Genomic DNA, 56629 nt, shown 5'->3' on the forward strand with positions numbered 1-56629 from the left:
TTGTAAACCGCGATGGCCTTGCCGCCATTGCGCTGCATCACGGTGAAGCACGGCACGTCCGTCGGCCCGTCACCGATGTAGACCATGTTGGGAAACGGGATCGGGCGGAGGTCAGGAGCCATGTGGTCATTCACGTCCTCGCTGAGGTCGAGCATGCCCTTGTTGATGCGGAAGAGGAATTGCGTCTTCTGCGTATGGCTGATCGCCCGCTTGGGGAAGGTGATGCGGCCTTGTGAATCCTCGCCGAATTCGCAGCCAAAGATCGCTTTGACATACGGCGCGAGGCGGCTGCCCTCCAGCAACACTTTCAGCCCGCTGGAGACGATGTAGTGCTCGACCGTGATCCCGTAAGCCTTGTGCTCCGGGGAAAGGAGGTCTGTCTGGAACTCCTCAAACATCTCCGGGAGGCCGGGATAAAAGTTCAGCTTCGCCCCGAGAGACCGCAGTTCCTCATTGGTCGGGCGGTCCATCTCCAGCGTGTCGAGCAGCACCTTCATGTAGGCCAGCTCGTTGTCGTAGTTCTGCTCCCGCACGAGAGCCTGGCATTGTTTCCAGAAGCGGTCGGCATGGATGCCGAATTGCGGAAAAATCGCCTCCTCCTGCATGTAGGCCGGCGAGAGGGTTTGATCGTAATCGTAGATCAGGGCGATGGTATTCTGCGGCGCGGACATGGATAAACCTCTACCCTAGCAGGCCGGACCGCCTACACAATCTCAGTGTCAGTCACTTCACGGACCAGAAAGTCCGGCAGCTTGCCCGGATGCGCCATCACCACGAGGGAATCCCCTTTCTCCAGAGCCAGCGTGTCGAGGTCCTTGCGAAGGATTTCGCCGCCCGGTTTGCGGATGGCCAATACCATGAGTTTGCCCTCCGCCGCCCGCTGGATTTCGCCAATCGTCCAACCCTCGAGATGCCCCTGCTGATTGAGGGAAAGCTCGTGGATTTCCAGTCCGAGATGGTGGAAGTCCGCCCCGCCGATCCCTTCCTTGCCGCCAATGAAGTCGGTCAGCGACGGCTTCGTAATGCTGTGGGCGATGCGCAGCGCTCCGATGGTGGCGGGGAGAATCACCTCGTTGGCTCCCGCCTGGCGGAGCTTCTTTTCTGTCGCGGGTTGTTCGCCGCGAGCGATGATGCGTACGAGGGGATTCAGATTTCGAGCCGTGAGGGTGATGAAGACATTCAGCGTATCCTGCGGCAGGACGGTCGCGAGAACGTCGGCCCGGTTGATGCCCGCCCGCACCAGTGTGTCTTCATCGGTGGCGCTGCCCTCGACTACCAGATATCCCCGGGCATGAGCGTCGGCGATGCGCTCCTTGTCCACGTCGACGATGATGAAGCGATGGCCAGCCTGGGCGAGTTCCGCGCTCAAGACCTGTCCGATGCGGCCCCATCCGCAGATGATGGTGTGATGGCTGATCTCCTCCACTTTCTTGCTTTCCTGCATATCGCCCAGGGCCTTGACGATTTCGCCTCCCGTCAGGGTCCGCACCACCTCGCCGACCACGTAGATCGCGGCCGAGTTGCCACAGATGATCAGCAGGATGGTAAAAATTCGCTCCGAGGTCTGGTCGACCGGCTCCACCTCGCCGTAGCCGACGCCGAAAATCGTGATGACCACCATGTAGACGGCATCGATGAGCTTCCAGCCCAGGATGACATAGCCGATCACGCCCAGCAGACAGACTGCGGAGAATATGGCCACGCTGATCAGCAAACGATAGCGCAGCCGGGAGATCTTCATGCCGGTGCTCACCGTCGGGAGCGGCAGCACGTTTCACGCCAAGAACTTGATTCAGATCAGGCAGGCCACGCCGAACCAGACGACCATGATCAATCCGATCGCGACCTTGCCCACGATCCCCGCCGTGGTTCCCAGGAAGGTGCCCCAGCCCGACTGCCCGGCCGGGAGGAGTCCCTTGCCACCGAGCAATTCCCCGAGAAATGCCCCCACCAGTGGCCCGATCAGCAGGCCGAGGATGCCGAAGAACAACCCGACAACCGCCCCGAGGATGCCACCGATCGCCCCCCAGCGCGTCGCCCCGAACCACTTCGCCCCCACCGCACCGCTGACGATATCGAGCGCCTGGGCCAGTAGCATGAGCAGGGTCAGCCCGATCAAAGTCGGCCAGCCGATGGAGTGCAGGGTGAAGTGATTCAGCACCGCTCCGGCAAGGATGAGGATCGTCCCCGGCAGCAACGGGATGACTGTGCCGACCAGGCCGACAACCATCAGCGTGATCGTGAGGCTCCACCAGAGGATTTCCATGCGCGCACTGTTTCACAGGACCATGAGGGGCGCCAGCGTCGTCTTGCCGGGTGATTGGCAGACCGATAGGCTCATCGCCCGTGAAACTTTGCTTCGCAGTCCTCCCCGCCCTCATCTGCTCCGCCGCACTTCTTCCCGCAGCGCCGAAATCGATCGAGGATTATCGCGCCACATTTCAGCAGGCGGTCACCCAGAAAGACAAGGCGCTGCTTCAGGAGCTTATCTATGCGGAAGGACTGAGCGATGAAGACAAGGCGTTGGCCGCCAGGTCGACCGAGATGTTTGTCAGCGGTCCCGGCGTAGTGGAATCCGTCACGGTCGTTCCGGTACCCAACAGCCTGAACAAGGTACGCATCGCCCGGGGAAAGAAATGGGAACCCAGTCTCCCGCCTGCGGGCGCCCTCTTGATCAAGATGAAATCTCCCGACGGCAAATCGGAGACGACGTACACCTCTGTATTTGGCGAGAGCGGCGGGGAATACTACCTCGTGGCAGCTAAAAGCACGAAACTCGATTGGAACGGTCCGGAGGACAAGACGCTCAACTTTATCGTGATGGGAAAGGGGCAGAACGCGGTAAAGATCGCCTATCGCTGGAATGTCAGCGGTGTCAATATGGAGGAGGTTGCGGATTCACCTTCGATTTCTTTCCTTGGCCAGTACATCGAGTCCATGACGGTAACCAGCGATTCCGACGATACGGATGTCACCCTAAGCATCAGGGAGGGTGGAAAAGAGATCTACACCTCCCAGCCCTTGAAGGGGAAGGGGACGCTGGAGTACAAGCGCCCCTAGGGCGCAGGCGTATCATTACGCAACGCATGCAACGCCGTCGGGCGCAAGTTTTCTCTTGCCCTTGCCGCGTGCATCTCTAGGTTTTCCACTCCCCACGTCATCGCGTGGCTTCTGTGGTTTTACCCGCCTTGGGTAGCCCTTTTGAAAGGCGATGGCCGGGGTATTTAACTAAAAACGCATGCTCGAACGGTTTACAGACAGGAGAGATTTCCTGGCGATCACGTCGCCGGGTGCCCGGTCGTTCCGCTAAAGCGCCATTTCCCTATGTCCGCCAATCCGAATTCGCCCAACCGCGCGTTTCCTCTCGAACGCACTCGTAACATCGGTATCGCTGCCCACATCGATGCCGGCAAGACCACTCTGACCGAGCGTATCCTTTTCTACACCGGCATGATCCACAAGATCGGTGAGGTGCACGAGGGCACGACCGTGACGGACTGGATGGAGCAGGAGCGCGAGCGCGGCATCACGATCACCTCCGCCGCCACCACCTGTTCGTGGCTCCAGCGCAAGGAAGAGAACATCTACAAGGCCTACGAAGGCATCAAGATGCGCGTGAACATCATCGACACTCCCGGCCACGTGGACTTTACGGCCGAGGTGGAGCGTTCGCTCCGCGTGCTCGACGGCGCTGTCGCCGTGTTCTGTGGCGTGGCCGGTGTGCAGCCGCAGTCCGAGACCGTCTGGCGTCAGGCCACCAAGTACGGTGTGCCCCGTATCGCTTTCGTGAACAAGATGGACCGTACCGGCGCGGATTTCGACGCCGCTGTGGCATCCATGCGCAACAAGCTCGGCGCCAACGCCTGGCCGGTGCTCATCCCGCTCGGTCGTGAGGATTACCTCAAGGGCCAGATCGACGTCCTCAACCAGAAGGCCGTCATTTACTCCGACAACGACCAGTTTGGTTCCACCTACGAAGTCGTCGACATCCCGGAGGATCACAAGGCCATGGCCGAGAAGGCCTACCAGGACCTCGTTGAGCAGATGTGCGATCTCGACGAAGAGATCGGCATGCTCTTCCTCGAGGAGAAGCCCATTTCCAAGCAGGAGCTCAAGGCCGCCATCCGCCGCCAGACGATTGCCAACCGCTTCGTCCCGGTCGCCGGTGGTTCCGCGTTCAAGAACAAGGGCGTGCAGTTCCTCGTCGACGCCGTCGTCGACTATCTCCCGAGCCCGCTCGACATTCCCGCCGCCAAGGGCCAGAACCCCGACAACGGCGAGCCGATCGAGGTCTCCTCGGATGACAATGGCAACTTCTGCTCGCTCGCGTTCAAGCTGTGGAGCGATCCGTTCGTCGGCAAGCTCGTGTTCTTCCGTGTCTACTCCGGCAAGCTGAGCAAGGGCGACACCGTCTACAACCCGCGCACCAACAAGCGCGAGCGCATCAGCCGAATCATCCAGATTCAGGCCGACAAGCGCGAGGACATCGAGACCTGCTACTCCGGCGACATCGCCGCCATCGTGGGCATCAAGAATATCACGACGGGCGACACCCTTTGCGACGAAGATCATCCGATCCTTCTCGAGCCGCCGTCCTTCCCCGACCCCGTTATCGAAATGGCGGTCGAGCCGAAGACGAAGATCGACCAGGAAAAGATGGCCAACGCTCTCCAGCGTCTCGCCGAGGAAGATCCGACCTTCCGCGTTTTCACAAACGAAGAGACCGGCCAGACTGTGATCGCGGGCATGGGCGAGCTTCACCTGGAAATCATTCGCGACCGTATGATGCGCGAGTTCAAGGTCGAGGCCAACGCTGGCAAGCCGCAGATCGCCTACAAGGAAACCATCCTTGCTCCCGCCGATGGCGAAGGCAAGCTGGTCAAGCAGTCCGGTGGTCGCGGTCAGTACGGTCACGTGGTCGTCAAGATCGCCCCGAACGAGCGTGGCAAGGGCCTCACCGTCGAGAACAAGATCGTCGGCGGCGCCATCCCGAAGGATTACATCCCGGCCTGTATCAAGGGCATCAACGAAGCCGTGCTCAACGGTGTCGTCGGCGGCTACCCCGTCATCGACGTGCACGTTGACATCGTCGACGGCAGCTACCACGACGTGGACTCGAACGAGCTCGCGTTCAAGCTCGCTGCCATCTTCGCGGTCAAGGACGGCCTGAAGAAAGCCAAGCCGATCCTGCTCGAGCCGATCATGAAGGTCGAAAACATCACCCCGGAGGAATTCCAGGGTGATATCATGGGCGACCTCAATCGCCGCCGTGCCCGCATCAGCGGCATGGAGACCAAGGGCAATCTTTGCACCATCGCTGCGGAAGTGCCGCTCGCCGAAATGTTCGGCTACGCCACGGCAATCCGCTCGCTGTCGAAGGGCCGCTCCTCGTACTCGATGGAGCCGTCGCACTTCGAGCAGGTCCCGACGAACGTGCTCAACGCCGTTCTCGACCAGCAGAAGGGCTAAGGATTTCCCCAGCCAGATAAGAAAAGGGGGCGCTTCGCAAGAAGCGCCCCTTTTCGTTTTTATAAGCATTCTCCGCAGCCCGGGGATTCTTGGTTTTTGGCTCGCCGCATGGGGGAAAAGAGTCTAAGTGCCGGGGTAATGAAGAAGCTCTTCCTCCTTCCCCTCCTGCTTTCGGCCACCTCGATCTTCGCCCAGGCCCAGCTCCCGCCCCTGCCTCCCAGCGGCTTTGTCACTCTCGACCAGATTGTCAACGAGTTCTCCACCCAGCCCGACGCGGCGTTGCAAAAGTATAACGGCCAGCGCGTCGCGGTCTATGGAAGGGTGGGGCAGGTCGAAAAGTCCGATGATACCGAAGGCAATCCGCTCGTCGCTTATCTCCAGCGCGCAGACAATCCCTCGCCGGATGTGAAATGTGTCTTTTCCGCGGATGACGTGCCGACCACCAACGTCATGATCAGCGATGACCAGTCCCAGGCCATCATCTTCCATCGCAATAGCGATGGACAGCTCACCGAGCAGCGCCCCTTCATTGTGGTCGGTCAGAACGTGGTGATCCGCGGCACCTTTTCCAACTACGTTGCTGGCGACGTCGTCCTCAAGGACACCCACCTTTTGAAGAAGGAAGAAGCCAAGAAGCTGATCGAGGAAAACAAATAGAACGACCTTTGATCTGACCGGGTGGCGGCTGCTTTGCCGCCACCGGGATCAGAATATGTGAGCAGTATGGATTACTGCTGGGGGCCTTTGTGCGGGCGGGGACCACTTTGTTCGCCCCCGTCAGCGGGCTCGGCTGGCAGGGCAAATTCTCCGGCGTCGAAGAGCGCCTTGAGCTCGCCCGTGGTGTCCACGAGATAGATCTTCATCCGGCCCTTTTCACCCCCGCCGGCTAGAAACAATCCTTTGAGGATGGTGGAGTCATTCTTTCCGTCGAAGTCCGTGCCATACTTGCGCGCAAACGCGCTGGCATCGGCGGCCTTTACCGCGACAAGAATCCCACCGCCGGGCTTCTTGTCTGTTCGGTCGATCGTCATGGCATGAAAGAACTGGAAGTCGGGATTGGGGCTGACCCAGTGGACCGGTTTGACGAAGGCGACATCCAGGGAAACGATCTGGTTGACGAAATCCTGCGGAGTGGTGAGGAAGTACTCTGCGGTATGTTTGGATTCCGCCCGGAGCGGAGCGGTGGCTGCGAGCAGTACGATGGTTAGGGTAATGAGGGGACTCTTCATACAGGATGGAACGCGTGGCTTTCTCCCGAGTTTCAAAAAATTTCACTGATACTTCGTCGCAAGAACCGGGTGGGCGCGAAGGTGAGTTCATGCGAGAGTGGGCTTTCATGAGCGACTACCAGCGCATAGCGGAGATCATCCGGTATCTTGATGGGAATTTTGTCGATCAGCCGGATCTCGCGACCTTGGCCTTGAGGGCTGGCTTGAGCGAATCACACTTTCATCACGTGTTTACGGACTGGGTCGGTGCGACACCCAAGGAGTTTTTGCAGTGCCTCACGGTAAGCCACGCGCGCCGCCTTTTGCTGGAGGGAGAGAGCGTCCTGACCGCAGCCTATGAGTCCGGGTTGTCCGGCCCTGGCCGGCTGCACGATCTGTGCGTCTCACTCGAGGCGGCTTCGCCCGGTGAGATCAAAGCCGGAGGGCAGGGATGGAAGATCACTGCGGGCTATGCATCCACGCCTTTTGGAAAGGTCTTGATCGCACAAAGTCCGCGAGGAGTGTGCTGGCTTTCCTTCCCGGATGGAGCAACCGGAGCATGGGAGGAGATGGCATCCCAGTGGCCGAGGGCGGAGTGGCTGCACTCGGATGGGGCCGCGCAGCAACTGGCCGATCAGATTTTTCAACCTTCAGCCAGCCGTGTCCCGATCCGGGCCCACGTACGAGGCAGCGACTTTCAGGTCAAGGTCTGGCGAGCTTTGCTGCGCATCCCGCCCGGTTCTCTGGTCAGCTATGGGGCATTAGCGATGGCAGCTGGATTCCCTGCGGCTTCGCGCGCAGTCGGCACGGCTATCGGACAGAATGCGATTTCCTATCTCATTCCCTGTCATCGGGTCATCCGACAGACGGGCGTGATGGGAAATTACCGCTGGGACCCAATCCGCAAGCGGGCCATGATCGCGTGGGAGGGGTGTCTCTCCGCCCACGCGTCAGATTGAATCATTAGGAAAGCAGTGTACGGGCGTGCGCCAGGGCATCGGCCAGTTTGGCTGCGTCCTTGCCGCCGCCGCGGGCCTGATCGGGTCGTCCGCCGCCCTTGCCGCCCACGATGGGCGCAATGGCCTGGATGATCTTGCCCGCGGCAAACTTCGCCGTGAACTCCGGGCTCACGGTGGCGACGAGCGAGACCGCGCCGTTGCCGCTGCCACCGAGAACCACGACGCCGCTGTACTGGCCCTTGAGCGCGTCCGCCGCGGCCTGGAGCGTGTCGCCGTCCACCGCGCCGAGGTCGGCGATGATGGCGGGCGTGCTGCCGATGGCGGTCGAGGATGCCAGGAGATCTTTTGCCTTGGCTGCGGCTTCCCGCTGGCTGGCGGCCTTGAGTGCCTTTTCGAGCTCCTTCTGGTGAGCCAGCATGGCGTCGAGTTTCTTCTCCAGTTCGCCGATCGGGGAGTTGAGCTTCTCCGCCAACGCGACGATGCGCTGGGCGTCGCCTACCGCATGGTCAAAGGCTTCCAATCCCGCGATGGCCTCGATACGGCGCACACCAGCCGCGATGGCGGCCTCGCCGAGAATACGGAAAAGTCCGATTTCGCCGGTCGCCCGGGTGTGCGTGCCGCCGCAGAGTTCCATCGAGTAACCATCGAGCCGCTGGGCGGCCCCGCCGATCTGCACCACGCGGACGCGGTCGCCGTATTTGTCGCCAAAGATCTGCATCACATCGGCGCGATTTTTCACATCGCCGTAAGCCACGTCGCTCCAGCTTACCACGGCATTTTCCAGGATGCGCTCATTGACGAGGCGCTCGATGTCGCGGACTTGCGACGGCGTGAGCGCGGCGCTGTTGAAGTCAAAGGTGAGCTTCTCGGGCCCGACGTAGGAACCCTTTTGCGTGGCTTCGCGCGAGACCACTTCGTGCAGGGCCCAGTGCAGCAGGTGCGTCACGGTGTGATGGCGCTCGATGGCGGAGCGTCTTTCGCAATCCACCACCAGCGAGACATCCTGGCCGGGCTCGGGAATTTCCGGGCCGGAGATGAAATGCAGCCACGTGTCACCCGCCTTGCGGGTATCGGAAATCGTCCAGCTTTCCCCGCCATGGGTGAGGAGTCCGGTGTCGCCCACCTGTCCGCCCATCTCGGCGTAACAGACCGACGACTCGAGAATCACCGCCGTCTTGTCCTTGATGCCGACCACGTCGATGACGCGCGTCTCGATCTCCTCGGAATCGTAGCCGAAGAACTTCGTCGCGGGCGCCTCGATGCTGGAGACGCTGATCACTTCCTTCTTCTGGGCTTGCCGGGCGCGCTCGCGCTGGCGGTCCATCAGCTTTTCAAAACCATCGCGATCCACTCCGAGGCCGCGCTCGCGGGCGATCAACTCCGTCAGGTCGATCGGGAAGCCGTAGGTGTCATACAACTCAAAGGCCCACTGGCCGAAGAGCACCGGCTGGCCCTTCTGCACGGAACCCGGGAATTTCTCGAGCGACTTCCTGAGAAATTCCGGCACGGAAAGCTCGCCAAATTCCTTTTGCAGTTCGGTGCGCCGATACGCGGCTTCCGTGGCGTCGACATCGGGAAACTCGATCGCCGCCGCCATGCTGGCCGAGGCAAAACCGGCGAACTTCTTGATGCCGGTGTCGAGCGTGCGGTTGAAAGCCTCCTCCTCCATGTGCAGCACCTCGCGGACGTGCGCGTGCTTCTTGCGGAGCTCCGGGAAAACGTCGCCCATCGTGCGCGTGAGCACGTCGACGAGTTTGAAGAAAAACGGTTCGTGAAAGCCGAGCGTGCGTCCGTAGCGAACGGCGCGGCGCAGGATGCGACGCAGCACGTAGTTGCGATCCGTGTTGCCCGGCAGGATGCCGTCGGCAATGGCAAAGCTCAGCGTGCGGATATGGTCCGCGATGACTCGGAAGGCGATGTCCGTCGACTCCTGCTCGGTGATGGCCGAGAGATCGGCCGGGGGCAGGGTGCTGCCGTACTTTTTGCCGCTCAGGACTTCGATCTCATCAAAGATCGGTCGGAAGATATCTGTCTCGTAATTCGAGATCTTGGCGTGGACGAAATCGGTGAATCCCTTCGTGCCCTGAATGATCGAGGTCACGCGCTCAAAGCCCATGCCGGTATCGACGTGCTGGGCCGGGAGCGGGGTGAAGGTGCCGTCCGGGTTGGCGTTGAACTGGATGAAAACGAGGTTCCAGATCTCGATGCAGCGCGCATCGCCCATGTTGACGAGGGAGCCCTTGGTGTCGCCCTCGGGCGTCAGGTCGACATGCAGTTCGCTGCACGGACCGCACGGGCCCGTGTCGCCCATCATCCAGAAGTTGTCCTTCTTGTTGCCGTTGACGATGTGGACCTTGGGATCGAGGCCTGCCGCCGTGAAAAGCTCGGCCCAGATATCGTAGGCCTCCTGGTCAAACTCGCTCGGGTCGCCTGCGCTCGGCGCGTACACTGTTGCGTAAACACGATTGGCTGGGAACTTCCACCGCCCGATCACCAGTTCCCATGCCCAGCGAATCGCCTCTTTCTTGAAGTAGTCGCCAAAGGACCAGTTACCCAGCATCTCAAAGAACGTGTGGTGGTAGGTATCGAGCCCCACATCATCGAGGTCATTGTGCTTGCCGCCCGCGCGGATGCACTTTTGCGTATCCGCCGCGCGGCCCGGGGTGTACGGGCACTTCGCATCCCCGAGGAAAATGGGGACAAACTGGTTCATCCCGGCATTCGTGAACAGGAGGTTCGGCGAATCGGGCATCAAACTGGACGACGGCACGATGGTGTGCTTCTTCTCGTGGAAGAAATCGAGGAAACTCTGGCGGATTTCAGCGCTGGTCATGGGCGAATCAACCAGACTGCCTCGCCTGCCGCCTGAGTCAAGCGGGTTCCAATTCCCGGGCACTGCTCGCAGCAGGTCCGGCCCCCGGGAATGGTCTTCCAGAGGAATCGGGGAAGGCCCGGGACATGGATTGTCCTTTTCCCTGTGAAAGTCATCCTCTCTCTCGTCACGACTTTCGCCTTGCTCGTGTTTCTCTCGGCGTCAATGTCGGAGCCCGTTTCGGTATGGCCCGGCGATCGCCTGGTTGGACACGCCAGCTGGTTGTTGCGGTTGAGGTGTTTTTTCCCAATATGCGGGGGTGCTCTGAAGTGTGGTGTGAAGCGACTTGCCACCAGCACTGGGCGCAAGCCCGTCTTCCGGCGCTCAGTGGAGGACCGACATGATCGCGCGCTGGAGACTTTCTCCAGTGAATGGTTTGCCGAGGACAGAGGTCATTCCGACTGCCAGGCATTCCGTGCGTTCCGCCTCGGTCACTCCGGCCGTGATGGCGATGATGGGGACAGGCTGGGCCTGCTTCCGGGATTCGGCCTCACGAATGAGGCGGGTGGCCTGGAGACCATCCATGCCGGGCATGCTGACATCCATGAAAATCATGTCAAAATCCCCGGTGACCGCGAGATCCACGCAGTCCTGGCCTGTGGATACAATCGTTGTTTCGCAGGATAACCGTTCCAGCATGCGGCGGATCAGCTTTTGGCTGAGGATGTTGTCCTCGGCCACCAACACGCGCCATCCTCCAGGGACCATATTGCCTCCCCGGGTGGATGAGGGGCTGGGCGAGTTTGCCTGGGAGGGCGGTCGTACCAGGATGGATGCGGAGAAAGTGGAGCCCTTTCCGGCGATGCTTTCAAAGCGTATGCCGCCGCCCAGGAGTTCGCACAGGCTACGCACGATGGTGAGGCCCAGCCCGGTGCCGCCGTATTTGCGCGTGAGCGAGGAATCCGCCTGGCTGAAGGGTTGAAAGATCTTTTCATGGTCGGCTTTCGCTATCCCGATGCCGGTGTCCTGCACGGTAAAATGAATCTCGAGCGATCCATCGTCGCTCCGTATCCCTGTCTGCACCGAGAGCGATACGGACCCCTCGTGGGTGAATTTCAGGGCATTGCCGAGCAGGTTGCCGAGGATTTGATGAATGCGGATAGAGTCGGACTCCACCCAGGCCGGGACGTCATCCCCTATGGTGCAGAAGAAGGAGATTCCCCGGCGGCGAGCGTCCAGCTCCGTGCCTCGCGCGATATCGGCGATGAGAGCGCGGAGGTCGATGTCGCGGAGATCGAGCGTGAGACGGCCGGCCTCGATGCGTGAGAGGTCCAGGACATCGGAGACGAGCGACAGGAGCAGTCTGCTGCTTTGATCGATGCTTTCGACGATTTCTCTCTGCTCGGTGCTGAGCTCGGTTTTCTGCAAAAGCGAGGTGAATCCAATCACCCCGTGAAGCGGGGTGCGGATTTCGTGGCTCATCGTGGTAAGGAACTGGCTCTTTGCGAGATTGGCGCGATCCGCCTCCTCCTTGGCCTTGCGCAGAGCCTCCTCCGTACGCTTGAGCGCGCTGAGGTCCGTGGCCTGGATGACGAGGTACTTGGGGTTTCCCTCCAGGTCTCGGGCGAGGGAAATACACGACAGGGTCCAGATGATCGAGCCATCCTTGCGGACGTAGCGAAACTCGCCCTCAAAATGCTCCCGCTGCCCGGTGATGATCTCCTCCATCGTCTTCTGTAGCGTGGGCAGATCGGCCGGAGTCGTGACGTCCGCATAGCAGCGGGCATGAAATTCATCGACCGTGTAACCCAGCAGGCGCGCCATCGCCGCGTTCGCCGTCTTCCAGGAAAAGTCGACCGGTGTAATGACAAATCCAACCGACGGACTGGAGAGCAGGGTTTGAAACCGGGATTCGCTCTCGAGCAGCGCGTCCTGCTGGATCTTTCGTTCTGTGATATCCGTGATAAACCCGTTCCAGATCACCGTGCCGTCGCTCTCGCGGCGGGAGAGATGTCCCTGGCTTTCCACCCAGCGGAGTCCCAGCTTGGGAAAGATATACCGGTATTCCCGGTGCCACGGGCGGAGAGTGCGGATGTGCTCTCGCGAGGCGGCAAGCATGCTCTCCCGGTCATCGGGATGGACGAACTTATGGAAATACGTGGAGTCGCGCAGGAGGTCTTCCGGATTGAGGCCGAAGATGTCTCTCACGGCATCGTTCATGAAGGTGAGGCGCGACCGCCCGTCCGGGTAGATCTCGCATTCATACATGATGCCGGGGAGGACCGCCGTCATTCTCCGCAGACGGGCCACCGTGATTTCAGCGTCGGAGACCGAGATCGGCACGTCGCTCATGGTGCGAAAGATAGGAGATGCTCAGCGAAAAAGGGACTGAAAAATGCAGGGTGTTTCAGCGGGTTCCCTTCCCCCTGCACACTTTGTTTTATTTCGGCGCCTGCCAGTCGCGAGGATCGGAGGGCAGTGCGCTCAGGATGGCCGCGGGAACTTTTGCGACCTCCAGGGAATCGTTCATACGAGTCAGAACCTGGCCGTCTTTTTCCGCACCGAAGGAAATCGTGGCGATGTTCCGTGCTCCCGCAGTGGTCTCCGGGGTGTTCTCCGACAGGACGGAAAGAAACTCGACCTTGATGCGTGGCGGAGCGAGCTGATCTCCTTCAAGCTTGTCGGCACTGGTCAATACATACGCGGAGACCCGGGTCGAGCTGATTGCATCCACGAGCGCGCGGATAGCCTGGTTGCTGGCCGGGCGGATCTCCGGTCCCGCTTTCAGCAGCCAGCCGTCCCCCTTGCGCCGGAGCTCGATCGTGTTTTCTGGAAAGGTGATGCGAATCATGTCGACCAGATCGATGTTGAGCGGAAACAGGCGATGATCGCGCAGGGCGTCCGGCGTGACGTTCAGGAGCTTGATCGTCTCGGGCGGAAGGCGGAAAATCGAGTCCCGCGCTGTAAACTCCGCCACGACGGAATCCTGGGTGGCCTGTCCGATGCGAAGCGTCTGGTGGCGCTCCTTGCCCTCAGCGTAAAATGAGATCTCATTCGTTCCCTCGACGATGCCGAAGCGGCTCAGGTCTCCAGAGTCGTCGGAGAGCACCTCGCGAATCGTCAATCCCAGGAGGGTGTTGAGGAAGGCATTGACCGAGGCTTGGTCAGCCGGGGCGCTGAGCGGCTTGACCATCCGCCAGCCGCGTGCGTCCTGGGAAAGCTCGATCTGGCCGTCGCTGCGGCGAATGATCACGCGGTCCACCTGGTCGGCCTCGAGGTCCGTCAGGCGCGGATCGCGGAACTTTTGCGCATCCTGAAAGGCGAGCTTGAGGATGTCGTCATCGATCACATAGACGTCGCGGTCACTGCCCCGGCGAACGTAGATCTTTCCATCTCCTGCCGCATCCTTTCCGATGAGGAGGGTGACGTCCTGATCACCGAAAATCTGGATCTTCCGCTTGGGCTTTTTCAACCCAAAGTCGCCGAGATCGTCGTCGCTGCGAAATTCGCGTCCATCGACCCGGTCGGAGTACTGGAGATTTGACGCGAGCTTGAGCACATCGCGAATGAGCGCCGGGTTGGCCCGGTCCTTGTCATCGCCCTCGATACGCCACCCGTTGCCGCGTCGCTTGATAATGAGCTCGTCGCTGGGGGAGGTAATGCGAAACTCCTTCACTCCGGCGGGATCGAAGTCGAGGACCCTTCCGCCCAGGGCGAGTTGCGCCTTTTCTCGCGTGCTGCGGGTCAGCGGCTCGTAGATCGCCAGGAAGCCGATCGCAACGACTGCCAGGAGGCAGAGGAAGATGGTCCAGCCCCGGCTCATGCGCGTCGTCGGAGCCAGGCGATGATCCCGAAGAGGGCGGCCACCCCGGGGATCGCGATAAGGATGTAGAGCGAGATCGAGCTTAGCTGGGCATCCGAGAGATTGATCGAGAACTGGTCGATCTTCTTGGGCACTGCTCCGGTGAACTGGCGCCGGTCGAGCAGCCAGTTGGCCGAGCTCATCAGGAAGTCGAGCGCCTGCGGCTGCTGCGAAAGTGCGACATCCAGGGCGAATTGACTGCTGCCCACCGCGATGAGCTTGGACGACTCGACATCCACGCGGTCGTCATCCACTCCTCCGCGGGCTGCTGCCACCGCCACGTAGACGGGGTATCCCACGTCCTTGCCCTCATCGTAGCGCACGCCCTTCTTTTCATCCGTGACGTACTCCGACTCACCCCAGAATTTCTCCTTCGCGATCAGCAGGGGCCACAGCTGGATCTTGTCCGACTTGGCTTGCTCCGGGTCCATGAACAAGGACTGCGTCTCGCCCGTGAGCAGCATCTCGAGTCCGACGAGCCGTTTCGTGACAGGGTTCCTGTCCATGAAGTCGACGGTTACTTCGCGCAGGATGCCTGTGGCAAATCCCAGGCGCACCGTGCAGAGCACCCGATTGTCCATGGGCAGTACGCCGCGTCGCGCCAGGAAACGGTGGAGCTGGACCGTGCGGGCCGATGGATCGAGCAACACCAGCACGCGGCCTTGCTCGGAACTCCAGAACCGGTCGAGGATGGCTGCCTCGCGCTCGGTCAGGTCGACCTGTGGAGCCGCGATCACCAGGAGGGAGCAATCGGATGGCACGCTATCCGCAGAGCCCAGCGAGAGGGGAAGCGTCTCGGCATTTTGCTTTACGAGATACTCGCGGAAGAGGCCGAGAGGAGTCGGGCCGTCGATGGGCGGCTCTCCATGGCCCTGGAGGAAATAGATCTTCTTCTTGTCGGGCGAAAGCAGCGAGAGCATCGCGTTGGTGAGCACCATTTCGCCGCCAAAGGAGAGCAGACGCGGGGTTTCTCCCTGCTGGACTCCCTCGAGGTTGATGTCTCCCAGATCTCCGGCGGGGATGAATTTGCTTCGTCCCTCGTAGTCGACGATCACGACATTCTCGGTGGCGCTGAATTTGTACTGCGCCTGCAAGGCGCGCGCCCGGGTAAGGTCGCGGGTGGGGTCCACGTACTCGACATGGATCAGCTTGCGCCCGGAGAAGGTCAGTTCCTTGAGGAGATTTCGCAGATCATTGAAGACCACGCGATCCGGTGCGACCGACGTGGGGGAGAAGAAGACCACGATATTCACCGGCTTCTTCAGCTCGCGAATGACGCGCTTCGTCTGTTCCGAAAGGACAAACTTCTGCGACCGCGAGTAATCCGCGCGGACATAGTGGTTGAAGCTGTAGTAGTTCACCGCCACCAGCAGCACAAACATGGCGATGATCTGCACCAGCACATTGATGCGGATCGTCTTGCGGGGGATCTTCGCCGTCATGAGCGCCACCTCCGATGCTGGAAGATATGGAAGGTGAGGAACAGGGTGAAAAGAGTCAGGCTCACGTAAAGTACGATCGGACGACTGTCGAACACCCCCTGCGAGAAGTCGGCCATGTGCTCGATGGTCGAGAAGTAGTAGACGATGTCGCCGAGGAACCGGTCCGCAGAGGGAAAGACAAAGGTCACCACACTGAGAAAGAACATCAGGCAGATGATGGCAAAGGAGACGATGGCTGCGACGATCTGGTTGCTCGTGAGGGAGGAGGCCAGGCAGCCGATGGAGAGGTAAAACATGCCGACCAGCAGCAGCAGGAGGTATGACCCAAAGTACTGGCTGAATGACTGCGCGGCCGATTGTCCCGTGACCACGTGGAAGATCACGAAATACAGGATCGTGGGAGCCCAGAGAACGAGGTAGAAGGCCAGGGCTCCGAAATACTTTGAAAGCACCACGGCGAGGTCTCCCACCGGGGCGGTCATCAGGGTCTCGATCGTCCCGAGCTTATATTCCTCGCTGAATAGCCGCATCGTCAGCAGGGGAAAAGTGAGGATGAAAGGGAACCACAGCAGGATGCTGTCAAAAAACGCCTCGATCACAGTTGTCTGCGACGTCGCCCGATTCAATGCGCCGACTCCGAGTTGAAAGATAAACCCGACGATCAGCAGGAAGCAGAAGAGGACGATGTAGGCGAGGGGCTGATGAAAATAGTGCCGGATTTCCCGCTTCAGCAGGGTGAAGAATCGACGCATCCTAGATATCCTCCTTGTGGGTGATCTCGGCAAAAATCTGCTCGAGGGTGGCGACGCGGCGGGTTAGCTCGCGTACGCGCCAGTTTTCCCGCACGGCGAGGTTGTGCAGGTCCTCGCGCAAGTCCTCGTCGGCCTGGATGAGGTAGCGGGTCCAGTCCTGCGTGCGGTGCGAGTTGAGGCTCTTCACGTGGGGCAGGGTTTTGATCTTGGCCGTAGCTGCCGCCGGGTCGGGGGCGTTGACCTCAAACAGGATCTCCCCCTCTTGCGTCAGGCGCGAGCGGAGGTTCTCCGGAGTATCAGAGACCTCGATGCGGCCCTTGTTGATAATGATGACCCGGGTGCACGTCATCTCCACCTCGGAGAGAATGTGGGTGGAGAGCAGGATCGTGTGGTGGCGGCGCAGGTTGCGGATCAGGTCGCGCACCTGTCGGATCTGGTTCGGATCGAGGCCGATTGTCGGCTCGTCGAGGATGAGCAACTCCGGCTCATGGATCATGGCGTCGGCCAGTCCCACCCGCTGACGGTACCCTTTGGAAAGTGCGCCGATGAGCTTGCGGCTCACGTCATTGAGGCTGCAAAGTTCGCAGACATCGGCGAGGCGCTCCTTGATCCGGCGTCCCGGCACTCCCTTGAGTGCAGCGCGGAAGCGCAGATACTCATCCACCCGCATGTCCTGCGGGAGCGGGACATTCTCCGGCATGTAGCCGATATGCTCCCGCGCCCGGAGGGAATCGCGAAAGATATCATAGCCTGCGATCTCCGCCGTGCCCGAGGTGGGGGGGAGGTAGCAGGAGAGCATGCGCATTGTCGTGCTCTTTCCGGCGCCATTTGGCCCGAGGAACCCGACGATCTCGCCTTTGCCGACCTCAAACTGGATCTCATTGACTGCGGTGACGCTTCCGTACCGTTTCGTCAGGTTTTGAACCTTGATCATTAGGGAATCTGTTCGTTTACCGTGGTTTTGGACCTCTTTCAAGCGGCGTGGCGTAAAAATCGGCCGGAAATCCGTGTCATGCCGTAAAAATTCGATTCGTAAGATGCTTTATTCGTTTGACTTGCGCTTGCTTGTTCTCGTTTCTGCGAGTTTGCGGGATGTTAGCTTGCGCTCCGCGTTTTCATCCTGCAAGGTGCAGAGGTAGTGTTACGGGGCGGCCAACATGCCGCCCCCTTTCTTTACATAGAGACTCATTTCGAATGAAAAGTTCCTTTACCGCTCGCTGGAGCGAGGCGCTGATTGACGAGAACTATGCCCGATGGGTGGCTGACCCCCGCTCGGTCGATGCCAATTGGGCAGCATTTTTCGAAGGCTTTGAACTTGGCTCGGCTCGATTGGAAGCCGAGGGCGATGCTGCGCCTGCGGCCTCGCTGAATGGCGCGCCCGCTGCTGGCGGAGACGGCCTGTTTCAAGCCAAGGTCGAGGCCCTCGTCTTTGCTTATCGCACGCTGGGTCATTCGATCGCAGATCTCGATCCGTTGGACGTTCTCATCCGCGAAAATCCGCTTCTATCCTTGAACGAACTGGGCTTTGAGGAGGCCGATCTCGATCGAGAGGTTTCCACTCGCCTGTTCCGCGATGGCAAGCCGATGCGTCTCCGCGAGATGATTGAGGAACTCAAGGCCACCTACTGTAGCACGGTGGGCGCCGAGTTCATGCACATCCAGAACCCTCGCATTCGCAACTGGGTGCTGGAGCATTTTGAAAATCGCGACACCAGCCTGCGCACAAATCGTGACCTGCATCGCGACATCCTCCGCAAGCTCTATGAGGCGGAGACTTTCGAAAATTTTCTCCACACCACTTACGGTGGCAAGCGCTTCTCCCTCGAGGGCGGTGAGACGCTGATCACGGCGCTGGAGTCGATCATTCAGAACAGCGAGGCCCGGGGTGTTCAGGAGATCGTCATGGGCATGGCCCATCGCGGCCGTCTGAATGTTCTGGCAAACATCGTCAACAAGCCGCTCGATGTGATCTTCAACGAGTTCCAGGGCAACTTCCGCCCGGAATCCGTCGGCGGCAGTGGCGACGTGAAGTACCATCTCGGCTTCGAGAACATTCGCACCACCCCCACCGGTTACGAGGTGCGTGTCGCTCTCGCTGCCAACCCGAGCCATCTCGAGGCTGTCGACCCGGTCGTGCAGGGCAAGGCCCGCGCCCGCCAGCGCGTCCTCAATGACACGGGTGAGCGCAAGAAGGTGGTCCCGATCCTCATCCATGGCGACGCGGCCTTCATTGGTCAGGGCGTTGTGGCCGAGGTGTTTAACATGTCTCAGCTCCCGGGCTATCGCACGGGCGGCACCATCCACCTGGTGGTGAATAACCAGATCGGCTTCACCACTCTGCCGGCAGACTCGCGTTCGACACCGTACTGTACGGAGATCGCGAAGATGATCGACGCTCCCATCTTCCACGTGAACGGCGAAGACCCGATCGCCGTGGTGGAAATCGCCCGCCTTGCCCTGGAGTTTCGCCAGGAGTTTGGCCGCGATGTCGTCATCGATATCTACTGCTACCGCCGTCACGGTCACAACGAGGGTGACGAACCGACCTTCACGCAGCCCGACCTGTACAACAAGATCAAGACGCATCCGCTCCCGAGCGAGGTCTTCGCCAAGCAGATCTTCCCGCTCGGCACCATCTCGCCCGACGAGGCGGCTGCGCTCAAGGCCGAGCAGATCCAGGAGCTCGAGGACGCGCTGAATCAGGTGAAGAAAAAGAATGGCTCGGATGAGGGCGAATTCGCCGGTTCCACCGCCATCTTCCAGGCGCCCTACTCGCACGAGCCCTCCGATACGAAGATCTCCCGCGAGATGCTCGACCAGATCGTGACGGGCCTCACCACCGTGCCCGAGGGCTTCCGCGTCCTGCCCAAGATCCGCCGCATCCTCCTCGATCGCCGCCTCCAGGCCTGGCAGGCGGGAGGCCCCTATAACTGGGCTTTCGCCGAGGCGCTCGCCTTCGGATCTCTGCTTCTCGAGAAAACCCCCGTGCGTCTCTCCGGTCAGGATAGCCGCCGCGGGACCTTCAGCCACCGTCACAGCGTGCTCTATGACGAGGTGAATCGCGAGCGGTACATCCCGCTGATGAACCTCGGGCCGGACCAGGCCCGCTTCTGCGTCTACAACAGCCCGCTCTCCGAGTACGCCGTCCTTGGCTTTGATTACGGCTACTCCATGGACTACCCCTCGATGCTCTGCATCTGGGAGGCTCAGTTTGGCGACTTCGCCAACGGTGCCCAGATCATCATCGATCAGTTCATTGCGTCGTCTGAGGGCAAGTGGCGTCGCCCGACCTCCATCGTGCTGCTCCTGCCGCATGGTTACGAAGGCCAGGGTCCCGAGCACTCGAGCGCACGTCTCGAGCGGTTTCTCCAGCTCTGCGCCAACGAGAACATGCAGGTGTGCAATCTCACCACGCCCGCGCAGTACTTCCACGCGTTGCGCCGCCAGGCTCACCGCGAGTACCGCAAGCCGCTCGTCATCATGACGCCGAAGAGCCTGCTCACTTACGAAAAAGCGGTGTCGCAGACCGAGGACTTCACGGACTCCCGCTTCTACGAGATCCTCGCCGACAAGGAGGCCGAGGCCAGCAAGGTCAAGCGCGTCGTATTCTGCTCCGGCAAGGTCTACTACGACCTGATCAAGTACCGCGACGAGAACAAGATCGAGGACACGGCGATCGTCCGCATTGAGCAGCTCTACCCGCTTTACGAGGAGAAGCTCAAGCGCACCGTCGCCCCCTACACCAACGCGAACAAGTTCGTGTGGTGCCAGGAGGAGCCGGAGAACATGGGCGCATGGACCTTCATCCTGCCGCGCCTCCTCAATCTCTTCCCCGGCTATATCTATTATGCAGGCCGTCCCTCGAGCGCGAGTCCGGCCGCCGGCACCATGCAGATGCACCAGCGGGAGCAAGCCGCGCTGGTCAAGCAAGCCTTCGAGGTGTAATCCCGAAAAGAGTATCCAATGAGCGTTGAAGTCAAAGTTCCTGTCGTCGGAGAATCCATTACCTCCGGCATTATCTCGACCTGGCACAAGAAGGACGGAGAAACCGTTTCGGCTGGCGAAGTCCTCTTCACCCTGGAGACCGACAAGGTCTCAACGGAGGTCAACTCTCCGGAATCCGGCGTCCTGAAAACTCAGGCCGCAGAGGGCGATGAAGTGAAGATCGGTCAGGTCGTTGCTTTGATCGAAGCGGGTGGCGCCGCTCCGGCACCCAAGGAGGAAGCCCCCAAGGCTGCTGCTCCGAAGGCGGAACCCGCTCCTGCCAAGCCGGAACCTGCTCCCAAGGCCGCAGAGCCTGCCAAGCCCGCTCCCGCGCCAAAGCCCGCCGTCCCCGCCGCCAAGCCGGCTGCACCGGTCTCCGAGGACGGACGCACCACGCGCAAGAAGCTGACCCCGCTCCGTCGCAAGATCGCGACCCAGCTCGTCAACGCCCAGCACACCGCCGCGATCCTCACCACCTTCAACGAGTGCGATATGAGCACCGTGATGAGCCTGCGCAAGGCGATGCAGGACGAGTTTGTGAAGAAGCACGGCATCAAGCTCGGCTTCATGTCGTTCTTCGTCAAAGCTGTCGTCGACGCGCTCAAGGCGACCCCGGCGATCAATTCCCGCCTCGATGGCGATGAACTGATCCAGAATCACTACTTCGACATCGGCGTGGCTGTGGGCACCGAAAAGGGCCTCATGGTCCCGGTGCTCCGCGATTGCGACAAGAAGTCGTTCGCTGAGATCGAGCAGGAACTCGGTGAATACGCCGTGAAGGCCCGCGAGGGAAAAATCTCTCTCGAAGACCTCCAGGGAGGTGTCTTTACCATCTCCAACGGAGGCGTTTACGGCTCGCTCCTCAGCACGCCGATCCTGAACCCGCCGCAGAGCGGCATTCTGGGCATGCACAAGATCCAGGAGCGCCCAGTCGCCGAGAAGGGCCAGGTCGTCATCCGCCCGATGATGTATCTCGCCCTCAGCTACGACCACCGCGTCGTGGACGGCAAGGAGGCTGTGACATTCCTCGTGCGCGTAAAGGATTGCATCGAGAATCCCGCCCGATTGCTCCTGGGTACGTAAGGCTCTGATTGAACGACAGGGGAAAATCCGCTGTCGTATCAGGGTAAATGTATCCGAAATGTGCAGGGCCGGGAAAAATCGGCCCGAGGGGCTCGCATGAATAAAGAGGGCTTCGTATTTTTTGACCCGAATCGCCGTCGCTGGACGTGGGTTCGGGTGGTTGTGGCCATTGCTGTGGTGGTCGTTCTCGCCGCCTCGGTGGTTTTTGTGAAATCCCTGCTCATTCAGCCGCTGCTGAAGATGCCGGATTCCCTGATGGCCCTACGGCTGAAGCTGCACGCCCTGGAGGCAAAGCCTCACCTGATGGCGGAGCGCAAACCTTGGGAGGCCATGCTGCAGAAGTCTCTGGGCCATGCCCACCAGACACGCGCCGCTCTCGCAAAGAGCGGGGAGGTGCGTGCCGCGCTTCTTGATGATGGCGATCAGCGCAGCCTGGCTTCCTTTGCTGCCCACGCCGGGGAGCTGACCCACGTCTGCCCGGAGATCATGTCCGTCGGTGGCGTACCGGCCCATATACGGGTTGAGGTCGAGCCGAGTGTGCTCACGCTGCTTCACAGCTCGCGCGCGAAGATGGTGCCGGTCATGACCAACGCCTCGGGCGACTCGTGGGACAGCGACGCCATTGAGGGCCTGCTCGAGAGTGATGCCGCCCAGCAGCAGCATTTTATCCAGGCTTTGCGGGATTCCCTGCGCGATATCGGCGCCGCCGGTGTGCTCCTGGACTGGCAGGGGCTTGATCCCTCGTTTTCCGATCGGCTCACCAGCTTTCTGGGGCAGATCCGGGATGCGCTGCATCAGGATGATCGCGAGCTTTGGCTGAGCATCCCGGTCGGCGATGATCTCAAGGTCTTCGACCTCGATCAGATTCCTGGCGTGGTCGACCGCATGGTCGCCCAGTTGCATGATGAAAATGCCGAGCAGGATGCCCCCGGCCCCGTCGCCGCCCAGCCTTGGTTCGAAGGGTGGCTCAAGGCATTGCTGGGTTATGGAGACCCTTCGCAATGGATCATCTCGATCGGTGCCTATGGGTATGATTGGAATACCACGAAGACCCATGCGACGACTCTGAGCTTTGCCGATGCCATGGCCCGCGCCCAGCGCGCCAGCACGACGAGCGTCATCAGTCAGGCTCCGTATTACAATCCTTCCTTCTCCTATGGCTACGAGGGCGAGACCCACGAGGTGTGGTTCCTCGATGCGACAACCTTTGCCAATCAGCTCAAAGCGGCCAGTGATCAGAAGACCGGAGGCATCATGGTCAACCGTCTCGGCAGTGAGGACCCCACGATCTGGAAGGTCTTTGGCAAAAACGAGAGTGCCATCGGCAGCCGCCACCGCCAGACCTACCTCGAGTATCTGGACCCGGGTGCCGTGATAGCTCATGTGGGCGAGGGGGATTTTATTCGAGCGGAACTCGAGTCTCATAGCGGGCGGAGGGAGGTCGATACGGATGCCTCCGGGTATCTCACGGAAACCTTTACGGCCTGGCCGGTCTACCCGGTGGCGGTGCACTGGGGAGGCTTCAACCCGCACCGCGTGGCCCTGTCCTTTGACGATGGCCCCGATCCGGAGTGGACGCCCAAAATCCTCGACATCCTCAAGGCGCGAGGGGTGCATGCCACCTTTTTCATCCTCGGCAAGCATGCGGAGGAGCATCCGGAGCTCGTCCGCCGCATCCTTCGCGAAGGGCACGAGATCGGCAGCCACACCTATACGCATCCCAATCTCGGAGAGGTCAGTACGGATCAGACCATACTGGAGTTGAACGCCACCGAGCGCCTCTTTGAGTGGATCACGAGGCGGTCGCCGATCCTTTTTCGCCCGCCGTACAATGCGGATTCCATGCCCGCCAGCCTCTCCGACCTGCGGCCTATCGCCCAGGCCAGCGCGATGGGCTATCTCACGGTCGGCGAAAGCGTCGACCCGCAGGATTGGGCACGGCCCGGGGCGGACGCCATCGTCCGCCGCGTGCGGGAGGAACGTCTCACCGGCAGCGTGATCCTGCTGCACGATGCGGGCGGAGATCGCAGCCAGACGGTCGAGGCGCTGCCCCATATCCTCGATTTCCTGCAGGACCGCGGCGACCAGATCGTTCGCGTCGGAGCCATCATGGGGTTGAAGCGGGAGCAGTCCATGCCGAAGATGCCGATCGACGCCGCCACCGCACCCCTGATCATTTCCAATATCGCTCTCGCCCTGGCGCACTGGATCGAGGATTTCATCTGGGCCTTCATGATTATCGCCTGCCTGATCACCCTGGCGCGCAGCGGCATCATGGCCGCGCTGGCCCTCGCCTGGCGCAAGCGCGAGCCGCAGGAGGGCTTCGCTCCACCCATCTCGATTGTCGTGGCCGCGTACAATGAAGCCAAGGTCATTGATGGAACGCTGAAAGCCCTGCTCAACACCGACTACCAGGGAGAGGTCGAGGTGGTGGTCATCGATGACGGCTCCTCCGACGGCACTGCGGCCAAGGTTGAGGAATTCGCCGCCACCGAGCCGCGCGTCCGCCTCATCCAGCAGGCAAATGCCGGCAAGGCAGTCGCGCTTTCCCGAGGATGCGAGGTGGCGCACCACGAGATGATCGTCTTTCTCGACGCCGATACGCATTTCCAGCGCGACACCCTGCGCCATCTCGTCGCGCCGCTGGCTGATCCCAAGGTGGGCGCGGTTTCCGGCCACGCCAAGGTCGGCAACATTCGCAACTGGGTCACCAAGTTCCAGAGCCTCGAGTACACCTGCGGGTTCAACCTCGACCGCCGCGCCTACGACAAGATCAACGCCATCACCGTCGTCCCCGGCGCGATCAGCGCCTTTCGCAAGTCGGCCATCGAGGACTGCGGCGGCTTTGCCTTTGACACACTGGCCGAGGATACCGACCTCACACTCAGCCTGCATCGGCGCGGCTGGCGCGTGACGTACACTCCCGACGCCATCGCCTGGACCGAGGCGCCCGAGACGATGTCGGGCCTCGCCAAGCAACGCTTCCGCTGGGCTTTTGGCACCATGCAGTGCCTGTGGAAGAATCGCGATATGATCCTGAGCGCACGCTATGGCTGGCTCGGCTGCTTCAGCCTGCCGGGTGTCGTGATCTTCCAGATCATCCTCGTGGCGACGATCCCGCTGGTGGATTTCCTCTTGATCGTGTCGATCCTCTCCGGCGGCGGGCTGCCCTTTGTGGGCTACTTCCTGGCGTTTCTCATCTGCGATCTCCTGCTGGCCTTCATCGCCTGCGTGATCGAGGGGGAGAAGCTGAGCCGGTCGCTGTGGATCATTCCGATGCGCTTCGTGTATCGACCGCTCCTGGCCTACGTGGTCTGGCGCTCCATCTTGCAAATCCTCCAGGGTGCCTGGGTGGGATGGGGCAAGCTCGAGCGTCGTGGAAACCTCCTACCTGCCGAACAGTGAGAATATCCCGATTCCTTCCCATCCTATGTGTGGTGCTGCTCGCGTCCTGCTCCAGGCCCGCTTCCCCGCCGCCCGCGCCGCCGGCCCAGCCGAAGCAATTCCAGGTTCCCGTCACGGGCGCCTATAATGGCGGCTATCTCGATTTCGGTGACCACGAGGACGACGTGACGCTGGAGGGCATCGAGAGTTTTGAGCAGGAGACCGGCCGCAGTCTCGCCATCATCGCCTCGTCGAGCTACTGGGGGGAGCAGCGTTTTCCCCGGCGCAACATGGACATCATCAGCCGCCATGGCGCCATCCCGCTGGTCTATTGGTCTCCCTGGGATCGGCCGTATCAGCAGGACCGCCCGCCGGATCAGTTCAGCCTTCAGTCGATCCTGGACGGCAAATGGGACGCCTACATCGACCAATGGGCCGACTCCGCCAAGGCCTTCGGCCACCCCATGCTCGTCGCCTGGGGCATCGAGATGAATGGCACGTGGTTCCCGTGGTCCGGTTACCGCAACGGCGCCGATCAACCTTTGGGCAACGGTCTTTTCGCCGGTCCCGAGACCTACAAAAAAGCCTACCGGTACGTCGTTGATCGTGTCCGCGCCCGTGGGGCAAAAAACATCCTCTGGGTCTTTCACGTCAACAACCAGAATGCTCCTCCGGACCCCTGGAACTCCATGGCCGCCTACTATCCCGGGGATGACTACGTCGACTGGCTCGGCCTCAGCGCCTATGGCGCCCAGTTTCCCTCCGACCCGTGGTTTACCGTCGAGTCCACCTTCCAGCAGGGATACAACGAACTCGCCGCCATCAACCCTGCAAAGCCCATCATGCTGGCGGAGTGGGGGATTGGGGAGTTTCCCACCGTCGGCCCCAAGGACCAGTGGATCGTCGATGCTGTTGAGTACATGAAAACCCGCATGCCTCGGCTCAAAGCAGCCGTGGTGTGGAACGAGCGCTGGGAAAATGGCGACGGCTCCTACAGCAACCTGCGCGTCACCTCCTCGCCGAAATCCCTCGAGGCCTTCCGCAAGGTTTCCGCAGATCCATTCTGGATCGATCACGCGATTTACAAATAACGGGAAATTTTATCCCTTGCATTATTTCGGAAAGCAGAGATTATCAGCCCTCCCAAATTCAAGGGGTCATAGCTCAGTTGGTAGAGCGCCTCAATGGCATTGAGGAGGTCTGGGGTTCGAATCCCCATGGCTCCACCACTTCAGCTTCAGCGACTTACGCTGGCTGTAAGTGGGGCAAGGTTTTCCATGGTGCCTACTTGTTCCCGCTGGCAACGACCGGGAGCCACAGGCAGGACGGCGTCGCTGCACTGTGATGAATGGTAATGACGGCTTTTTGCGTTTCGCTGCTGACGGTCTCAGACTTCCCGGTTTGAAGATTCCGGGAATAGGTTGGGAACCATGAGGCAATCAGGTAGACGCGCAGCCGATGGCCTTTTTTGAACAGGTTTCCTGTGATCAGATTGTCAAAATTCACCGTCGCGATCTCTCCCGGCTTGAGCAGACGGGGCGTTTGCGTTTTGTCGCGCAGGCTCACGCGGACCACCTCATGTCCGGCCCCTTCGAGGTTGTAGGCGGTGCCATCGGGAGCCACGTCGATAAGCCTGAGATAGAGGTCGAAATCGGGGGCATCGCTCGAGACCCGGATTTCCGCACGCCCATTCCCGACGATGCTGACATCGGTGGAGAACGGCTCGGTTTCAAAGGCGAGCACCGAGGGATTTGTGCTTAAGTCGCGGAGATCGAAACCTCCCCAGTTGGTATCTTTGGTGTCTTTCACCGGGTTTGCCGGGTCTGACGGGAAGGAGCTTGTGCCTGTCGCCAGGGCTTGGCGAGTCGCGATGGCTCCGGCTGCCTCGCCGGGCGTAGCCGTCGACGCGAGATAGAATGGCTGCACCTCTGTTTTTCGGAGAGGCCAGGTGGCATCCGTCTCCCAGGTGTCGGCTCCCATCACATAGGCCCGGACATTGGGCCATTTTTCAACGCCGTTATCGAGTCCTCGGACATAATGGTCCAGCCAATCGAGGACGACGGAGTGGTAATCGATTCGAGCGCCTGGGCCGAGCTTCCGCTCCCCTACGACATCCTGCCCGGTTGCATCCACGCCGTGAATCCACGGACCGAGAATCAGCTTGCTGCGAGGGTCCGGGTCGTTGCGACGGCTGCCGACGATGCCGAGGAAATTCGTGATCGCTCCCTCGCTGCCATACGGTTCGTCATGCCAGCCTGAGATGTTGAGTACGGCGGCTTTGACGTTTCCGTATTTCGTTCGGAAATTTCCCCACTCCCACCACGGATCGTACGGCCCATGCTCAAGCCAGGTGTAGTGGTAGGCCGCGACATCTTTGAGGTAAGGCATCTGCAGGCTGGGCAGCCAGCCCTGGATCGTATCGGCCCCGCCGAGCCGGGCCCATTCGGCTTTGGCTTCGGGAATGGTCTTGGGGCCGGGCAGGTTATTTTTCACACGCGTGTCCGGGGACATGTTGATGTAGGACCAGTTGGCCCACCCGGACTCAAAGACACCGCCGAAGTAAATGCACTGGGGGCCCATCGTGGACGGGCACATCGCCGGTACCATCGCCTTGAGATGAGGCGGGTTCTCCACTGCGGCCAGCCATTGCACTGCACCGGGATAGGAAAGCCCGAAGGTGCCGACCCTTCCGTCCGACCATGGCTGTTGCGCCGCCCACTCGATGGTATCGTAACCATCTTTGCCCTCGTTTTGATAAGCGACAAACTCTCCGTCGGAAGCATAGCGGCCGCGAACGTCCTGAATCACCATCACGTATCCGCGCCGGACGGCCTCGGCGAAGGTCTTTTCGTTCTCCGCATCGCCCTCGTCTTTATCGTAGGGCGTGCGAAAAATGAGGACGGGATGCCTGCCGTCCCGATCCGGTCGGCGGACATCGGCCCGAAGGATGACTCCGTCACGCATGACGACAGGGACATTCTTCTCGATAACGATTTTCACATCTTCGCCGTGAGCGGACGACGAAATGCCCGACAAAGCGAGGACGCAAAGCCAGATGAAAGTCCTCCAATGGGTGAAATGGGAGAAGCTGTCGCCGGGGAGCGAGGAGGTTTTCACGGGAACTTAAGCTGACATTTTTGCTAACGCAGATCAATCCTATGGCCCGCCGCTGCGGCGGCGATAGACCCATTTGCATAGTTTTTTGCGATGCCACGAGAGAAGCCGTCCCGCCTGACAGCCCCTGTTTATGAGGCTCGACGCGGTGGAGAGGTGGATGGCTTGTCCTGCGGTCGTGGCGAGATCGCGATGGAGGCCTTTTTATGACCAGGGCTTTCGGGTGATGACTTTTCGATGAATTCGCCCCTACAGGCCCGGAATCGCAAACTTCACGGTGATTCCCGCGCTGAGATCCGCATACCGCGATCCCGCGTTTGTACTGGAAGACAGAGTTTCAATGCAGGACAGGCCGATCGAGAGATTGGGAGTAGCCTGCCAGTCCGCATTTGCTCCGATGTACTGAAGGAAATCTGATTGTCCGATCGTCGGATAATAATTGATCCCTCCGCTCCAGTAGGCGCCGACGGTGACAGTGTTTGTCACCTGCCAGGTCCAGCCTGCCGTCGGCGTCAGTGACAAAAAGGAATTGGAGCTTGCGCGCTCGGGGAAGGCCTGAAGTCCCGTGGCGTCCGGCGTGAAATAGAGGGAGTGCCCGCAACCGAGATCGAGGTCGATCGTGAGGCCCAGGGAGAGAGAGGCCTCCCAGTCATCGGAGGCAAAGGCGGAGTTCATATTGTAGTCGCATGCTGCCACGGCATAGCCCGAGACCGATAGCCAATCACTGCGGGCGAGAGTCGTGGTGATCCCGGCGGAAACTTCGGCGAAGGCTGAGTTGAGTTCCGGAAAGCGGATGTATTGATAATCGGCAAAGGATGCGCCGAGATACCAATTTGTGTCGCGGTCGAGGGGCTTTTTCCACTCCGCCGTTACCCAGGGACCAAAGTACATGTCGGCAGAACCGCCGCCGGGAATGGACTGCGGGTTGGTGGTCATGAAGAAGGGCGTCGCCGCGGTCAGTGAAAGCTGCCCCGCTTGACGCTCCGAAACCTGTTCGGGCCGTCCGCGTGTGCTCGCCAGCCATTGCAGGTTAAAGATGTCTTTGAGCTGCCGCTGGTCCGACTGGGAAAAGACCACGTCCGGCCAGAGCAGACAGACCAGGGTCAAAGCAGGAGCCACGGTCCATCTGCGCAACTTGCCGCGACGGAACTTCACGCCGCTTGTTATGGAAAGAACCAGTTAGTTTGCCAATGCAAAACGCCCGGCACCAGCTCGCTTACAAATGGGAAAAATAGGGGTCAGTGTGCGAGTTGGCCGCGGAGAGGAGAGAGGCTCCCGCGCCACGAGCGCACGAAAGGGAGCGATTCCGCCGGAAGCGGAATCTTGAAGGAAGGACAAAGCTCACCGACATCAGACTGAACATTCCAACGCCGGGTCCGCCACGGAGCGCTGTCCCGGGTAAGCAGTCCAGAGTCCGGAGGCGGTGAGGGGGTTATTTGCCTTTGACGTAGATCGTTCCTTCTCCCGGAGGAAACAGGAGCGCGACCTCACGCTGACGGGCTTTCAGCTTGGGGAAGCTTTCCGAGAACGTCTTCCAGGTTCCGAGAGGGGTCAGGGACCTGGGGCGGTAGTACCAGGTGTCGTCGTGGACGCGCATGAGAAAATCGCATTTCGGATAAACCAGCGCGCTCCAGACATACCCGCCTCCCTGCTGGAAATCGACGTCGGAGTAATCCTTGGACTCCGGCAGGCGAACGAATGTCGGATCGGCCATGACCTGCACGGAGTACTGGATTTCCGTATCCTTTTGCTTGGGGCGCAGGGTCTGGTGAACTTCCTTCCATGCGTTTTTGCTGAGCTCGATTTTCAACCCCGGCACGGAGCCCGCAGCGGCCGTGTCGGAAATGGTCCCATCCGCGGCGAAATACACGACTTTGCCATCTCCCATCCATCCGGTTTTTCCCTTGGAAAAGTCCGGATTATCGACCTCCTGGGCGAAGGTGCTGTTCAGAAAAAGTCCGAGGATGCCCGCCGCGAGTGCAAGAGACACTTTAATCATGGAGCTTTCCTTAAAGTCTTCCTAAGCGAAAGTGTCGATCTCTAAAGTAAGGCGATTCGCTAAGCGGAGGGGGGATGGCGTAAGCGGGCGGAGTAAGCCGCGAGCATGGTCAACGCCGCGCTGCCAGGCCGAACTCCGACTTGCCACGGTCAGGCCTTCCCGATACCTTCTCGCTCAGCCACCCCAAAGACGGTCATGGCGGGTCACTGATCCGTAGCCGTCCACGAAACCGGGTGGCTTTTTGCTGCCCATACCCGTTGTCAGTCCGGCCACGACTGGCTTTGAAAAAATGCAGACGGTTCCTCAGGCAGGCGGCGAAATCTCCCGATTCATCCGCCATCATTTCCGGCACTTCAACGCGGCTTCGCTCCGGGACGCCGCCGATGGTTACACCGCCCACCTCGACCGGGGCGGCGTGATGTTCCTCACCATGGCGGGCGCGATGAGCACGGCGGAGATCGGGCTTTCCCTCGCGGAGATGATCCGCCAGGGCAAGGTGCATGCCATCTGCTGCACAGGGGCGAATCTCGAGGAGGATGTCTTCAATCTCGTCGCGCACGATTTCTACGAGCGTGTGCCCCATTACCGCGACCTCACGCCTGCCGACGAACAGGCGCTGCTCGACCGGCACATGAACCGCGTGACCGATACGTGCATCCCCGAGATGGAGGCCATGCGTCGTATCGAGGCGGCGGTGCTGGCGGAATGGCAGGAGGCGGATCGTGCGGGTGAACGCTATTTTCCACACCAGTTCCTTTACCGCATCCTGCTGGGAGGGAAGCTGGAAACCCAGATCGACCCTGCGAATAGCTGGCTCCTTGCCGCGGCGGAGCGCAACCTCCCGATGTTCGTCCCGGGGTGGGAGGATTCCACCCTCGGCAACATGTACACCGGTCACTGCATCAGCGGGGACATTCGCAATGTGCACACCGTGCGCACCGGCATCGAGTACATGATCTCGCTCGCGGAATGGTATACCGCCACCGCCCACCCCATGGGTGCGACCGGCTCGGTCGGATTCTTCCAGATCGGCGGAGGCATCGCGGGGGATTTCCCGATCTGCGTCGTCCCGATGCTGCATCAGGATTTGCAGCGCGAGGACGTGCCGCTGTGGGGATACTTTTGCCAGATCAGCGATTCCACCACGAGCTACGGCAGTTATTCCGGCGCCGTGCCGAATGAAAAGATCACCTGGGGCAAACTCGGTATCGCGACGCCAAAGTACATCATCGAAAGCGATGCCTCCATCGTGGCCCCGCTCATCTTTGCCCAGGTGCTCGGCTGGTAGCTAGACGATCGTCGCCAGATACTCGGCGGCTTCGCGCAGGGTCGGTTTGATGGCGCGCACGGATTGCGTGAGCATGAGGTTGTCGATGCCTTCAAAGTGCTCGATCTCGTGGCCGAGATGGTCCACGGGATCGGTCTCGGCCAGCGAGAAGCCGCTGTGGTACACCTTCGTGCGATAGGGCGTGAGGATTTCCGTGTAGCCCACGATGGGCTTGCCCTGCGCGTAGGCGTAGCCGATTTCCCACGCCGTCCCGACATCCATCGAGGGACCGCGAAAGGGGATCATATTGGCCAGCACCGCATCACAGGAGTCGATCAGCCGATAGTTGGCCTCAAAGATCGCCAGCGCTGTTTCCTGGAGGGTTGCAGCCTGGATCTGATTATCGAGCGGGAACTGCCCATCGAGGCCGTACTCGGCGAGGATGGCTTTGTACGTCACGGCCAGATTTTTGGCATCGGGGAAAAAGACGTCCGGTCCTGCGAGGTAAACGCGTGCGCTCATGGCTCTGGCAATGTGCGGTTTATTCCCGCGAGGTCAAGCACGCGGGCGATGTTGAATCCGTCGGGAAAAACTGAGAGCATCCCATTTCAGAGCCATGCAATCCCCGGACGCCATCCCGTCACCGGCCCTGATCGTCGATCTCGACCGCCTCGATCGCAACATCTCCTCCATGCAGGCCGCCTGCGATGCCGCCGGAGTCGAACTCTGGCCGCACATCAAGACCCACAAATCCGTGGCCGTCCTGAAAAAGCAGCTCGCCGCCGGGGCGAAGGGCGCGACCTGCGCGAAGCTCGGCGAGGCAGAGGCCATGCTCCCCTCCGGCGTGCGGCGCATTTTCATTGCCTATTCTCTGGCCGATGTGAGCAAGGCCCGTCGGCTGCGAGAACTGGCGGGAATGCTCGATGAACTCATCCTCGCTGTCACCAGCGAGGCTCATCTGGAGGTGCTGGAAAAGGTGCTGGAGGCTGCGGGTATTTCCGTCCCGGTGCTCATGGCCGTCGATACCGGACTGCTTCGCGAGGGCGTTCGCACTCCGGTCGCCGCCGGGGAACTGGCGGACCGCATCCGCTCATCGCGGCGTATGAAGCTCGCCGGTCTCTATACCCACGAGGGCCATGCCTATCAGGCTCGCACCCCGCAGCAGGTTGAGCTTCTCGTCCGGGCGGCGGAGGATTCGCTCGAGGCAGCGCGCGACGAAATTGGCGAGGACATTCCCATCTGGCCGGGATGCAGTGTCACGGCGACAGAGTTTCTCAAGCGTTTCCCGGTGAAAGCCGTGCGTCCGGGTGCCTATGTTTTCGGCGACCTGAATCTCGCGGAGGGCCCCGGCGGGATGACCTTCGACGATGTCGCCCTCCATGTGCTCGCCACCGTCGTGGACCGTCCCGAACCCGATCTGGCCTTGATCGATGCCGGTTCAAAGGTTTTCTCGAGCGACAAATACTCCGGCAACATCACCGCCCGCGCCGTGGATCGCGAGGACGTGAATGTGACGCGACTCAGCGAGGAGCATGGCTTTGTCACCGGCCGCGGTGTTTCCAACCTGCGGGTGGGGGACCGGCATCTCTTCATCCCGGCTCACGTTTGCCCCGTGGTGAACCTTGCCGACCGCGTGCATGTGGTGCGAGGCGGCGAGGTGGTCGATGTCTGGCCTGTCGATGCCCGCGGGCGATCCGACTAGACGTTCCGGTTGAGCCTGCACTGTCTTCAGGCTGGCCTTACCGCCTGACGGAGTGTTAGGGAAAATATCCGCCACGCGAAGAGTGGCATCCTTTACCAGCCATGAAGATCATTCGTTACTCGGATAGTGCCGGAGCCATTCACCTCGCCCGGGAGGTCAGTGGTTCCTATGAACGCCTCGACGGTAGGTTGTTTGGCGAATTGACTCCCACCGGCGAGGCCGCCGATGTGGCCAAGCTCCTCGCTCCGCTGGTTCCCGTAGCGATCCTTTGCATTGGGCTGAACTACCGCCGCCATGCGGAGGAGACAAAGGCGAAGCTCCCCGAGTTTCCCATCCTTTTCATCAAGACGCCAAATACGCTCCAGAATCCGGGCGACCCCATCCTGCTCCCGACGGCGCTGGCGAGCCACCAGGTGGATTATGAGTGCGAACTCGCGGTCGTCATCGGCAAGACCTGCAAGAACGTGAAGCGGGAGCATGCGCTCGATTATGTCTTTGGCTACACCGCGGCCAATGACGTGAGCGCCCGCGACTGGCAGAAGAACTGGGGCGGTGGCCAGTGGTGCCGGGGCAAGTCCTTCGATACCTTCGCGCCCCTTGGCCCCGTGCTGGTCACGAGTGATGAAATTCCGAATCCCAACAGCCTCGGGATCAAGACGATCGTCAACGGCGAGACTTTGCAGGACTGGAATACCGGAGACATGATCTTCGATGTGCCTGCGCTCATCGAGTTTCTCAGCGGCAGCACGACCCTCTATCCGGGCACGGTTATTCTCACCGGCACGCCGCATGGCGTCGGCATGGCGCGGACACCGCCTCGCTGGCTCCAGCCGGGTGACGAGGTGACCGTCGAACTCGAAAAAATCGGTCGCCTCACGAATCCCGTCGTCTCCGAGTAGCGGGATTTTTGCGGGGTCCGAATAGCGCACGGGATGCGAATCCTGAGCGTGAATGCTTCTCCCTGGACGGAAACGCGCATCCCGGAGCGGATGGATCGCCTGCCGTGGACGCGCTGGCACTGGCTGGTCGTCACGGCTCTCGGGGTCACGTGGATTCTCGATGGCCTGGAGGTTACGCTCGCTGGTGCGCTGGGCGGCGTTCTGACCCATTCCGAGGCACTGTCCCTGTCGCCCGTCCAGATCGGCGCGAGCGCCTCGGCCTATCTCATCGGGGCCGTGCTTGGCGCGCTCGGCTTTGGCTGGGCCACCGACCGGTTTGGACGCAAGAAGCTTTTCTTTGTCACGGTGGGCGTTTACCTCACCGCCACTGCGGCGACGGCGTTCTCATGGGATTTCTGGAGCTACATCGTCTTCCGCGCTCTGACCGGCGCCGGTATCGGCGGCGAGTATGCGGCGATCAACTCCGCCATCGATGAACTCATTCCCGCCCGGCTCAGGGGACGGGTGAATCTCATCATCAACGCCACCTTCTGGATCGGCGCGGCCATCGGATCGAGCGCGACGCTGGTCTTGTTGCATCCCGATTTTCTTCCGGTCTGGCTCGGCTGGCGCCTGGCTTTCGGTATCGGCGCCTTGCTGGGTCTTGTCATTCTGTTCTTCCGCCGCTGGGTTCCAGAGAGTCCGCGCTGGCTCATGGTTCATGGACGGGCGGACGAAGCCGAGCAGATCGTGGCCGGGGTGGAGCGTCATGCCATTGCGCATCATGGCGCGCTGGCTCCCCTTCGGGAGCCGTCAATACGAGTCCATGCCCGCAAGGGAACGGCTTTCCGGGAGATCTGGCATGCCGTGGCTCATGAGCACCGGAGTCGCTCGGTCCTGGGGCTTGCGCTCATGATCGCCCAGGCCTTCTTCTTCAATGGCGTGTTCTTCACCTATCCGCTGGTGCTGGTACGCTATTTCGGCGTGTCGGAATTGACGGTCGGAGGATATCTGCTGCCCTTTGCCCTGGCCAATGCGGTCGGCCCCATGGTGCTCGGACGTTTCTTTGACACGTGGGGCCGCAAGCCAATGATCGTCTTGACCTACGCGGGCAGCGGACTGCTTCTCGTCGGATCGTCGATCCTGTTCCTTCAGCATGCTCTCTCCTCCACCGGGCAGACTGCGGCGTGGATGATGATCTTCTTCGTGGCCTCGGCGGCGGCGAGTTCGGCCTATCTGACCGTGAGCGAGATTTTTCCGCTGGAGATGCGCGGGCTGGCGATCGCGATCTTCTTTGCGGTGGGCACTTTCTTTGGTGGCGTCGCGTCGCCGCTGCTTTACGGCTGGCTGATCGATGTGGGAGGGCAGGATCGCTGGCCGCTTTTCCTCGGCTACCTGCTCGCGGCGGTACTCATGATTTTCGCGGCTCTTGTCGAGGCGTGGCTCGGCGTAAAGGCGGAGCGGAAATCCCTTGAAAGCATCGCGTCTCCCCTTGCCACCCGGGAGGGCTGACATCTTTCTGGGGGTGCTCACCGATTGCGGGTTTTTCCGGCTGGGTGATGTTGCTGCATGAGCACCGAAAAAGCACTTATCACCGGCGCGACCAGCGGTATTGGCTTACACTTGGCGCGGGAATTCGCGAGTCATGGGCATCCTCTTGTGCTCGTCGCTCCTGTGGGGGGCGAGTTGCGCGACGTCTGTCGGCAGATTCAGGGAGAGTTTGGCGTGGAGGTCATGGCCATCGCGGCGGACCTTCGCGAACCTGCCGCGCCAGAGCGTCTCTTCCAGCAGGTGGGCGAAACTGTCGACATCCTCGTCAATAACGCGGGCCATGGGCAAAAGGGCGCCTTTTGGGATTACCCGATGGACGAGGACATCTCGATGCTGCGCCTGAATGTCGAAGCCGTCGTCCGCATGACCAAGGTGTTCGTCGCCCATATGGTCCGCCGTGGACATGGGCGCGTTCTGAACGTCGCTTCAGTCGCCGGATTTGTCCCTGGTCCTGGGATGGCGACCTATCACGCGACGAAGGCTTTCGTCCTTTCTCTCAGCGAGTCGCTGGCCACCGAGCTGGAAGACACGGCGGTCACTTTGACCGCACTTTGCCCAGGCCCCACCGACACGGACTTTTTCATCAAGGCGGATGCTCTCGCCTCGGGAAACGTCAACAAGGCGCCCGTGATGGCTCCGCAGGATGTCGCCCGCGAGGGCTACGATGGCCTGATGAGTGGCGACCGCGTGGTTGTTCCCGGTGCGGCCAACAAGGCCATGGTCTTCAGCCGCCGCGTCCTGCCGGAATCCGTCCAGGCCAAATGGCAGGAGCAGATGGTGGCCGATGTCCCGCCGGATAAGCAGAGGTATCACCGCGGAGAAAAGGAGGCAGAGGCCGAGGCAAGGGACGCGAGTTAGTCTTTCCCGTCGCGGGGTGGGTGAGGTCAGGCCACCTCGATGACGATCGCTGTCGTATTGTCTCGTCCCGAGCGCTCCACTGCGGTCGTGACGAGACGCTGGGCCGGGTCGTGTACGCGTTCCCCCGGCTCGGGGTCTTTCAGGAGGCGGCGGATTTCGTTGTCAAACAACCCGTCCACCACGCCATCGCTGCACAGGACAAAAACGTCGCCCTGCTGGTACGCCACCGCGCCGACCTGGGGATCGACGAATTGATGGCCCGCCCCGAGCGCCTTCTGCAGGGACGTGCGGCCGGGATGCTGCTTTGCCTCCCACTCGCTGATTTTCCCCTGGCGGAAAAGCCATCCGACATAGGTGTCGTCATGGGAGAGCTGCTTGATCCCATCCTCGCTGGCCGGGAGGTAGTAAAGCCGGCTGTCGCCGATATGGCCAAAATACATCCATCCCGGCGTGAACCACGTCAGCGTGAGGGTGGCCCCCATCCCGGCGCAATCCGGGTCGCCCCATGAGAGATAGGAAATCGCCTTGTGGATCTCGTGGTACAGCTCGGTGAAAATATCGGCAAACCCGGCAGCCAGACCCTGAGCCGACCGCTTGAAGGCCGCCGGCATGAAGCGTGTCACCTTGTCCACCGTGATGCGGCTGGCAAACTCGCCTGCTGCCGCACCCCCCATGCCATCGCTCACGGCAAACACATAGTCGCCGTGGTCGGTCGATCCGTCGCCCTCGCGTCCCAGGTATCTCAGCTCCTGGGCATCGAATTGCAGGCCGAGAAAGGTATCCTCATTGTTCGACCGGACGCGGCCCGTATTGCTGCGACCGTGCCAGATCAGGCGTTGGTTCGGTATGACTTGGTTGATTGGCTCCATCGGCCTCTTCAAACCCCGGCAAAATGGTCGCAAACTCGAAATCGATCAAGCAGAAGCGCCCATCCGACTGCCGGTAGGTAACGTTGCGTGTCTCGGCGTCGTCGTGCCGCACGCCATATTTCTCCAATTCCGCAAAAAGCTCCAACCGGCGGTCGTCGTCCAGGTGGTCGACGCGCTGACCGCAGCTCGATGTCACGATTTTCAACTGCTCCGGGTCAGATTCCAGCAGGCGGGGCACAAAGGGACACTGCATCTTCTCCAAAAAGCGCAGCACCTTGACCTCGGTATCGAAGCGTTCCTGGGCGTTCGGCCCGCGGAAGGTCTTGTGGACGCGTCCATCGTAACCGATACGCACCGTGGCGCGGAGGGTGTCTTTGACCTGGTGCATTCGGCTATTATCGTCGCTGCTCGTCGCCTTTGCTGCAAGTTCTCACCCGGGATTTTCGGATCGTCTCCGGATCTTCTTGAGGGTTGGCATTGTTCCTGCTCTTCAATAGGTGCGCCGTACGGATAAAGGGTAAAAAATAACACTTATGCGGTCCCCTCCGGCGCGGTCCGCGCAAAACAAGACACTCGAAGAATAATATGGCGAAGTACAAACTGGAATACATCTGGCTCGATGGTTACGAGCCGGTGGCCAATCTCCGTGGCAAAACCCAGATCAAGGAATTTGACTCTTTCCCGACTCTTGAGGAGCTCCCGCTCTGGGGCTTCGACGGCAGCTCGACGAAGCAGGCCGAGGGTCACAGCTCGGATTGCGTGCTGAAGCCCGTTGCAGTTTTCCCCGACGCCACCAAGACCAATGGCGTCCTCGTCATGTGCGAAGTGCTCCTTCCGGACGGCACCCCGCACCCGACCAACGCTCGCGCCACCATCGTGGACGACCCGGATACCTGGTTCGGCTTCGAGCAGGAGTATTTCCTTTATCAGGACGGCCGCCCGCTCGGCTTCCCGCGTGAGGGTTATCCCGAGCCGCAGGGCAAGTACTACACCGGCGTCGGCTACAGCGCCGTGGGCGACATCGCCCGTGAAATCGTCGACACTCACCTCGACCTCTGTCTCGAGGCCGGCATCAACCACGAAGGCATCAACGCCGAAGTGGCCAAGGGCCAGTGGGAGTTCCAGGTTTTCGGCAAGGGCTCCAAGACCGCTGCTGACCAGGTGTGGATGGCTCGTTACCTCCTCCTCCGTCTTTGCGAAAAGTACGGTGTGGACGTGAACTTCCATTGCAAGCCGCTCGGCAAGGATCTCGACTGGAACGGCTCCGGCATGCACTCCAACTTCTCGACCAAGTACATGCGTGAAGTCGGTGGCAAGGAGTACTTCGAGGCCCTCATGGCTGCCTTCGACAAGTACAAGAACGAGCACATCGCCGTTTACGGCCCGGACAACCACCTCCGTCTCACTGGTCTCCACGAGACCCAGTCGATCGACAAGTTCAACTACGGTGTGGCCAACCGCGGTGCTTCCATCCGCGTCCCGCACAGCTTCGTCAACAACGGCTACAAGGGCTACCTCGAAGACCGTCGTCCGAACTCCGCTGGCGATCCGTACAAGATCGCGAGCCGTATTCTCCAGACGATTGCCACGGTCCCGACCCCGTAATCGCCGAGAGTTACCGATTCAAGAAAACGCCGCCTTCGCAAGAGGGCGGCGTTTTTCTTTGGTGACGCCGGCTCCGGGAGAGTCCGGCTTGCGGGGCACGACGGGAGTTCTGCGTCAGTTCTCCGAGATTTCCTTCGCGATGATGCGGTAGATATCCGTGTTGTCGATGGACCCATGGATCGCTTCCGACCCCGGTCCATCAGCCACCAGCCATACATCGCCGCCGGTGTGATAGGCCGATCCGCGCGGCAGCAAGGCAGGCTGGGTCGCCTCAAAGTGGTCCTCGGCTACAGGCGTGGCATCCGGCTTCGGTGGATTCGCTCCCGGACCACTGGCCCAGGTGAGATAGGGGTGCTCGCTGACCGGGTTTTTCCCCAGCAGGGCATCGCCCTTGATTCGTAGCGGCGCCGGGGGGCCATTGAAGATCAGCCCGCCGGTGTTGTGGTCGGTGGTGACGATGATCAGGACATTCGGCCCGGCGTTCTTCTTCAGCCAGTCCAGGGTGGCATCCAGTTCCAGCACTTCCGTGATGGCGCGCTTGGCATTGTTGGCATGGCAGGCTTTATCGGGAAGCCCTGCCTCGGCCACGAGGAGGTACGGCTTGCCGCCGGCTTTGAGGAACTTCACCGCCTCGCCGACCATGTCACGCAGCCGCAAAGTGCGGGTGCCATCCGCGTAGTAGGGGAAGGCATCCGGGAAAAAGGTACCGAGTACGGGTTTATCCCCCTTCCTGGCCTCTACGAAGGCGCTCCAGTCGTCGAAGTACGCCACGTTGGATTGCTCCCTCTTCTCGGCATTCTTTCGTACCTGGGCGGGCTGGTTTTCCTTGTACTTGACCGCGGGATCGGCCGAGCGGTCGCTGAACCACTTGTAACCCCCACCGAGCACGATATCGACCCGTTTGCCGAACTGATCGAGGATTTTGTCGGCGATCAGGTCATACTGGGCGCGGCTGCGATGCTCGACGAGGAACGATGCCGGTGTGGCTCCCGTGACGGAATCATCGCTGACCACCCCGGTCGACCATCCTTTGGCCTTGGCGAGGTCGAGGATGCTCGCCGGGCCGGAGGCCGAGTCAGGTGCGGCCTGGCCGACCACTCCGTTGATCGCTTTGATTCCTCGCGCCATGGCCGTCGCTCCCGCGCTGGAATCCGTCACGAGATCGGATGCGGAGTACGTGCGGACAAATGCCGTGGCGGGAAATTGATCCCAGGCGAGCTTGCCATCGGCCCCCAGGGCATAGTCTCGGGTGGTGGTGATCAATTCCAGGGACGTTCCATCGGAAATAATGAGGACAATGCCATCGAGCTTCTTGTTCGCCTCGGCGTGAACAAAAGGGGCCCCGAAAAGGCAGATTCCCCCGAGAATGAGACCCGCCAGGGCATGGCGAAAGGGCTGGGTGATGGTGGTCATCGGAAGGTCGATCTTTACTACCCCCATGGTCGAAATGCTAAAGGAATATTGAAACAACCTTTTGACGTCGATGTCTCCAGTCCCCCTGATTGGAGGCTCCCCTCAGTCCCGTTTTTGCATGGAAGTACCGTTAGTTCTGCTCGTTATCGTGGTGATAGTCGCCCTGGTGTTTGATTTCACCAATGGCTTTCACGACGCGGCAAACGCCATTGCCACCGTCGTTTCCACCCATGCGATGACCTTGAAATCCGCCCTTATCATGGCGGCGGTGATGAATGTCGCGGGGGCGTTCTTCGCCACGGAAGTGGCGACAACCATAGAGAAAGGGATCGTCCGCGATGTGGGTACTCCGCTCAATGCCCAGTTGATTGTCCTGTCTGCTCTCATCGGAGCCATCGCCTGGAACATCACCACCTGGTACTTCGGCATGCCCAGCAGTTCCTCGCATGCGATCGTGGGTGGGCTGGTGGGGGCGGGTGTCACCTATGGCCATGCCCATGGCGTCATCTGGACCTCGATCATGGACAAGGTGCTCATCCCCATGCTCCTGTCCCCCATCTTTGGAGCCATGGTGGCCGCCCTCATCATGGGCCTGATTTATGTCATTTTCCTTTTGATCCGGCAGGAAAGGCAGCAGCACATTTTCCGTCCATTGCAGATCATGGCGGGGGCCATCATGGCTTTTTCTCACGGGTCCAATGACGCGCAGAAGACCATGGGCGTGATCACCCTCGCTCTCATCGGCGGGCGCGTGCTCCCGGCGAACAGTCCCATCCCCTGGTGGGTCGTGATTCTTTGCGCCGTTACGATGGGACTCGGTACGCTGGCGGGTGGACGCCGCATCATTGAGACCACTGGCAAAAAGATCACCATTCTCGACCAGGAGAATGGCTTCGCGGCCAATATCGGCGCGTCCATCACGATTCTGCTCTGTTCGCGCTTCGGCTTGCCGGTGAGCACGACGCATGTCGTGATCGGCTGCATCACAGGCGCGGGCTTGGTGCGGGATCGCCGGAAGATCAATTTTGGCACCTGGGGCAGCATGCTGGTGGCCTGGATTTGTACCATTCCGGGTGCGGCGGGCTTTGCGGTCGTCACCTACCTTGTTCTCGAGCGCTTCCTTGTCCCCTTGCTTTAGCGCAAGTTCTTGTGGAATTCGGGTTTGAAGAGGGCGCGAGGACGTTATAAACACTCCCGATGGCCCGTCGTGGTAAGAACTCCGTCAAACCCCTCTGGATCGGTATAGCGCTGGCCTTGGTTGTCGTCGCCTTCCTCGGTTCCCGGTTCTTTAGTTCGTCCGGCAGCGATCCCTATCGCACCATCCAGACGCTCGATAGCAAGGCATACCTCGACAATGCCAACAGCCTGCGGGGCAATGTGTACAAGGTGGAGGGAGAGATTGTGAATTCCCTCGCGCTCTCTCCGGCGGAGGGGCGTTTATTTTCCGTCACCGTCGACTCCGGGGACTACGTGCTCCCGGTGCTGGTGACAAAGGATTTTAACGAAGTGAATATCCAGAAAGGGCAGAAGTTTATTTTTCTGCTCGAAGTCGACGACAAGGGTATATTGCGCACCAAGAAGCTGACCAAGGCATGAAGCATTTCCCCCTGATACTGCTCCTGGCGGGCACCGGTATCGCCTTTGCCCAAGGCGATGTTTCCTCCGAGTTCAAACCTGGCCAGGCCGGTCAGGCTCAGCCAGCTCCGGCGAATTCCGGAGGGGCTGCTGCACCTGCCAATGGCGGGGGAGGAGGCGGAACAAGCTTTCTCGGCAAGGATATGCCGGTCTTTGATCCCGGCAGCGAGATCGTCTCCTGGGATGGCAAGAACTGGAACATCAACAACAACCGCCTCCTGGAAGCACGGTTCGAGAAGTACTTGAACTCGCCTCCGGCTGTTTCCGAGGCGGACGAGGAGTATCAGAAAATTCTCCAGTCCATCATGGATAAGCTCGCTCCCGGGCGGGTCACACCCAAGTCCTCCGACGAGGCATTCCAGCTTCTCGCCAAGGCCTCTCAGTATCCGGACGATGCGAGACTGTGCGACGCCATCGCAAACCAGGTCTACTCCGCCTGGCTGGCTCGCAAGAACGGGGATCGTGTCAACGCGGCCAACCGCAGCCTCGAGGAGGAGCGCAAGCGCCTGGAATGGAATGCCCGCATCACTGCCAAGGAAAAGGCCCTGGATAAAACGATCGCCAAGACAGGCGGCGGCGGAAATGTGAAAGGCGCGGAATTCAGCGGAGATGCTCAAGCCAAGATGCTGGAGCAGGACATGGAGATGCAGCCGATCATCACGCGTCTTGCCGAGGTGAATGCGCTCATGAAGGCCAACCAGCTCAAGAAGGAAGTGGCCGAGTTGCAGGTGAAAATCGAGTTTCAGGCCCTCATCATCCAGCACTTCCTCCAGCGCCGCTTCCAGCATGTGCTCATTGGCACGCGGTTTTACCGGTCGATTTTCTCCGATGGCGACAGCCAGCTCCGGGTGGGCGAGGATGCCAAGAGTCTCTTTGCCAAGACGACCGGCATGCCTCCGACCGTGGGCACGCTGGATTCCACGGCCAATGAAATCATCCGCGATGTCCGGCAGGGCATCGATGCCTTCAAGTTCCTCATCGAGAAAAGCGAACTCGAGAGCGCGACGAAGCGGCTGGCTGAGACATTTCTTATTGGAGAATATTTGCCTGAGGTGCGCACGCTTGACCGCGAGGACAAGCGCAAGGCGCTCGCTTTTGTCAAAACGTCAAATCAGCTCATCAGCGCCATCGATGTGAAGGACTACACGCTGGCCGACAAGCTGGTGAAGCAACTTTCCGAGACGGCCAGGGACTTTGACAGCTCCAAGCCGACTGCTGCCATCGAGACGGCGAAACAGGTCTCGGCGATGCATATCGCCAAGGCTCGCAATGCCGCAGTCAGCGGGGACAAGGCCACGCTCGAGACGGAGCTGCGCTCCGCCACCGAGATCTGGCCGCGCAACCCCGCCCTCGCCGAGGTATCCGGACTCATCTTCTCGCAGGCCGACGTCCAGTCGCGCGCCCTGGTGGATTTTGATCAGCTGCTCAGCCAGAAGAATCACCGCCAGATCTACGATGACAAGATGCGCTTCATCGCTGCCACGGCCATGTATCCGGACAAGCAGGAGCAGCTTCGCCAGGTGCTCGACGAGATGCAGCAGATCGAGACGGCGATCATTCAGGCTCAGGAGATCGAAAAACGCGGCGACTATGCCGGCGCTTGGGAGAGCGCGGAGAAAGCCTTCCGCCAGTACCCGGATGATAACAAACTGAACCAACTGCGCGCCGATCTCACCACGAAGGCCGCGGAGTTCGTACGGGCCTTGCGACAGGCCGAGGATCTGGAAAAGCGCAACCAGCCCGGCTCGAGCCTCGCGTGGTATCTCAAGGCCCAGTCGGTTTATCCATCGAGCGACTTCGCGCGCGAGGGCGTCCAGCGCGTGACCAAGGAACTCTTTCCCGACTCGATCTAGCGGGTCGCAGGGTGCTCCGACAGAAGCGCCAGGGATTTCGCCAGCAGGGTCTTGCCGGGTTCCATCCGGTGCCATGTGGAGGCGCCGGAGGGATGCGGCAGCGGGATCATTTCCGTGCGATGCCCGCGATAGTCGATCGGTACGACCCGCCCGACGATTTCGGCCAGGGAGGAGAAGGAATGGAAGCGTGAAATCGCCAGCTTGCCCACAGGCAGCACGAGCGATGGCTGGAGGATGTCGAATTCCCGCTCCAGCCAGCCCGAGCAGTTTTCCATCTCGGTCTCGTCCGGCACGCGATCTCCGCCCTTGGGGTTCTTGCCCGGAAAGCACCGACAGACGGCGGCAAAGTATATGCGCTCACGCGCCGTCTCCTCATCCCACCCCAGGGCGCCCTCGATCCAGCGAAACAGCGTCTTCCCGGCCGTCCAGGCAAAGGGGCGTCCCAGCACCGGTTCCTTGACGCCGGGCGCCTGGCCCACCAGCAGGATCCTGGAAAGAGACGGTCGGCCGACGACGACCGGCTTGTGCATGGCCGGGCATCTGTCGCAGCGACTGAGGGCGCGGAGGTGACGATCGAGGAGGGCCTGGGTGCTCATGCGCGGAACATCCAGCCAATGAAGCTCGTTACGATGTAAAGGGCCATGAAAGTGATCACGAGGCCGGTGCCGATCACGATGGCAATGATCGCGCCGAGGAAAATCCAGTCGCCCACCGTGTTTTTGCGCGAGGTCCCTGCGTGACGCTGGAGGAGTTGGTAGTTTTTGCGATTCGATTTGTACCATGCCGAGAAGACATCGCCGACACCCGGGATGGCGCCTATCCCGGCATTGATCAGGATGTTCACAGCCATGCGTGTGATGACCACCTTGGGCACTCCGGCCCGCAGGGCCTGTACCAGCAGCAGGGAGGCGATGGCGGTCGACGAGGAGTCTCCCAGCCCCGGAATGAGGCCGATAATCGGATCGAGCCCGACGCGAAACTTTGTGCCCGGGATCGTAAAGAGATCGTCGAGTATCCAGGCCAGCAGCCGCGCCAGGTCGGGATCTGCATTCTTTGACTCCGGTGGGAGCACTTCGGTCTCGATCGGCTTGGCTTCCATGAACCTCTCATAGATGCCATGGGTTCGCCTTCCGGCAAGCGGCAAACCGAAATCCTTCTTTTCTCCTGCGTCGGCAGGGAGTAGGGATACGGCCCGTGAAACCTGTTTTGCTCCCCTTGGCTGTTTGTGCGGCATTCGCTCTGGCCGGATGCGCCGGCACGTCGTCCACCTCGCGTCCGACCGCCGCTCAGCTTTCCTCCACCAGCTATGAAACGCTGTACCTCGGGGCAAATGGACAGGTTGTTTCCAAGACCACCCAGGCCGGGAAACGGCAGGAGCAGGGATATTGGAAAGGCACGGGCATGACAGGAGCACCTTCCATCGTGATCGATCTCTCCGCCCAGGAGGCCTATTTTTACAAGGGCGGGCAGCTGGCTGGCATGTCGCCCGTATCCACCGGACGCGAAGGTTACAACACCCCGACAGGCAACTTTCACATCATCCAGAAAAACCCGAACCATGTTTCAAACCTCTACGGCAACTTCGTAGACGATTCGGGCAAGGTCGTGGAGGCAAACATCAGCTCACGCGATCGCGCTCCCGCCGGGGCGCATTTCGAGGGCGCCCCGATGCCCTATTTTATGCGCGTCACCGGAGCGGTGGGCATGCATCAGGGCTTTCTCCCGGGCGTGCCGGATAGCCACGGGTGCATCCGCATGCCGAAGGAAATGGCCCAGATATTCTTTGAAAATGCTCCGCTCGGCACCCCGGTGCGGATTTCACACTAGGGGTCCTGGGCGCTGGCGGCTTCTGCCTTAGCGGGTTCCCTGGGATGTGGCCGCCGGAGCGCTCTGCTGCTTGGCCTCCTCGCGCTTCACGAGCTGTGTCGGCTGATCCATCGCGATCAACTCGGACACGGTGACAAACTTGTATCCCTTGGCCAGCAATGCATCGAAGGTCTCGGGCATGGCGGCCACGGTCGTGGCGTGAATGTCATGCGAAAGAATGATGGCTCCCGGGTGGGCTCCCTGGATGATCTGGGAAGAAACCCGGGCCGAGTTGCGGTATTTCCAATCGAGCGGATCGACTGACCACAGGATGACCTTCATGCCGTACTGGTCGGCGTACCGGCGATTTAGGATCTGGCTCGTCGCACCGTAAGGCGGGCGCATCACGGTGACCTTCTGTCCGGTGGCCTGCTCGATCGCGGCATTTGTGCTCTCGATCTGCTTTTTGACACCATCGGCTCCGAGCTTGGTCAGGGCCGGGTGGCTCCAGCTGTGATTGCCGATTTCATGTCCCTCGGCGACCATGCGCTTGAGGATGTCGGGATATTGGGCGGCATTCTGGCCGACCACGAAAAAAGTGGCTTTGATGCCGCGAGCCTTGAGGATGTCGAGCAGCTTGGGGGTGAGCTCCGGGCTGGGACCGTCATCGAACGTCATCGCGATGTACGGGCCGTTCACGTTGCAGGAGTTGTAGCTGATCCTGGGGCCAGTCGCCGCCGTCGACTGTGTGGCCGGAGGCGGAAGAGCCATCTGCATGTCGCTGGAGTCGCCACGCAACTCCTGGGCGGGAGAGGCTTGAGGAGCTGGGGCCGCGCTGGCGTTGGTTGCCGGTCCCACGGACGGCTCACGGGAAAGTTCATCCGTCGGCACGACGACGACTTGCGGCTGGGGAGCAGGCGTTTGAGACTGGTTTTGTGTCCGTGCCGACTGGCACGAGCAGAAGAAAGCAATCGGCAGGATTGCAGCGGTGATAAGGCGTTTCATAAAGCCGGGCTTCCCACTTATTGCACGTATGCAGCGGGCTGCATACTGGAAATTTACTGCCCGCCTGCGCTGGTGCGGGGGCGCGGCGTCGCACCAAATCCGTCGATTTCGGTGTTTTCCAGCAGGTCGAGGAATTCGCGCAAGGCGGGGGAAACGCGGGCGGAGCGCCGGGTGAGCGCACCCAGTGGACGCCAGACGTCGGCTCCGTCGAACTCAATAGCCTGGAGCGAGCCCGAGGCGACCTCGCTGCGCACGGCTGTTTCCGGCACGATGGAGAGACCGTTCTCGACCTCCACCGCGCGCTTGACTGTCTCGATATTGTCAAACTCCAGCGCCAGCTTCACCTTGACCCCGGCCGAACGCAGCATCCGGTCGATTTCACGGCGGGTCGGCAGGTCGGGCTCGAAAGCGATGAATTTCTCCCCGTTCAAGTTGGAGAGCGAGAGGCGGCGGCGGCCAGCCAGCGGATGGGCGGGCGAGCAAATAAGGACCAGTCGATCCTTCCAGAAGGTGGTGGCGCGGATTCCCCGGCGTGCACTCGGGTAGGCGACCAGGCCGAGATCGGCGCGTCCCTCGAGTACGGCGGTATAAACCTCCGAGGAGCGCTTGTACTCCACACGCACATCGACATCCGGGAAGTCGCGGCGGAAGATCTTCAGGTAGGGGGGCAACTCGTGCAGGCCGATACTGAAAATCGTGGCGATGCGCAGCTCTCCGGCGACCATGTTCTGGAGCTGGCTGATCTGGCTTCCCAAACCCTCGAGCGTGCCAAGAATTTCGCGGCTTGCTTCGAGAAAGGCTCGACCTTCGGGCGTCAGCGAGAAATTTTTACGGCCTCGCTCGATCAGTTTGACATGAAATCTCTTCTCGATTGCCCGCACCTGCTGGCTCACCGCGCTCTGGGTGATTCCGTTGATCTCTGCCGCTTTTGAGAAACTGGAGGTTTCGGCAAGATCGGAAAATACCTTAAATGATTGAATCTGCATTTACGGCTTTCGGATAAGAATTGCTAATAATCGGATAAGGTAAAGAGCCTTTTTCTATATGGATATCGCGAATCGTCTTACGGAAACCCTGGATCGTATCAACCTGGCCGCCCAGCGGGGTGGCCGCGACCCTAGTGAAATCCAGCTTGTCGCCGTCTCAAAAACCCATCCGCCCGAGGCGGTGCAGGAAGCCTTTGAAGCAGGCCAGCGAATCTTTGGCGAGAGTCGAGTGCAAGAACTTTTGGCCAAGGCTCCCTCGCTTTCATCCGCGATTCGCTGGCATTTCATTGGCCATCTCCAGGCGAACAAGATACGCAAGATGTTGCCTCTGTGTGAGTTGATTCATGGCGTTGATAGTTCTGACCTCGCTCGTGACATTGATCGCATAGCCGGGGAACTGGGGCTTTTTCCTCGCATCCTTCTGGAGGTGAATGTCTCGGGTGAGGGGACAAAGTTTGGCTTCAAGCCCGATGCGCTTCGCGAGCAGATCGACGAGTTGCTCGCTCTCCCCCGGGTGCAGGTCGAGGGCCTCATGGCCATTCCAGCTCCGGTGGCCGATCCCGAGGACGTGCGCCCGGCTTTTCGGCTCTTGCGCGAGCTGCGCGATGAAATCTCCTCCACTACAGGAACCCCGCTGCCCGTGCTTTCCATGGGAATGAGTGGCGATTATGAGATCGCCATCGAGGAGGGGGCTACGCTTGTGCGGGTGGGGACGGCGATCTTTGGGCATCGACCGAGGCTCAAGCCGGAGGCCTAGGCACCCTGCGGGATCACTTCAGGTTTTCGGCGGCGAGGTAGTCGGCCAGTATCTCCAGCCTGCGGGAGGCATCCAGTTCATGGAAAAGGTGTTCGCGCATAGACGGGTCTCCGACGAGGGTCGAGGCGACAAGGTCGCTAAATTCCGCGGGTCCAGAGCTCATGGAGACCGCGTTTTCAAAATGCGGAGGCATCTCCCGGCCCTTTCGCGCCAGGGACCGGCAAAGCCGGGTGATCTCTTTTTGCAGGGCGTCGACCTCGCCCGGAGCCGAGTAATGACTTTCCAGCATCCGAGGCTTTACTGCGGGGTACCCCCGGTCGCGGACCCAATCCACGATGTGAAAGCGGCTGATCCCAAGCAGCACGAGGTGAGAGGTGCCGTCCTCGTTGCCGACGCAGGCGCGGATCAGGCCGGCCCCGCCGATTCCGTGCCTGCCACCCTCCGCCTCAGCGTGTGGGACGATGCCGAATACCCGCTGCGTCGCGAGCGCGTCGGCCAGCATCTTCCTGTAGCGCGGCTCAAAGATATAGAGAGGCACGAGTGAGCCAGGAAAAAGCAGCACGCCGGGCAAAACCATCACGCCCAGCACCTCGGGAAGTTCGATTTCCAGTTTCACTAGGAATGTTACGTTTCGTCTCCCGGATGGACGCTCGTTCTTCTCGCTATTGTCGGATTTTCGTCTAAAGTTCCGCCATGGCTTCAGGCAACCCTGCATTCAACGAGAAGACCTTTCAGCAGATCAGCCGCTCCGGCGGCGCCGCCATGACCGTCACGGGAACGATTTCCAAGACGGCCATTCTCCTTCTCCTGGTCATTCTCGGCACCACCTTCACGTGGAATCTCTCTGGTCCCCTGGCCATGCCGCTCATGTTTGGAGGCATGATCGGCGGATTCATCGTCAGCCTCGTCACCATCTTCAAAAAGGAATGGGCTCCCGTGACTGCGCCAATTTACGCGATCCTTCAGGGCTTGTTCCTCGGCGGTATCTCGGCGGCGTATAATGCGCAGTTTCATGGCATTGTCCTGCAGGCGGTGTTGCTCACCTTTGGCGTGGCGGCAGCCATCCTCGGCCTGTACCAGACCCGTGTCATTCGTGTGACGCAGCGACTGCGCTCCATCATCTTCGCCGCTACGGCGGGCATCGCGATTTACTACCTCATCGCCATGGGAATGAGCTTCTTTGGCATGCAGGCGCCCATGATCTGGGATACCGGCTGGCTGGGCATCGGATTCAGCGTCTTTGTCGTGATCCTTGCCGCCTTCAACCTCCTCCTCGACTTTGACCTGATCGAGCAGGGCGTGGCCTACGGCGCTCCCCGCTACATGGAGTGGTATTGCGGTTTTGGCATCATGGTCACCCTCGTGTGGCTGTATCTCGAGATTCTCCGCCTGCTCAGCAAATTGCAGCGGCGCTAACTTTCAAATCGTAGGAATAGATAAGGATTATGTCGGCAGTATTGGATGGCAGTTCGGTGGTGGACAAGGTGCTCGATGGAGCGCGCATCGATCAGGATGACATGCGGGAGCTGTATCGCTTGCCCCTGCAGGAACTCGGCGCACTGGCGGATTTTCGTCGACGCGTAGCCAAGAAGGACGCCTACGATGGCCGCGGCAATGACGTCGTCACCTACATCGTCGACCGCAACGTCAACTACACCAACGTCTGCAACGTCTACTGCAAGTTCTGCGCGTTCTACCGCACGGAGAAAGATGCCGACCACTATGTCCTGAGCCGCGAGGAGCTCGACCAGAAGCTCGATGAACTCGCCGCCGAGGGCGGTGTACAGGTGCTGCTGCAGGGCGGGCACAATCCCAGCCTCAAGATCGACTTCTACCTCGATATGCTCTCCCACATCCGGGAGAAATATCCGCAGATCAACATCCACGGGTTCAGCCCGCCGGAGTTCAATCACTTCTCCGAGGTCTTCCAGATGCCGCTGCGCGAGGTCGTCGCAAAGTTCAAGGAAGCCGGTCTCGGGTCCATTCCCGGCGGCGGTGGTGAAATCCTCGTCGACCGTGTGCGCAACCGCATCGCTCCGCTGAAGTGCGACAGCGATCACTGGCTCGAGGTCATGCGCATCGCGCATCAGCTCGGCATGCGCTCCAGCGCCACCATGATGTTTGGCCACGTCGAGACGCTCGATGATCGCCTTGAGCATCTCCAGCGCCTGCGCGATTTGCAGGATGAGACGCATGGCTTCACGGCCTTTATCTGCTGGACCTTCCAGCCGGAGAATACCCGCCTCAAGGCCGAGACGGTGACCTCTGCGGAGTACCTGCGCATGCAGGCTCTCGCCCGCATCTTTCTCGACAACTTCGACAACGTGCAGAGTTCCTGGGTTACCCAGGGGCCAAAGATCGGCCAGGTTGCGCTCAAGTACGGGGCGAACGATTTCGGCAGCGTGATGATGGAGGAAAATGTGGTGTCCAGCGCGGGCACGACCTTCCGCCTCAACGCCGGCGACATCGAGCGTCTCATTCGCGAGGCGGGCTACGAGCCGCATCGCCGCAGTACCTGGTATTCCCTGCTGAACTAGCCGCGGGATCGCTGGATGGCCCGCCGGAAGTCGTTTGACTGGTTCGTTCCCGCTCTCGGGCTGGCGATCCTCCTGGCTTTGGTATTACCTGAGCCTGGGGGCAAGCACGGGCCGTTGCACGCCGAGATCCTGAACAAGGTCGGCGTGGCGCTGATCTTCTTCCTGCATGGAGCCAATCTGTCTTTTGGCGCGTTGAAAGCGGGCGCCATGCGCTGGCAGTTGCACACGGTCGTGCAAGTCTGCGTCTTCGTCCTGTTTCCGCTTATGGGCCTCGGCTTGTGGTATTTGCTTGCCGGTCGCATCCCGGAGGACCTGCGCATCGGGTTCATGTTTCTCTGCGCTCTGCCCTCGACGGTGTCTTCCTCCGTCGCGCTCACCGGCATCGCCCATGGCAACGTGGCGGGCGCGATCTTCAATGCCACCATATCGAGCATCATCGGCATTTTCGTCACGCCTCTGTGGATGGCTGGCGTGCTCCACACCCAGGGGCAGTCGCTCAATCTCGGCGACGTCATTCTCGATCTCGTCATCTGGCTCCTGATCCCGCTGATCATCGGGCAGGTGCTCCGCCCCTGGATCGGGCATTTCGTGCACCGGCACAAAAAGGTGCTCTCCCTCACCGATCGGCTGGTGATTCTTTTCCTCGTCTACAGTTCCTTCTGCGACTCGGTTCTCTCCGGCGTCTGGAAAGGAAAGGGACCCGACCTCATCGGGCTCGCCCTGGGCGGCGGCATCGTGATGTTTGTCCTGGCTCTCATTGTGACCAACTTCATCAGCCGCGCGCTCAAATTCTCCGAGGAGGACCGCATCGCCGCCGTCTTTTGCGGATCGAAGAAGTCTCTCGCAGCCGGCGTGCCGATGGCCAATATCCTCTTTGCCGGCAATCCGGGCCTCGGGCTCATCCTGCTGCCCACCATCCTCTATCACGCCTCGCAGCTGGTTATTTGCTCGTGGCTGGCGCGGCGGTGGGCCAACCGTCCCGGCATCGACCATTCGCAATCGCATTGACCGAACTCCCGCCGAGTGGCAGGTCAGTAGGCGTCATGTCGGTTGTCCTCACCATTTCCGCCCTCCGCTCCCAAGCTCGGGAGGGTGCTGTCGCCGCCAAGGTCCGCGCCCAGGTCGATGACCTCATCCGGAAGGAGGATCGCAACGCCAAGCCCTTCTGGGAGGTAAAGCTCCGCGATGGCGGTGACGCCCTGGCGCTCAAGGCCTGGAACAGTTCGTCCAACTTCGCCGTCTGCGAGGAGCTCGAGCGTGGCGACACGGTCGAGGTGGAGGGGGAGTTTAGCATCGGCTCGTACGGCCTGGATGCCCAACGCTGGACGATGCGATACCTCACCAAGGACGAGGAAAAGCAGCTTTTCGAGGGTGACGCGGAAACGCGTGCGGTGAACGAGGCGGATTTCGCCTCCGTGACGCGCCTGGTCGAGTCCATCCGGGAACCGCGCCTCTCGGCGCTTTGCCGCACATTCCTGGCGGAGTTTGGCCCGCGCTTCCGCCGCGCCGCCGCCGCGCGGAACAACCACCACGCCTTTCGAGGTGGCCTGCTGCGCCATACCGCGCAGATGATGATCTCCGCCGATGCGATCTCCGGGGTTTACCCGGCACTGAATCGCGACCTCCTGCTGGCCGGCACGCTTTTCCACGACTCCGGCAAGCTCTGGGAAATGTGTCCGCCGGAGAATGGATTCGAGGTGCCTCGTGAACTGCGCGGCGAACTCCTCGGCCACATCACCATCGGCATCGAACTGGTCAACAGCCTGTGGCGGAAAATCGCCACGGAGGAGTGGAAGACTCTCCATCCCGCCAGCGAGGACATCCGCGCCCACCTGCTGCACCTTGTGGCGGCCCACCATGGCGAATTGGAATACGGTTCTCCGATCGAGCCCAAGACGCCCGAGGCGATCGCTCTCCACTACATCGACAATCTCGATGCCCGTCTGGAGATGATCTTCACCGCGTACAAAAAGCAGCCGGAAATCGCACCGGGCGTTCGCGAGCGAGTCTGGGCGTTGAATGTTTCGCCCGTGAATGCGCTGCCTGCGTGGGAAGCTTCTGGAGAGGATACCACCGGAGCCTGATCACCCTGCCTGCAAAGTCTCCGGGTTTGCACCCGTGGCCTGCAATCGCGCGCCTCCCTTCGCCGCGCTACCCTTTTGAGCAGGTTGAGTTGGGTCTCCGGTAGTTCCTTTCCTTTAAGCTCTATTCCACAGCCTGCTCGCCAGTCTCCCCGGTACGAATCCGGTGGACCGCGTCGAGCGGCAGGACGAAAACCTTTCCGTCGCCGATTTTGCCCGTGCGGGCGGTGTCGATAATGGTTCGGACGACGACATCCACGAGTTCATCGGGCACCACGACCTCCAGCTTCACCTTGGGCAGGAAGTCCACGGTATATTCGCTTCCGCGATAAATCTCGGTGTGGCCTTTCTGCCGGCCGAATCCCTTGACCTCGCAGGCGGTCATGCCATCGACCCCGGTTTCGGACAACGCCTCCTTGATGGCATCCAGCTTGAAGGGCTTTACGATGGCCTCGATTTTTTTCATCGAATTACAGGAATAATAGCATCGCTTGTGCCAAGTCGCAATCTCTGTTGCGGAAGGATGCCCGGTTGCTTTTTATGGCGTCCCGCCCCATCCTCTTTGCCAGGTGGACGCCGTCATCGAACGCAAGCTAAGCGAGGGCCGGTCGCTGTTGATTCAGCGCGACGCTGTCCGCTTCGGCGCGTGGGCATCGGCAGGAGCCGTCGGGCTCTGGGTCGTGCTGGCCGTGATGGCCTGGCGCTGGCCTTCTGTGCCGTGGTCGATTTTCAGTGCTGGTCTGATCGTGGTCGCGGCGTGGATTTTCGCAATCGCCATGGCTGCCTTTCGCTGGCGCGATAAGGGGCCGGTGGCGCTGGCGCTCGATGCCACGCGCACGACGAAAGACCGCTTTGTCACCGCGCTGGAGCTTGGCGAAAATGGTGGGGCGGCTCTTGGCAACGAACTGGCTGCTTTTGCCCGCGATTATCGTTTCCCGGATGTTCTGAAACCTCGCCCGCCCCGGCTGGCTGTCGCGTTGGTGCTCACGGGAGTCGTTCTGGTTCTCTGCGTGGCGACCCTCGATCATTTCCGCCGCGTCGGCTTGCAGCCCGACGTCGCCACCGCCTCCCGGCTGCTGGATCAGGCCAAACGCGAGGTAACCAAGGTCGCTCCTCCCGAGTCTCCCCTGCGCAAGGAGGAGGAAAAACTTGAGGAGGCCCGCCAGCAGCTCGGCAACTCGACCGATCCGATGCGCGATGCACTGCGGGCGATCGCCGATCTGGAGCGACGGCTGGCTTCAGCCTCCGCCTCTCCGCTGACGGATGAGGAAAAGGAGGCGCTCGCGAAAGCCCTGGCGGAAAACGAACCTCAGGCCGCCCAGGCTCTTTCCTCTGGCAACGACCGGGAGGCCGCCGAGCAGATCGCGCAGATGGACCCCGAGGCGCTGGCCAAGGCCCTCGAGCAGGCGGCGCAGCATCGGGAGAACTCCCGCCTGCAGGACCTGGCTCGCAAGGCTGCCGAACAGGCCCGCCGGGAGCTGGCCCAAGGCCTCGCTTCCGCTGGCAACAGCGGCGCCCAGCGGCGCTTGCAGCAGGCTCTGCGGGAGATGAAGGCAGGCGGCCAGGGGCAGCAGCAACAAGGCCAGGGGCAGCCGGGAATGGATCTGGCCCAGGGCAAGGGCGGAGAGAAGCAGGATGGCTCGGCTCCCGAGGACAACGCTCCGCCTGGGGGTTCCCCCGGCAGCGAGCACGACGAGGGACGCGGTGAGGACATCAAAGGCGAGAAAGACGCCCTTGCCGCCAAAGGCTCCGACGAGCAGCTCACCGGTGAGATGGGGCAGGGGCAATCCCGGGTCAATACCTACAGCACCTCCGGTGGCGACAATGCCCGCAGTGCCCGCGCCATCCGCGATGGGGGAGCCGTGCAATCTGCGGAACTCGACACCGTCACTCCCGAAAACATCCCTCCCGGCTCGCGCATCCTCGTGAAGCGGTACTTCGACTCCGTCCGCCCCAAGGAATGAACGCGCTTGATCTCCTTTCCCTTTACCCTCCAACCTTGACTTCCCATGCCTGAACCATCTGAGACCGACGCCCGCGAATTTTGCCGAGCCTTTGACGCCCTCCAGCAGGAAATGGAGAAGGTGCTGGTCGGCCAGAAAGAGGTCATCGAGGGCGTGCTCACCGCCTTCTTTGCCGGTGGCCACACGCTGCTGGAAGGCGCTCCCGGCCTCGGAAAGACGGTGCTCGTCCGCACGCTGGGCGATGCTGCGGGGCTGAAGTTCTCCCGCATCCAGTTCACGCCCGATCTCATGCCGGGCGACATCATCGGGACGAATCTCATCGTCGAGGACGAGCATGGAAAGAAGCGCTTCGAGTTCGAACCCGGGCCGGTCTTTGCCAACCTCGTGCTGGCCGACGAAATCAACCGCGCCACGCCCAAGACGCAAAGCGCCCTGCTTGAGGCCATGCAGGAGCGGCAGGTTTCCGTCTCCGGCGTTCGCCATCCCGTGCCGTCGCCCTTCCTCGTCCTCGCCACGCAAAACCCGCTGGAGATGGAGGGCACGTACCCGCTGCCCGAGGCGCAACTCGATCGCTTTTTGCTGAAGCTGCATGTCGAGTATCCCGGGGCGGAGGACCTGCATGAAATCCTGCGCCGCACCACCACCCAGGATCATCCGACGGCGAAACCCGTCGATGTCGGTGGCTGGAGCCGCTGGCAGGAGCTGATCCGCAGCGTGCCGACCGCCCATGAGGTGGAGGCGCGTGCCGTGTACATCGTGCTTGCGACCCATCCGGAGCGTGGAGAGGCCGTGCCGCTGGCGAAGAAATACGTCCGCTACGGCGCCAGTCCGCGTGCCGCCCAGGCGCTCATGCTCTGCGCGAAAATCTCCGCCCTGCGCGACGGGCGCTTTCACGTCAGCAAGGACGACATCGATCGCTGGGCGCTGCCCGCTTTGCGCCACCGCCTCATCCTGAACTTTGAGGGCGAGGCGGAGGGCATCACCACCGAGGCGGTGATCCGCGAAGCCCTCGGGGCATAGGCAATACTCAGGCCTCCGCCTGAGCGGTCTTGGCCTGGAGGATTTTTTCCACGGTGCGCGTGGTCGAGCGTCCCTCGACCATGTCGGCGAGGACGACCTTGCCGCCGTTGGCCTCCACGACCTCGCGGCCGCTGACATAGTGCGCCCAGTCCTTGCCCTTCACGAGTACATCGGGGAGGATTTTTGCGATCAGCTCCTTGGGCTCGTCTTCGTTGAAGACGACCACGGCGTCCACGCAGCGGAGTGCCCGCAGGACAAAAGCCCGGTCTTCCTCGCAGTTGATCGGGCGCTCGGGCCCCTTGTTGGCGCGGCGCACGGAATCATCGCTGTTGAGGCCGATGACGAGAGCGTCGCCCTGTTGGCGGGCAAATTCCAGATAGGTGACGTGGCCGCGATGGAGGATGTCGAAGCAGCCATTGGTGAAAACCAGTTTGCGGCCCTCGCTATGCAGGCGGTCGCGAAATTCACGGGCCTGGGAGGGTGTCCAAAGAGTGTTGTCTGTCATGCGTCGTTGGGCAGCGCGGCGATGTTGTCTCGCAGGTTTTGCAGCTCCGGGTCATCCTCCGCGCGGAATGAGCGGTAGATTTGCGAGGCGCCATGGTAGTAGGCGCGAGCCTGGTCGTACTTTCCCATCGCGTGATAAACCACGCCGAGGTTTGCCATTGATTGGGCGACCTCCGGGTGCATCGGACCAAAAGTTTTTTCCCGGATGCCCAGGGCCTGCATGTGCAGGCTCTCGGCTTCGTCATATTGGCGGCACTCGGTGCGGGCCAC

Annotated in this window: 50 protein-coding genes and 1 tRNA gene (2 of these 51 cut by a window edge); 26 read left to right on the top strand and 25 right to left on the bottom strand. The window is 60.9% G+C overall.

All coding sequences use genetic code 11. The features are described from left to right. The 3 genes in view from TSACC_RS06515 to TSACC_RS06525 are tightly spaced (at most 51 nt apart) and all read right to left on the bottom strand, a layout consistent with a single transcriptional unit that may run on beyond the window. Positions 1-671, bottom strand: partial view of an HAD family hydrolase gene (locus TSACC_RS06515; RefSeq protein WP_075078569.1) — the 5' portion only. 214 nt of this gene lie to the left of the window's left edge; only the first 671 of its 885 coding nucleotides appear in the window; the start codon lies at positions 669-671; its stop codon lies beyond the left edge, outside the window. Between the two features lie 32 nt (positions 672-703). Then, on the bottom strand, positions 704-1741 hold the full coding sequence (locus TSACC_RS06520) for a potassium channel family protein (protein WP_075080595.1): 1038 nt from the start codon (positions 1739-1741) through the stop codon (positions 704-706). A gap of 51 nt (positions 1742-1792) precedes the next feature. Continuing rightward, positions 1793-2266, bottom strand: coding sequence for a DUF456 domain-containing protein (locus TSACC_RS06525; protein ID WP_075078570.1), 474 nt, complete (start codon positions 2264-2266; stop codon positions 1793-1795). A gap of 80 nt (positions 2267-2346) precedes the next feature. Here TSACC_RS06525 and TSACC_RS06530 point away from each other — a divergent pair, with 80 nt between their 5' ends. The 3 genes from TSACC_RS06530 to TSACC_RS06540 all read left to right on the top strand — a co-directional run bounded on the left by TSACC_RS06530 (position 2347) and on the right by TSACC_RS06540 (position 6126). After that, on the top strand, positions 2347-3060 hold the full coding sequence (locus tag TSACC_RS06530; protein ID WP_075078571.1) for a hypothetical protein: 714 nt from the start codon (positions 2347-2349) through the stop codon (positions 3058-3060). A gap of 264 nt (positions 3061-3324) precedes the next feature. Next, complete coding sequence (fusA, locus tag TSACC_RS06535; protein ID WP_075078572.1) at positions 3325-5469, top strand: elongation factor G; 2145 nt, start codon at positions 3325-3327, stop codon at positions 5467-5469. Positions 5470-5607: 138 nt separating this feature from the next. Continuing rightward, positions 5608-6126: an OB-fold protein gene (locus TSACC_RS06540; RefSeq protein WP_075078573.1), complete on the top strand. Its 519-nt coding sequence runs from the start codon at positions 5608-5610 to the stop codon at positions 6124-6126. 71 nt (positions 6127-6197) lie between these two features. Here TSACC_RS06540 and TSACC_RS06545 read toward each other — a convergent pair whose 3' ends face one another. Further along, entirely contained in the window at positions 6198-6698 is a 501-nt protein-coding gene (locus tag TSACC_RS06545; RefSeq protein ID WP_075078574.1) for a hypothetical protein, read from the bottom strand. Positions 6699-6805: 107 nt separating this feature from the next. Between TSACC_RS06545 and TSACC_RS06550 the strand changes: the two genes are divergently transcribed. Further along, positions 6806-7636 carry a methylated-DNA--[protein]-cysteine S-methyltransferase gene (locus tag TSACC_RS06550; protein WP_084400259.1) on the top strand — a complete coding sequence of 277 codons (831 nt, stop codon included), beginning with the start codon at positions 6806-6808 and terminating at the stop codon, positions 7634-7636. Between the two features lie 4 nt (positions 7637-7640). Here TSACC_RS06550 and alaS read toward each other — a convergent pair whose 3' ends face one another. The 6 genes from alaS to TSACC_RS06585 form a co-directional block, all read right to left on the bottom strand. Continuing rightward, positions 7641-10469 carry an alanine--tRNA ligase gene (gene alaS / locus TSACC_RS22255; RefSeq protein WP_202815913.1) on the bottom strand — a complete coding sequence of 943 codons (2829 nt, stop codon included), beginning with the start codon at positions 10467-10469 and terminating at the stop codon, positions 7641-7643. 363 nt (positions 10470-10832) lie between these two features. Beyond that, entirely contained in the window at positions 10833-12800 is a 1968-nt protein-coding gene (locus TSACC_RS06565; protein WP_084400260.1) for a hybrid sensor histidine kinase/response regulator, read from the bottom strand. An 88-nt stretch (positions 12801-12888) separates the two neighbouring features. Then, complete coding sequence (locus TSACC_RS06570; RefSeq protein WP_075078577.1) at positions 12889-14271, bottom strand: DUF4340 domain-containing protein; 1383 nt, start codon at positions 14269-14271, stop codon at positions 12889-12891. Continuing rightward, positions 14268-15752, bottom strand: a complete 1485-nt coding sequence (locus TSACC_RS06575) for a GldG family protein (protein ID WP_075078578.1) — start codon at positions 15750-15752, stop codon at positions 14268-14270. Before TSACC_RS06575 ends, TSACC_RS06570 begins: the two co-directional genes overlap by 4 nt. Beyond that, positions 15749-16504: an ABC transporter permease gene (locus tag TSACC_RS06580; protein ID WP_075078579.1), complete on the bottom strand. Its 756-nt coding sequence runs from the start codon at positions 16502-16504 to the stop codon at positions 15749-15751. Before TSACC_RS06580 ends, TSACC_RS06575 begins: the two co-directional genes overlap by 4 nt. Before the next feature lies 1 nt (position 16505). Then, the gene (locus TSACC_RS06585; RefSeq protein ID WP_075078580.1) at positions 16506-17438 is read right to left on the bottom strand and encodes an ABC transporter ATP-binding protein; all 933 of its coding nucleotides are present in this window, start codon (positions 17436-17438) and stop codon (positions 16506-16508) included. Positions 17439-17698: 260 nt separating this feature from the next. On the opposite strand from TSACC_RS06585, the gene TSACC_RS06590 reads away from it, so the two are divergent. The 5 genes from TSACC_RS06590 to TSACC_RS06610 all read left to right on the top strand — a co-directional run bounded on the left by TSACC_RS06590 (position 17699) and on the right by TSACC_RS06610 (position 26184). Continuing rightward, on the top strand, positions 17699-20449 hold the full coding sequence (locus TSACC_RS06590; protein WP_075078581.1) for a 2-oxoglutarate dehydrogenase E1 component: 2751 nt from the start codon (positions 17699-17701) through the stop codon (positions 20447-20449). An 18-nt stretch (positions 20450-20467) separates the two neighbouring features. Next, positions 20468-21571, top strand: coding sequence for a dihydrolipoyllysine-residue succinyltransferase (gene sucB, locus TSACC_RS06595; protein WP_075078582.1), 1104 nt, complete (start codon positions 20468-20470; stop codon positions 21569-21571). A gap of 96 nt (positions 21572-21667) precedes the next feature. Next, positions 21668-24976 (top strand): trifunctional glycoside hydrolase family 18/polysaccharide deacetylase/glycosyltransferase family 2 protein, encoded by a 3309-nt coding sequence (locus TSACC_RS06600; RefSeq protein ID WP_075078583.1) that lies wholly within the window; start codon positions 21668-21670, stop codon positions 24974-24976. Between the two features lie 29 nt (positions 24977-25005). Further along, positions 25006-26046 carry a glycoside hydrolase family 26 protein gene (locus TSACC_RS06605; protein ID WP_075078584.1) on the top strand — a complete coding sequence of 347 codons (1041 nt, stop codon included), beginning with the start codon at positions 25006-25008 and terminating at the stop codon, positions 26044-26046. A 62-nt stretch (positions 26047-26108) separates the two neighbouring features. Then, a tRNA-Ala gene (locus TSACC_RS06610) sits at positions 26109-26184 on the top strand. 55 nt (positions 26185-26239) lie between these two features. Here TSACC_RS06610 and TSACC_RS06615 read toward each other — a convergent pair. The 3 genes from TSACC_RS06615 to TSACC_RS06625 all read right to left on the bottom strand — a co-directional run bounded on the left by TSACC_RS06615 (position 26240) and on the right by TSACC_RS06625 (position 30068). After that, positions 26240-28072 carry a CocE/NonD family hydrolase gene (locus tag TSACC_RS06615; protein ID WP_075078585.1) on the bottom strand — a complete coding sequence of 611 codons (1833 nt, stop codon included), beginning with the start codon at positions 28070-28072 and terminating at the stop codon, positions 26240-26242. A gap of 246 nt (positions 28073-28318) precedes the next feature. Further along, on the bottom strand, positions 28319-29224 hold the full coding sequence (locus tag TSACC_RS06620; RefSeq protein ID WP_075078586.1) for a TonB-dependent receptor: 906 nt from the start codon (positions 29222-29224) through the stop codon (positions 28319-28321). Positions 29225-29501: 277 nt separating this feature from the next. Continuing rightward, positions 29502-30068 (bottom strand): hypothetical protein, encoded by a 567-nt coding sequence (locus tag TSACC_RS06625; protein WP_075078587.1) that lies wholly within the window; start codon positions 30066-30068, stop codon positions 29502-29504. 289 nt (positions 30069-30357) lie between these two features. Between TSACC_RS06625 and TSACC_RS06630 the strand changes: the two genes are divergently transcribed. Next, positions 30358-31356 (top strand): deoxyhypusine synthase family protein, encoded by a 999-nt coding sequence (locus TSACC_RS06630; RefSeq protein WP_075078588.1) that lies wholly within the window; start codon positions 30358-30360, stop codon positions 31354-31356. On the opposite strand, the gene TSACC_RS06635 is transcribed toward TSACC_RS06630, so the two are convergent. After that, the gene (locus tag TSACC_RS06635) at positions 31357-31857 is read right to left on the bottom strand and encodes a nucleoside 2-deoxyribosyltransferase (RefSeq protein WP_075078589.1); all 501 of its coding nucleotides are present in this window, start codon (positions 31855-31857) and stop codon (positions 31357-31359) included. It lies immediately after the preceding gene. Positions 31858-31951: 94 nt separating this feature from the next. Between TSACC_RS06635 and TSACC_RS06640 the strand changes: the two genes are divergently transcribed. The 4 genes from TSACC_RS06640 to TSACC_RS06655 all read left to right on the top strand — a co-directional run bounded on the left by TSACC_RS06640 (position 31952) and on the right by TSACC_RS06655 (position 36324). Beyond that, positions 31952-33037: an alanine racemase gene (locus TSACC_RS06640; protein WP_075078590.1), complete on the top strand. Its 1086-nt coding sequence runs from the start codon at positions 31952-31954 to the stop codon at positions 33035-33037. Between the two features lie 101 nt (positions 33038-33138). Beyond that, on the top strand, positions 33139-33936 hold the full coding sequence (locus TSACC_RS06645; protein WP_075078591.1) for a fumarylacetoacetate hydrolase family protein: 798 nt from the start codon (positions 33139-33141) through the stop codon (positions 33934-33936). Positions 33937-33969: 33 nt separating this feature from the next. Further along, on the top strand, positions 33970-35427 hold the full coding sequence (locus tag TSACC_RS06650) for an MFS transporter (protein ID WP_075078592.1): 1458 nt from the start codon (positions 33970-33972) through the stop codon (positions 35425-35427). 57 nt (positions 35428-35484) lie between these two features. Then, positions 35485-36324: an SDR family NAD(P)-dependent oxidoreductase gene (locus TSACC_RS06655; protein WP_075078593.1), complete on the top strand. Its 840-nt coding sequence runs from the start codon at positions 35485-35487 to the stop codon at positions 36322-36324. A 26-nt stretch (positions 36325-36350) separates the two neighbouring features. Here TSACC_RS06655 and TSACC_RS06660 read toward each other — a convergent pair whose 3' ends face one another. Then, the gene (locus TSACC_RS06660; RefSeq protein WP_075078594.1) at positions 36351-37193 is read right to left on the bottom strand and encodes a PP2C family protein-serine/threonine phosphatase; all 843 of its coding nucleotides are present in this window, start codon (positions 37191-37193) and stop codon (positions 36351-36353) included. Further along, positions 37108-37581 carry a BUD32 family EKC/KEOPS complex subunit gene (locus tag TSACC_RS06665; protein ID WP_101927828.1) on the bottom strand — a complete coding sequence of 158 codons (474 nt, stop codon included), beginning with the start codon at positions 37579-37581 and terminating at the stop codon, positions 37108-37110. The genes TSACC_RS06660 and TSACC_RS06665 overlap by 86 nt, the downstream gene beginning before the upstream one ends. 197 nt (positions 37582-37778) lie before the next feature. Between TSACC_RS06665 and TSACC_RS06670 the strand changes: the two genes are divergently transcribed. Next, a complete protein-coding gene (locus TSACC_RS06670) occupies positions 37779-38798 on the top strand; it encodes a glutamine synthetase beta-grasp domain-containing protein (RefSeq protein ID WP_075078595.1) in 1020 nt (339 codons plus the stop codon). Positions 38799-38912: 114 nt separating this feature from the next. Here the strand turns inward: TSACC_RS06670 and TSACC_RS06675 are convergent, their stop codons facing one another. After that, the gene (locus TSACC_RS06675) at positions 38913-40238 is read right to left on the bottom strand and encodes an alkaline phosphatase (RefSeq protein WP_075078596.1); all 1326 of its coding nucleotides are present in this window, start codon (positions 40236-40238) and stop codon (positions 38913-38915) included. A gap of 91 nt (positions 40239-40329) precedes the next feature. Between TSACC_RS06675 and TSACC_RS06680 the strand changes: the two genes are divergently transcribed. The 3 genes from TSACC_RS06680 to TSACC_RS06690 are packed head-to-tail and all read left to right on the top strand — an operon-like array spanning position 40330 to position 43699. Further along, a complete protein-coding gene (locus TSACC_RS06680; RefSeq protein WP_075080596.1) occupies positions 40330-41349 on the top strand; it encodes an inorganic phosphate transporter in 1020 nt (339 codons plus the stop codon). A gap of 59 nt (positions 41350-41408) precedes the next feature. Continuing rightward, positions 41409-41807 (top strand): hypothetical protein, encoded by a 399-nt coding sequence (locus TSACC_RS06685; protein ID WP_075078597.1) that lies wholly within the window; start codon positions 41409-41411, stop codon positions 41805-41807. Beyond that, complete coding sequence (locus TSACC_RS06690) at positions 41804-43699, top strand: hypothetical protein (RefSeq protein ID WP_075078598.1); 1896 nt, start codon at positions 41804-41806, stop codon at positions 43697-43699. Before TSACC_RS06685 ends, TSACC_RS06690 begins: the two co-directional genes overlap by 4 nt. On the opposite strand, the gene TSACC_RS06695 is transcribed toward TSACC_RS06690, so the two are convergent. Both TSACC_RS06695 and TSACC_RS06700 read right to left on the bottom strand, forming a co-directional pair. Next, on the bottom strand, positions 43696-44295 hold the full coding sequence (locus tag TSACC_RS06695; protein ID WP_202815914.1) for a uracil-DNA glycosylase family protein: 600 nt from the start codon (positions 44293-44295) through the stop codon (positions 43696-43698). The genes TSACC_RS06690 and TSACC_RS06695 overlap by 4 nt on opposite strands. Further along, positions 44292-44798 carry a DUF4112 domain-containing protein gene (locus tag TSACC_RS06700; RefSeq protein ID WP_169809562.1) on the bottom strand — a complete coding sequence of 169 codons (507 nt, stop codon included), beginning with the start codon at positions 44796-44798 and terminating at the stop codon, positions 44292-44294. Before TSACC_RS06700 ends, TSACC_RS06695 begins: the two co-directional genes overlap by 4 nt. A 95-nt stretch (positions 44799-44893) precedes the next feature. Here TSACC_RS06700 and TSACC_RS22260 point away from each other — a divergent pair, with 95 nt between their 5' ends. Beyond that, positions 44894-45526 (top strand): L,D-transpeptidase family protein, encoded by a 633-nt coding sequence (locus TSACC_RS22260; protein ID WP_202815915.1) that lies wholly within the window; start codon positions 44894-44896, stop codon positions 45524-45526. A gap of 27 nt (positions 45527-45553) precedes the next feature. Here the strand turns inward: TSACC_RS22260 and TSACC_RS06710 are convergent, their stop codons facing one another. Then, positions 45554-46510 (bottom strand): polysaccharide deacetylase family protein, encoded by a 957-nt coding sequence (locus TSACC_RS06710; protein ID WP_075078599.1) that lies wholly within the window; start codon positions 46508-46510, stop codon positions 45554-45556. Between the two features lie 53 nt (positions 46511-46563). Continuing rightward, complete coding sequence (locus tag TSACC_RS06715) at positions 46564-47496, bottom strand: LysR family transcriptional regulator (protein ID WP_075078600.1); 933 nt, start codon at positions 47494-47496, stop codon at positions 46564-46566. 58 nt (positions 47497-47554) lie between these two features. On the opposite strand from TSACC_RS06715, the gene TSACC_RS06720 reads away from it, so the two are divergent. After that, the gene (locus tag TSACC_RS06720; protein ID WP_075078601.1) at positions 47555-48253 is read left to right on the top strand and encodes a YggS family pyridoxal phosphate-dependent enzyme; all 699 of its coding nucleotides are present in this window, start codon (positions 47555-47557) and stop codon (positions 48251-48253) included. 13 nt (positions 48254-48266) lie between these two features. Here the strand turns inward: TSACC_RS06720 and TSACC_RS06725 are convergent, their stop codons facing one another. Beyond that, on the bottom strand, positions 48267-48869 hold the full coding sequence (locus TSACC_RS06725; RefSeq protein ID WP_075078602.1) for an LON peptidase substrate-binding domain-containing protein: 603 nt from the start codon (positions 48867-48869) through the stop codon (positions 48267-48269). A gap of 77 nt (positions 48870-48946) precedes the next feature. Between TSACC_RS06725 and TSACC_RS06730 the strand changes: the two genes are divergently transcribed. The 4 genes from TSACC_RS06730 to TSACC_RS06745 are packed head-to-tail and all read left to right on the top strand — an operon-like array spanning position 48947 to position 52874. Further along, positions 48947-49669: a Bax inhibitor-1/YccA family protein gene (locus tag TSACC_RS06730; RefSeq protein ID WP_075078603.1), complete on the top strand. Its 723-nt coding sequence runs from the start codon at positions 48947-48949 to the stop codon at positions 49667-49669. A gap of 29 nt (positions 49670-49698) precedes the next feature. Further along, complete coding sequence (gene mqnC, locus TSACC_RS06735; RefSeq protein WP_075078604.1) at positions 49699-50790, top strand: cyclic dehypoxanthinyl futalosine synthase; 1092 nt, start codon at positions 49699-49701, stop codon at positions 50788-50790. A 15-nt stretch (positions 50791-50805) separates the two neighbouring features. Further along, on the top strand, positions 50806-51798 hold the full coding sequence (locus TSACC_RS06740) for a bile acid:sodium symporter family protein (RefSeq protein ID WP_075078605.1): 993 nt from the start codon (positions 50806-50808) through the stop codon (positions 51796-51798). Positions 51799-51833: 35 nt separating this feature from the next. Continuing rightward, positions 51834-52874, top strand: coding sequence for an HD domain-containing protein (locus tag TSACC_RS06745; protein ID WP_075078606.1), 1041 nt, complete (start codon positions 51834-51836; stop codon positions 52872-52874). Positions 52875-52995: 121 nt separating this feature from the next. Here TSACC_RS06745 and TSACC_RS06750 read toward each other — a convergent pair whose 3' ends face one another. After that, positions 52996-53337, bottom strand: coding sequence for a P-II family nitrogen regulator (locus TSACC_RS06750; protein ID WP_075078607.1), 342 nt, complete (start codon positions 53335-53337; stop codon positions 52996-52998). 103 nt (positions 53338-53440) lie between these two features. On the opposite strand from TSACC_RS06750, the gene TSACC_RS06755 reads away from it, so the two are divergent. Then, complete coding sequence (locus tag TSACC_RS06755; protein ID WP_153811311.1) at positions 53441-54835, top strand: PspA/IM30 family protein; 1395 nt, start codon at positions 53441-53443, stop codon at positions 54833-54835. A 45-nt stretch (positions 54836-54880) separates the two neighbouring features. Then, positions 54881-55855 carry an AAA family ATPase gene (locus tag TSACC_RS06760; RefSeq protein WP_075078609.1) on the top strand — a complete coding sequence of 325 codons (975 nt, stop codon included), beginning with the start codon at positions 54881-54883 and terminating at the stop codon, positions 55853-55855. 7 nt (positions 55856-55862) lie between these two features. On the opposite strand, the gene rfaE2 is transcribed toward TSACC_RS06760, so the two are convergent. Both rfaE2 and TSACC_RS06770 read right to left on the bottom strand, forming a co-directional pair. Further along, entirely contained in the window at positions 55863-56360 is a 498-nt protein-coding gene (rfaE2, locus tag TSACC_RS06765) for a D-glycero-beta-D-manno-heptose 1-phosphate adenylyltransferase (protein ID WP_075078610.1), read from the bottom strand. Continuing rightward, positions 56357-56629, bottom strand: partial view of a tetratricopeptide repeat protein gene (locus tag TSACC_RS06770; RefSeq protein WP_075078611.1) — the final stretch only. 537 nt of this gene lie beyond the right edge of the window; the window shows 273 of its 810 coding nt (coding positions 538-810); the start codon falls outside the window, past its right edge — the gene reads right to left on this strand; its stop codon occupies positions 56357-56359. Before TSACC_RS06770 ends, rfaE2 begins: the two co-directional genes overlap by 4 nt.

This window comes from Terrimicrobium sacchariphilum, assembly GCF_001613545.1.
Taxonomy (GTDB): Bacteria; Verrucomicrobiota; Verrucomicrobiia; order Chthoniobacterales; family Terrimicrobiaceae; genus Terrimicrobium; species Terrimicrobium sacchariphilum.

Excerpts from the sequence above, each read along its gene's own strand:
- TSACC_RS06520 (WP_075080595.1), bottom strand. The coding sequence starts at position 1,741 with ATGAAGATCTCCCGGCTGCGCTATCGTTTGCTGATCAGCGTGGCCATA.
- TSACC_RS06525 (WP_075078570.1), bottom strand. The coding sequence starts at position 2,266 with ATGGAAATCCTCTGGTGGAGCCTCACGATCACGCTGATGGTTGTCGGC.
- fusA (WP_075078572.1), top strand. The coding sequence starts at position 3,325 with ATGTCCGCCAATCCGAATTCGCCCAACCGCGCGTTTCCTCTCGAACGC.
- TSACC_RS06540 (WP_075078573.1), top strand. The coding sequence starts at position 5,608 with ATGAAGAAGCTCTTCCTCCTTCCCCTCCTGCTTTCGGCCACCTCGATC.
- TSACC_RS06545 (WP_075078574.1), bottom strand. The coding sequence starts at position 6,698 with ATGAAGAGTCCCCTCATTACCCTAACCATCGTACTGCTCGCAGCCACC.
- TSACC_RS06550 (WP_084400259.1), top strand. The coding sequence starts at position 6,806 with ATGAGCGACTACCAGCGCATAGCGGAGATCATCCGGTATCTTGATGGG.
- alaS (WP_202815913.1), bottom strand. The coding sequence starts at position 10,469 with ATGACCAGCGCTGAAATCCGCCAGAGTTTCCTCGATTTCTTCCACGAG.
- TSACC_RS06565 (WP_084400260.1), bottom strand. The coding sequence starts at position 12,800 with ATGAGCGACGTGCCGATCTCGGTCTCCGACGCTGAAATCACGGTGGCC.
- TSACC_RS06570 (WP_075078577.1), bottom strand. The coding sequence starts at position 14,271 with ATGAGCCGGGGCTGGACCATCTTCCTCTGCCTCCTGGCAGTCGTTGCG.
- TSACC_RS06575 (WP_075078578.1), bottom strand. The coding sequence starts at position 15,752 with ATGACGGCGAAGATCCCCCGCAAGACGATCCGCATCAATGTGCTGGTG.
- TSACC_RS06580 (WP_075078579.1), bottom strand. The coding sequence starts at position 16,504 with ATGCGTCGATTCTTCACCCTGCTGAAGCGGGAAATCCGGCACTATTTT.
- TSACC_RS06585 (WP_075078580.1), bottom strand. The coding sequence starts at position 17,438 with ATGATCAAGGTTCAAAACCTGACGAAACGGTACGGAAGCGTCACCGCA.
- TSACC_RS06590 (WP_075078581.1), top strand. The coding sequence starts at position 17,699 with ATGAAAAGTTCCTTTACCGCTCGCTGGAGCGAGGCGCTGATTGACGAG.
- sucB (WP_075078582.1), top strand. The coding sequence starts at position 20,468 with ATGAGCGTTGAAGTCAAAGTTCCTGTCGTCGGAGAATCCATTACCTCC.
- TSACC_RS06600 (WP_075078583.1), top strand. The coding sequence starts at position 21,668 with ATGAATAAAGAGGGCTTCGTATTTTTTGACCCGAATCGCCGTCGCTGG.
- TSACC_RS06625 (WP_075078587.1), bottom strand. The coding sequence starts at position 30,068 with ATGATTAAAGTGTCTCTTGCACTCGCGGCGGGCATCCTCGGACTTTTT.
- TSACC_RS06630 (WP_075078588.1), top strand. The coding sequence starts at position 30,358 with ATGCAGACGGTTCCTCAGGCAGGCGGCGAAATCTCCCGATTCATCCGC.
- TSACC_RS06635 (WP_075078589.1), bottom strand. The coding sequence starts at position 31,857 with ATGAGCGCACGCGTTTACCTCGCAGGACCGGACGTCTTTTTCCCCGAT.
- TSACC_RS06640 (WP_075078590.1), top strand. The coding sequence starts at position 31,952 with ATGCAATCCCCGGACGCCATCCCGTCACCGGCCCTGATCGTCGATCTC.
- TSACC_RS06645 (WP_075078591.1), top strand. The coding sequence starts at position 33,139 with ATGAAGATCATTCGTTACTCGGATAGTGCCGGAGCCATTCACCTCGCC.
- TSACC_RS06650 (WP_075078592.1), top strand. The coding sequence starts at position 33,970 with ATGCGAATCCTGAGCGTGAATGCTTCTCCCTGGACGGAAACGCGCATC.
- TSACC_RS06655 (WP_075078593.1), top strand. The coding sequence starts at position 35,485 with ATGAGCACCGAAAAAGCACTTATCACCGGCGCGACCAGCGGTATTGGC.
- TSACC_RS06660 (WP_075078594.1), bottom strand. The coding sequence starts at position 37,193 with ATGGAGCCAATCAACCAAGTCATACCGAACCAACGCCTGATCTGGCAC.
- TSACC_RS06665 (WP_101927828.1), bottom strand. The coding sequence starts at position 37,581 with ATGCACCAGGTCAAAGACACCCTCCGCGCCACGGTGCGTATCGGTTAC.
- TSACC_RS06670 (WP_075078595.1), top strand. The coding sequence starts at position 37,779 with ATGGCGAAGTACAAACTGGAATACATCTGGCTCGATGGTTACGAGCCG.
- TSACC_RS06675 (WP_075078596.1), bottom strand. The coding sequence starts at position 40,238 with ATGGGGGTAGTAAAGATCGACCTTCCGATGACCACCATCACCCAGCCC.
- TSACC_RS06680 (WP_075080596.1), top strand. The coding sequence starts at position 40,330 with ATGGAAGTACCGTTAGTTCTGCTCGTTATCGTGGTGATAGTCGCCCTG.
- TSACC_RS06685 (WP_075078597.1), top strand. The coding sequence starts at position 41,409 with ATGGCCCGTCGTGGTAAGAACTCCGTCAAACCCCTCTGGATCGGTATA.
- TSACC_RS06690 (WP_075078598.1), top strand. The coding sequence starts at position 41,804 with ATGAAGCATTTCCCCCTGATACTGCTCCTGGCGGGCACCGGTATCGCC.
- TSACC_RS06695 (WP_202815914.1), bottom strand. The coding sequence starts at position 44,295 with ATGAGCACCCAGGCCCTCCTCGATCGTCACCTCCGCGCCCTCAGTCGC.
- TSACC_RS06700 (WP_169809562.1), bottom strand. The coding sequence starts at position 44,798 with ATGGAAGCCAAGCCGATCGAGACCGAAGTGCTCCCACCGGAGTCAAAG.
- TSACC_RS06710 (WP_075078599.1), bottom strand. The coding sequence starts at position 46,510 with ATGAAACGCCTTATCACCGCTGCAATCCTGCCGATTGCTTTCTTCTGC.
- TSACC_RS06715 (WP_075078600.1), bottom strand. The coding sequence starts at position 47,496 with ATGCAGATTCAATCATTTAAGGTATTTTCCGATCTTGCCGAAACCTCC.
- TSACC_RS06720 (WP_075078601.1), top strand. The coding sequence starts at position 47,555 with ATGGATATCGCGAATCGTCTTACGGAAACCCTGGATCGTATCAACCTG.
- TSACC_RS06730 (WP_075078603.1), top strand. The coding sequence starts at position 48,947 with ATGGCTTCAGGCAACCCTGCATTCAACGAGAAGACCTTTCAGCAGATC.
- mqnC (WP_075078604.1), top strand. The coding sequence starts at position 49,699 with ATGTCGGCAGTATTGGATGGCAGTTCGGTGGTGGACAAGGTGCTCGAT.
- TSACC_RS06740 (WP_075078605.1), top strand. The coding sequence starts at position 50,806 with ATGGCCCGCCGGAAGTCGTTTGACTGGTTCGTTCCCGCTCTCGGGCTG.
- TSACC_RS06745 (WP_075078606.1), top strand. The coding sequence starts at position 51,834 with ATGTCGGTTGTCCTCACCATTTCCGCCCTCCGCTCCCAAGCTCGGGAG.
- TSACC_RS06750 (WP_075078607.1), bottom strand. The coding sequence starts at position 53,337 with ATGAAAAAAATCGAGGCCATCGTAAAGCCCTTCAAGCTGGATGCCATC.
- TSACC_RS06760 (WP_075078609.1), top strand. The coding sequence starts at position 54,881 with ATGCCTGAACCATCTGAGACCGACGCCCGCGAATTTTGCCGAGCCTTT.
- rfaE2 (WP_075078610.1), bottom strand. The coding sequence starts at position 56,360 with ATGACAGACAACACTCTTTGGACACCCTCCCAGGCCCGTGAATTTCGC.